The 56851-nt window shown below is 73.5% G+C and carries 49 protein-coding genes and 2 pseudogenes (1 of these 51 cut by a window edge); 28 read left to right on the top strand and 23 right to left on the bottom strand.

What is annotated here, in order from left to right; all coding sequences use genetic code 11:
- From BG482_RS26245 to BG482_RS26230, 4 genes are all read left to right on the top strand, one after another.
- Positions 1-255, top strand: partial view of an amino acid permease gene (locus BG482_RS26245; RefSeq protein WP_069771606.1) — the end only. Its footprint begins 1185 nt before the window's first position; only the last 255 of its 1440 coding nucleotides appear in the window; the start codon falls outside the window, past its left edge; the stop codon is at positions 253-255.
- 43 nt (positions 256-298) lie between these two features.
- Positions 299-1315, top strand: coding sequence for an asparaginase (locus BG482_RS26240; protein ID WP_069771605.1), 1017 nt, complete (start codon positions 299-301; stop codon positions 1313-1315).
- A 245-nt stretch (positions 1316-1560) separates the two neighbouring features.
- On the top strand, positions 1561-2973 hold the full coding sequence (gene aspA / locus BG482_RS26235) for an aspartate ammonia-lyase (RefSeq protein ID WP_069771604.1): 1413 nt from the start codon (positions 1561-1563) through the stop codon (positions 2971-2973).
- 58 nt (positions 2974-3031) lie between these two features.
- Complete coding sequence (locus tag BG482_RS26230; RefSeq protein ID WP_069771603.1) at positions 3032-3970, top strand: glutaminase; 939 nt, start codon at positions 3032-3034, stop codon at positions 3968-3970.
- A gap of 1 nt (position 3971) precedes the next feature.
- On the opposite strand, the gene BG482_RS26225 is transcribed toward BG482_RS26230, so the two are convergent.
- Positions 3972-4832, bottom strand: a complete 861-nt coding sequence (locus BG482_RS26225; RefSeq protein WP_256096481.1) for an alpha/beta fold hydrolase — start codon at positions 4830-4832, stop codon at positions 3972-3974.
- Between the two features lie 97 nt (positions 4833-4929).
- Between BG482_RS26225 and mptB the strand changes: the two genes are divergently transcribed.
- Both mptB and BG482_RS44135 read left to right on the top strand, forming a co-directional pair.
- On the top strand, positions 4930-6336 hold the full coding sequence (gene mptB / locus BG482_RS26220) for a polyprenol phosphomannose-dependent alpha 1,6 mannosyltransferase MptB (RefSeq protein WP_069771602.1): 1407 nt from the start codon (positions 4930-4932) through the stop codon (positions 6334-6336).
- Positions 6333-7955 (top strand): glycosyltransferase 87 family protein, encoded by a 1623-nt coding sequence (locus tag BG482_RS44135; protein ID WP_370745884.1) that lies wholly within the window; start codon positions 6333-6335, stop codon positions 7953-7955. Before mptB ends, BG482_RS44135 begins: the two co-directional genes overlap by 4 nt.
- 83 nt (positions 7956-8038) lie before the next feature.
- Here the strand turns inward: BG482_RS44135 and BG482_RS41480 are convergent.
- Positions 8039-8743, bottom strand: a pseudogene (locus BG482_RS41480) (D-alanyl-D-alanine carboxypeptidase family protein); the annotation flags it as partial.
- Positions 8744-9090: 347 nt separating this feature from the next.
- The gene (gene rho, locus BG482_RS26205) at positions 9091-10230 is read right to left on the bottom strand and encodes a transcription termination factor Rho (RefSeq protein WP_069771601.1); all 1140 of its coding nucleotides are present in this window, start codon (positions 10228-10230) and stop codon (positions 9091-9093) included.
- Between the two features lie 435 nt (positions 10231-10665).
- Between rho and BG482_RS26200 the strand changes: the two genes are divergently transcribed.
- Positions 10666-11565, top strand: a complete 900-nt coding sequence (locus BG482_RS26200) for a hypothetical protein (RefSeq protein ID WP_176741465.1) — start codon at positions 10666-10668, stop codon at positions 11563-11565.
- Positions 11566-11619: 54 nt separating this feature from the next.
- On the opposite strand, the gene BG482_RS26195 is transcribed toward BG482_RS26200, so the two are convergent.
- Positions 11620-12027, bottom strand: coding sequence for a nuclear transport factor 2 family protein (locus BG482_RS26195; RefSeq protein WP_069771600.1), 408 nt, complete (start codon positions 12025-12027; stop codon positions 11620-11622).
- Between the two features lie 77 nt (positions 12028-12104).
- Here BG482_RS26195 and BG482_RS26190 point away from each other — a divergent pair, with 77 nt between their 5' ends.
- Together BG482_RS26190 and BG482_RS26185 are read left to right on the top strand one after the other, a co-directional pair.
- Positions 12105-12668: a PadR family transcriptional regulator gene (locus BG482_RS26190; protein ID WP_069771599.1), complete on the top strand. Its 564-nt coding sequence runs from the start codon at positions 12105-12107 to the stop codon at positions 12666-12668.
- Between the two features lie 5 nt (positions 12669-12673).
- A complete protein-coding gene (locus BG482_RS26185; protein ID WP_069771598.1) occupies positions 12674-13447 on the top strand; it encodes a class I SAM-dependent methyltransferase in 774 nt (257 codons plus the stop codon).
- On the opposite strand, the gene BG482_RS26180 is transcribed toward BG482_RS26185, so the two are convergent.
- The 6 genes from BG482_RS26180 to BG482_RS26155 all read right to left on the bottom strand — a co-directional run bounded on the left by BG482_RS26180 (position 13428) and on the right by BG482_RS26155 (position 18929).
- Entirely contained in the window at positions 13428-14177 is a 750-nt protein-coding gene (locus BG482_RS26180) for a GntR family transcriptional regulator (protein ID WP_069771597.1), read from the bottom strand. The genes BG482_RS26185 and BG482_RS26180 overlap by 20 nt on opposite strands.
- 168 nt (positions 14178-14345) lie before the next feature.
- Positions 14346-15512 (bottom strand): serine hydrolase, encoded by a 1167-nt coding sequence (locus BG482_RS26175; RefSeq protein WP_069771596.1) that lies wholly within the window; start codon positions 15510-15512, stop codon positions 14346-14348.
- Between the two features lie 221 nt (positions 15513-15733).
- Entirely contained in the window at positions 15734-16702 is a 969-nt protein-coding gene (locus tag BG482_RS26170) for an acetylxylan esterase (RefSeq protein WP_069771595.1), read from the bottom strand.
- An 85-nt stretch (positions 16703-16787) separates the two neighbouring features.
- A complete protein-coding gene (locus BG482_RS26165) occupies positions 16788-17375 on the bottom strand; it encodes a hypothetical protein (RefSeq protein WP_069771594.1) in 588 nt (195 codons plus the stop codon).
- A gap of 158 nt (positions 17376-17533) precedes the next feature.
- The gene (locus BG482_RS26160; RefSeq protein WP_069771638.1) at positions 17534-18268 is read right to left on the bottom strand and encodes a ferredoxin reductase; all 735 of its coding nucleotides are present in this window, start codon (positions 18266-18268) and stop codon (positions 17534-17536) included.
- A 55-nt stretch (positions 18269-18323) separates the two neighbouring features.
- Positions 18324-18929, bottom strand: a complete 606-nt coding sequence (locus BG482_RS26155) for a sulfite oxidase-like oxidoreductase (RefSeq protein ID WP_069771593.1) — start codon at positions 18927-18929, stop codon at positions 18324-18326.
- Between the two features lie 222 nt (positions 18930-19151).
- Between BG482_RS26155 and BG482_RS26150 the strand changes: the two genes are divergently transcribed.
- Both BG482_RS26150 and BG482_RS26145 read left to right on the top strand, forming a co-directional pair.
- Positions 19152-20084 (top strand): NADP-dependent oxidoreductase, encoded by a 933-nt coding sequence (locus BG482_RS26150; protein WP_069771592.1) that lies wholly within the window; start codon positions 19152-19154, stop codon positions 20082-20084.
- Positions 20081-20842 (top strand): GNAT family N-acetyltransferase, encoded by a 762-nt coding sequence (locus BG482_RS26145; RefSeq protein WP_069771591.1) that lies wholly within the window; start codon positions 20081-20083, stop codon positions 20840-20842. Before BG482_RS26150 ends, BG482_RS26145 begins: the two co-directional genes overlap by 4 nt.
- A 22-nt stretch (positions 20843-20864) precedes the next feature.
- Here the strand turns inward: BG482_RS26145 and BG482_RS26140 are convergent, their stop codons facing one another.
- Positions 20865-21305: a MarR family winged helix-turn-helix transcriptional regulator gene (locus BG482_RS26140; RefSeq protein WP_069771590.1), complete on the bottom strand. Its 441-nt coding sequence runs from the start codon at positions 21303-21305 to the stop codon at positions 20865-20867.
- 246 nt (positions 21306-21551) lie between these two features.
- Here BG482_RS26140 and BG482_RS26135 point away from each other — a divergent pair, with 246 nt between their 5' ends.
- Positions 21552-22370, top strand: a complete 819-nt coding sequence (locus tag BG482_RS26135) for a putative protein N(5)-glutamine methyltransferase (protein WP_069771589.1) — start codon at positions 21552-21554, stop codon at positions 22368-22370.
- Here the strand turns inward: BG482_RS26135 and BG482_RS26130 are convergent.
- A complete protein-coding gene (locus tag BG482_RS26130) occupies positions 22363-23106 on the bottom strand; it encodes a hypothetical protein (protein ID WP_069771588.1) in 744 nt (247 codons plus the stop codon). The two genes, BG482_RS26135 and BG482_RS26130, sit on opposite strands and share 8 nt — an antisense overlap.
- A 105-nt stretch (positions 23107-23211) precedes the next feature.
- Positions 23212-25278, bottom strand: coding sequence for a SpoIIE family protein phosphatase (locus BG482_RS26125; RefSeq protein ID WP_069771637.1), 2067 nt, complete (start codon positions 25276-25278; stop codon positions 23212-23214).
- Positions 25279-25520: 242 nt separating this feature from the next.
- Between BG482_RS26125 and BG482_RS26120 the strand changes: the two genes are divergently transcribed.
- The 4 genes from BG482_RS26120 (at position 25521) to BG482_RS26105 (ending at position 29657) form a co-directional block, all read left to right on the top strand.
- Positions 25521-26423, top strand: a complete 903-nt coding sequence (locus BG482_RS26120) for a hypothetical protein (protein WP_069771587.1) — start codon at positions 25521-25523, stop codon at positions 26421-26423.
- A gap of 133 nt (positions 26424-26556) precedes the next feature.
- Complete coding sequence (locus BG482_RS26115) at positions 26557-26925, top strand: hypothetical protein (protein ID WP_069771586.1); 369 nt, start codon at positions 26557-26559, stop codon at positions 26923-26925.
- Positions 26926-27056: 131 nt separating this feature from the next.
- Positions 27057-29072 (top strand): FAD-dependent oxidoreductase, encoded by a 2016-nt coding sequence (locus BG482_RS26110; protein WP_069771585.1) that lies wholly within the window; start codon positions 27057-27059, stop codon positions 29070-29072.
- A gap of 30 nt (positions 29073-29102) precedes the next feature.
- Positions 29103-29657 carry a PadR family transcriptional regulator gene (locus BG482_RS26105; protein ID WP_069771584.1) on the top strand — a complete coding sequence of 185 codons (555 nt, stop codon included), beginning with the start codon at positions 29103-29105 and terminating at the stop codon, positions 29655-29657.
- A 6-nt stretch (positions 29658-29663) separates the two neighbouring features.
- On the opposite strand, the gene BG482_RS26100 is transcribed toward BG482_RS26105, so the two are convergent.
- From BG482_RS26100 to BG482_RS26085, 4 genes are all read right to left on the bottom strand, one after another.
- Entirely contained in the window at positions 29664-30203 is a 540-nt protein-coding gene (locus tag BG482_RS26100; RefSeq protein ID WP_069771583.1) for a hypothetical protein, read from the bottom strand.
- 169 nt (positions 30204-30372) lie between these two features.
- A complete protein-coding gene (locus BG482_RS26095) occupies positions 30373-31326 on the bottom strand; it encodes a fibronectin type III domain-containing protein (RefSeq protein WP_069771582.1) in 954 nt (317 codons plus the stop codon).
- A gap of 343 nt (positions 31327-31669) precedes the next feature.
- Complete coding sequence (locus BG482_RS26090; protein ID WP_069771581.1) at positions 31670-33229, bottom strand: hypothetical protein; 1560 nt, start codon at positions 33227-33229, stop codon at positions 31670-31672.
- 125 nt (positions 33230-33354) lie between these two features.
- The gene (locus BG482_RS26085) at positions 33355-33765 is read right to left on the bottom strand and encodes a signal peptidase I (protein WP_069771580.1); all 411 of its coding nucleotides are present in this window, start codon (positions 33763-33765) and stop codon (positions 33355-33357) included.
- Between the two features lie 197 nt (positions 33766-33962).
- Here BG482_RS26085 and BG482_RS26080 point away from each other — a divergent pair.
- Positions 33963-34664, top strand: a pseudogene (locus BG482_RS26080) (glycoside hydrolase family 75 protein); the annotation flags it as partial.
- Positions 34665-35111: 447 nt separating this feature from the next.
- Here the strand turns inward: BG482_RS26080 and BG482_RS26075 are convergent.
- The 3 genes from BG482_RS26075 to dhaK are packed head-to-tail and all read right to left on the bottom strand — an operon-like array spanning position 35112 to position 37168.
- On the bottom strand, positions 35112-35522 hold the full coding sequence (locus tag BG482_RS26075; protein ID WP_069771579.1) for a PTS-dependent dihydroxyacetone kinase phosphotransferase subunit DhaM: 411 nt from the start codon (positions 35520-35522) through the stop codon (positions 35112-35114).
- A 7-nt stretch (positions 35523-35529) separates the two neighbouring features.
- Positions 35530-36129 (bottom strand): dihydroxyacetone kinase subunit DhaL, encoded by a 600-nt coding sequence (dhaL, locus tag BG482_RS26070; protein WP_069771578.1) that lies wholly within the window; start codon positions 36127-36129, stop codon positions 35530-35532.
- A gap of 46 nt (positions 36130-36175) precedes the next feature.
- Entirely contained in the window at positions 36176-37168 is a 993-nt protein-coding gene (gene dhaK / locus BG482_RS26065) for a dihydroxyacetone kinase subunit DhaK (RefSeq protein ID WP_069771577.1), read from the bottom strand.
- 420 nt (positions 37169-37588) lie between these two features.
- Here dhaK and BG482_RS44130 point away from each other — a divergent pair, with 420 nt between their 5' ends.
- Entirely contained in the window at positions 37589-37765 is a 177-nt protein-coding gene (locus BG482_RS44130) for a hypothetical protein (protein WP_176741464.1), read from the top strand.
- 186 nt (positions 37766-37951) lie between these two features.
- Here BG482_RS44130 and BG482_RS26055 read toward each other — a convergent pair whose 3' ends face one another.
- Positions 37952-40150 (bottom strand): MMPL family transporter, encoded by a 2199-nt coding sequence (locus BG482_RS26055; protein ID WP_069771575.1) that lies wholly within the window; start codon positions 40148-40150, stop codon positions 37952-37954.
- 447 nt (positions 40151-40597) lie between these two features.
- Here BG482_RS26055 and BG482_RS26050 point away from each other — a divergent pair, with 447 nt between their 5' ends.
- The 4 genes from BG482_RS26050 (at position 40598) to BG482_RS26035 (ending at position 44754) form a co-directional block, all read left to right on the top strand.
- A complete protein-coding gene (locus BG482_RS26050; protein ID WP_069771574.1) occupies positions 40598-41185 on the top strand; it encodes a TetR/AcrR family transcriptional regulator in 588 nt (195 codons plus the stop codon).
- A gap of 367 nt (positions 41186-41552) precedes the next feature.
- Complete coding sequence (locus BG482_RS26045) at positions 41553-42443, top strand: alkaline phosphatase family protein (protein WP_069771573.1); 891 nt, start codon at positions 41553-41555, stop codon at positions 42441-42443.
- 5 nt (positions 42444-42448) lie between these two features.
- Positions 42449-43735 carry an MFS transporter gene (locus tag BG482_RS26040; RefSeq protein ID WP_069771572.1) on the top strand — a complete coding sequence of 429 codons (1287 nt, stop codon included), beginning with the start codon at positions 42449-42451 and terminating at the stop codon, positions 43733-43735.
- Complete coding sequence (locus BG482_RS26035; RefSeq protein ID WP_069771571.1) at positions 43732-44754, top strand: TolB-like translocation protein; 1023 nt, start codon at positions 43732-43734, stop codon at positions 44752-44754. Before BG482_RS26040 ends, BG482_RS26035 begins: the two co-directional genes overlap by 4 nt.
- 85 nt (positions 44755-44839) lie before the next feature.
- Here the strand turns inward: BG482_RS26035 and BG482_RS26030 are convergent, their stop codons facing one another.
- Positions 44840-45367, bottom strand: coding sequence for a hypothetical protein (locus tag BG482_RS26030; protein WP_069771570.1), 528 nt, complete (start codon positions 45365-45367; stop codon positions 44840-44842).
- A 228-nt stretch (positions 45368-45595) separates the two neighbouring features.
- Between BG482_RS26030 and BG482_RS26025 the strand changes: the two genes are divergently transcribed.
- From BG482_RS26025 to BG482_RS26005, 5 genes are all read left to right on the top strand, one after another.
- On the top strand, positions 45596-46381 hold the full coding sequence (locus BG482_RS26025; protein WP_069771569.1) for a YqjF family protein: 786 nt from the start codon (positions 45596-45598) through the stop codon (positions 46379-46381).
- Positions 46382-46548: 167 nt separating this feature from the next.
- Positions 46549-47427, top strand: a complete 879-nt coding sequence (locus tag BG482_RS26020; RefSeq protein ID WP_069771636.1) for a hypothetical protein — start codon at positions 46549-46551, stop codon at positions 47425-47427.
- 285 nt (positions 47428-47712) lie between these two features.
- On the top strand, positions 47713-48174 hold the full coding sequence (locus BG482_RS26015) for an RpiB/LacA/LacB family sugar-phosphate isomerase (RefSeq protein WP_069771568.1): 462 nt from the start codon (positions 47713-47715) through the stop codon (positions 48172-48174).
- Between the two features lie 137 nt (positions 48175-48311).
- Positions 48312-50696 (top strand): phosphoketolase, encoded by a 2385-nt coding sequence (locus BG482_RS26010; RefSeq protein WP_069771567.1) that lies wholly within the window; start codon positions 48312-48314, stop codon positions 50694-50696.
- Positions 50697-51042: 346 nt separating this feature from the next.
- On the top strand, positions 51043-52020 hold the full coding sequence (locus BG482_RS26005; RefSeq protein ID WP_069771566.1) for a RimK family alpha-L-glutamate ligase: 978 nt from the start codon (positions 51043-51045) through the stop codon (positions 52018-52020).
- Here the strand turns inward: BG482_RS26005 and BG482_RS41470 are convergent.
- Positions 52004-54067 (bottom strand): PAS domain S-box protein, encoded by a 2064-nt coding sequence (locus BG482_RS41470; protein WP_256096480.1) that lies wholly within the window; start codon positions 54065-54067, stop codon positions 52004-52006. The genes BG482_RS26005 and BG482_RS41470 overlap by 17 nt on opposite strands.
- A 225-nt stretch (positions 54068-54292) precedes the next feature.
- Here BG482_RS41470 and BG482_RS25995 point away from each other — a divergent pair, with 225 nt between their 5' ends.
- On the top strand, positions 54293-56680 hold the full coding sequence (locus BG482_RS25995) for an excinuclease ABC subunit UvrA (protein WP_069771565.1): 2388 nt from the start codon (positions 54293-54295) through the stop codon (positions 56678-56680).
- Positions 56681-56851 lie beyond the last annotated feature (171 nt).

Raw genomic sequence — 56851 nt, 5'->3', positions numbered from 1 at the left:
ATCTGTCACCTCCTCTTCTGGCAGAAGACCCAGAAAGGCGAGCTGACCCGCCCGGGCTACCGACTCCCGGGCTCACCCTGGACCGAACTCGTGACGCTGTTCTTCCTCGCCTCGGTCCTGGTCCTCATGTACGCCGACGGCGGCGCCGGACGCACCACCGTGCTGTGCCTGCCGCTGATCGTTGCCGCGCTCGTGGCGGGCTGGTACGCCGTCCGCCGCAACCTGGCGCGCACCTCGTCCAAGGCCGACGCGTGACCCCTGCGCCGGCCCACGCCAACCCACAAGCGATCAGGCAGTGATGTTCAGCAGTTCCCTCGCCGAGGCCCCCGCGATCCGCGAACCCCTCCACGCACCCGTCGCCCATCTCGTCCGAGGCGGGGTGACCGAGGGCATCCACTACGGCTCCGTCGTCGTCCTCGGCGCGGACGGTGAGGTCGAGCTCCAGCTCGGCGACATCGAGGCCGCCATGTATCCGCGCTCGGCGCTCAAGCCGGTCCAGGCGGTCGCCATGGTCCGGGCCGGGCTGCCGCTCGACGGCGAACTGCTCTCGCTCGCCGCCGCCAGCCACTCCGGCGAGGAGCGTCATCTCGCCGGGGCCCGGCGGATCCTGGAGCTGGGCGGCGTCGGCGAGGGCGACCTGCGCAACGTCGAGGACATGCCGTACGACCCGGCCGTCCGCGACGCCTGGACACGGGAGGGCCGTGCGCCCTCGCGCCTGGCCCAGAACTGCTCCGGCAAGCACGCGGCCATGCTGTACACCTGCGCGCTCAACGGCTGGTCCCTCGACGGTTATCTCGACCCGGCGCACCCGCTGCAGCAGGCGATCGCCGAGATCGTCGAGGACCTCAGCGGGCAGCGGATCGCCCGGGTCACCGTCGACGGGTGCGGCGCCCCGCTGTTCTCGGTCTCCCTGCACGGACTCGCCCGGGCGGCCGCCCGGATCACCACGGCGGCGCCCGGCACCCCGGAGGCACGGGTGGCCGACGCCATGCGCGACCACGCCGAGATGGCCTCCGGCTCCGGCCGGGACGTGGCCGCCCTGATGCGGGCCGTGCCGGGCCTGCTGACCAAGGACGGCTTCGAGGGCGTGCAGGTCGCCGCCCTCCCGGACGGCCGCTCCGTCGCCGTCAAGATCTCCGACGGCGCGAACCGGGCCCGTGTCCCGGTCACCGCCGCCGCCCTGGCCCGGGCCGGCGTCGACCCCGCACTCCTCACCGGGTTCGCGGGCGAGCCGCTGCTCGGTGGCGGCGTACCGGTCGGCTCTGTCCGCCCGGTGCGCGCGCTGGACCCGGTCACCGTGCGGGCCTGCGCCTGACGGCTCCGGTGGCCACCGAGTGTGCGCGGTGGCCACCGGCGGACCCCCGGTCCCGCCGGCCGGTCCTCGGACCCGGCCGGGCCACGTGCCCGGCCCCATGAACCGCCGTCCCGGTCACCGCCGGGCCGGCGCCCGACCGGCTCGGGCGGACGCCATCCCGTACCGCCCGAGCCGGTCGCCCTCCCCGACCTCGCCCTTCTCGCCCCTCTCCGCCCTCCCCGCCCTCAGAAAGAGGCCGCACCCTCATGACCGCCGCCGTCACCCGCAGCGAACACGACCTGCTCGGAGACCGGGACGTCCCCGCCGACGCGTACTGGGGCGTCCACACCCTGCGTGCCACGGAGAACTTCCCCATCACCGGGATGCCGATCTCCGCCTACCCGCACCTCATCGACGCGCTCGCCGCGGTCAAGGAAGCGGCCGCCCTCGCCAACGAGGAGCTCGGCCTGCTGACGCCCGAGAAGGCCGCCGCCATCGTGGCCGCCTGCCGGGAGATCCGCGCCGGGAAGCTGCACGAGCAGTTCGTCGTGGACGTCGTCCAGGGCGGCGCCGGCACCTCGACCAACATGAACGCCAACGAGGTCGTCGCCAACCGGGCGCTGGAGCTGCTCGGACACCGCAAGGGCCAGTACGGTCACCTGCACCCCAACGAGGACGTCAACCTCGGCCAGTCCACCAACGACGTCTACCCGACCGCCGTCAAGATAGCGACGGTCTTCGCGGTGCGTGGACTGCTCAAGGCGATGGCCGTCCTGCAGGATTCCTTCGCCCGCAAGGCCGTGGAGTTCCGCCATGTGCTCAAGATGGGCCGTACACAGTTGCAGGATGCGGTCCCGATGACTCTCGGTCAGGAGTTCTCGGCTTATGCCGTCATGATTGACGAGGACCGCAACCGTCTGGACGAGGCCGTCCAGTTGATCTACGAGATCAACCTGGGCGCCACGGCCATCGGCACCGGCCTCAACGCTCCCGCGGGATACGCCGAGTCGGCCCGCCGCCACCTCGCCGAGATCACCGGCCTGCCGCTCGTCACCGCGGCCAACCTGGTCGAGGCCACCCAGGACTGCGGCGCGTTCGTGCAGATGTCCGGCGTGCTCAAGCGGGTCGCCGTCAAGCTGTCCAAGAGCTGCAACGATCTTCGACTGCTGTCCTCGGGGCCGCGGGCCGGTCTCGGCGAGATCAACCTGCCGCCGGTCCAGGCCGGTTCGTCCATCATGCCCGGCAAGGTCAACCCGGTGATCCCCGAGGTCGTCAACCAGGTCGCCTTCGAGGTGATCGGCAACGACGTCACCATCACCATGGCCGCCGAGGCCGGACAGCTCCAGCTGAACGCCTTCGAGCCGATCATCCTGCACTCCCTGTCGGAGTCCATCACCCACCTGCGCGCCGCCTGCCTCACGCTCGCCGAGCGCTGTGTGAACGGCATCACCGCCAACACCGCGGCGCTGCGCGCGAGCGTGGAGAACTCCATCGGCCTGGTCACCGCCCTCAACCCGCACATCGGGTACACGGCGGCCACCGACATCGCCAAGGAGGCCCTCGCCACCGGCCGGGGCGTCGCCGAACTCGTACTGGAGAAGGGCCTGTTGCCCGCGGAGCGGCTGGCCGACCTGCTGCGCCCCGAGGTCCTCGCCGGCAGCGGCTCGCCTCTGGCGTGACGCCTGCCTGAACACCGATGACCAGCGACGAACGCGTCAGGACCGGCACGGAGGCACAATGGTGATCATGACAATGACGTCGTCCCCGGCCTTCCAGCCGGTCCTGGAACGCATCGCCGAGGAGATGGAGCACACTCCCGGGCGCGGCCGCCCGGCCGACTACATTCCGGCGCTCGCCGCTTGCGACCCCCGCCGTTTCGGCATGGCCGTCGCGGAGCCCGACGGCACGGTGTACGGCGTGGGGGACTGGCGGGAGCCGTTCTCCACGCAGTCGATCACCAAGGTGTTCACCCTCGCCCTCGATCTGGCACGCGAGGGCGACGAACTCTGGGAGCACGTGGGCCGCGAACCTTCGGGCAACCCTTTCAACTCCCTGGTGCAGCTGGAGTACGAGCGGGGCATTCCGCGCAACCCCTTCATCAACGCGGGCGCCCTGGTCGTCACCGACCGGCTCCACACCCGTACCGGGGACGCGGCCGGCGAACTCCTCGGCTTCCTGCGCGCCGAGAGCGGCAACCCCGCGCTGGACTTCGACGAGGACGTCGCCGCCTCCGAGGCCGCGCACGGCGACCGCAACGCCGCACTGGCCCATTTCATGGCGTCCTACGGCAACGTCGACAACGACGTGCCGGTCCTGCTCGACCAGTACTTCCGCCAGTGCTCCCTGACCGCCTCCTGCGCCGATCTCGCCCTGGCGACCGGGTTCCTCGCCCGCCACGGCCTGCGCGCCGACGGCAGCCGGCTGCTCACCCGCAGCCAGGCCAAGCAGGTCAACGCGGTGATGCTGACCTGCGGCACCTACGACGCGGCCGGCGAATTCGCCTACCGGGTCGGCCTGCCCGGCAAGAGCGGCGTCGGCGGCGGCGTCATCGCCGTGGTTCCCGGCCGCTGCACCCTGTGCGTGTGGAGCCCGGGCCTGGACGAACGGGGCAACTCGGTGGCGGGCGTGGCCGCCCTGGACCGGTTCACGACCCTCACGGGGCTGTCGGTGTTCTGAATCAGTCCCGGTCGGGCCGGTCCGGGCCCGCCAGGAACTCGGTCAGCAGCGGGAGCAGCAGGGTCGTGCGCCGCATGAGCGCCATGTGCGTGGTGGCCGGCAGGACGGCCAGCTCAGCCCGGGGGATCAGCCGGTGCATCTCGGCCGCGTGCTCGATCCGCACGAAGTCGGTGTCGCCGACCACCAGCAGCGTGGGCGCGCCGAGCCCGCGCAGGTCGTCGGCGGTCCAGGGGAGCGGGGCCCGGGCCGCGGCGGTGCACTTGGCGATGAGGTCCTGGAAGCGCTCCGGATGCGGTGCGACGGCCGTGTACGCGTCGGTCATCTCCTGGAAGTCGGCCTGGCTCGGGAGGCGCGCGGAGGTGTAGTCGGGGGTGACGACCTCCTCGTGACAGCCCTCCTGGGAGTACTGCGTGGCCGCGAGCACGAGCCGTCCGACGCGCTCGGGGTGTTCGAGCGCGAGGTGCAGCGCGGTCAGGCCGCCCAGGCTGAATCCGAGCAGGTCGGCCTTCTCGATGCCCAGGACGTCGAGCAGCGCCACCACGTCGGAGGCCAGGTTCGCCGGCGTCATGGCACGGTCGACGTCGGCGGTGTGACCGTGCCCCTGGAGCTCGGGAGCCACGACGCGCCGGCCCTCGGCCAGCGCGGGCAGGAGGGCCCCGAAGGACAGTCCCACGGTGAGCACCCCGCCGTGCAGCAGCACCAGCGGCCGGCCGGCCCCGTCGTCGCAGCCGTGGCTCTCGTAGTACATCTCGAGACCGTTGACCTTGGCGTAGTCGGAGCTGCTCGCCACGTTCATCACGTCCGTTCGGTTGTTCGGCAGGTGGTCGTCGCAGGGGAGACCGCCCGGGCCGCCGGAACTCATCGCCGCCGCCCCGAACGCACGAGCCGGTCACACGCAGGCCGCCGCCCCGAGGGCGGAAGGTCGCTCCGCGGCCATCCGGCGTCGACACCATGTCGGGGTGTCGGCCAATGCCTTCCCCCTCGATCTCCGTCGCTGTCAGGTGCTGGGCCTGGCCGGCACGGCGAGTCTCGCGCTCGGCGGCGAGACGGCCGGCGCCCTGCCCGCCCGAGAGCTCCTCGCCCCCTCCTCGGCGCACGCCGTCCTGGGGCTGGTCGGCGTCTACTTCGGGCTGGTGCTGTTGACCGCCGCCTGGATCCGGCTCGGCCGACTGGTGCGCGGCGCGCGGCCGCCGTCGCCGCGCGCCCTCGTGCTCGTCCTCGTCGTGTGGGCCGCGCCGCTGCTGATCGCACCGCCGCTGTTCAGCCGCGACGTGTACAGCTACCTGGCCCAGGGAGCCATGGTCCACGCGCACCTCGACGTGTACGCGCACGGTCCGGCCCGGCTCGGCGGGCCGCTCGCCGAGGAGGTCGCCCCGCTGTGGCGGCGGACCGCGGCCCCCTACGGGCCCGTCTTCCTCGCGCTGGCCGCCGCCCTGTCCGCCCTGACCCGCGGCGCGCTGTCCGCGGGACTGCTCGGCATGCGGTGCGTGGCGCTGTTCGGGGTGGCGCTGATGACGGCCGCCCTGCCCCGGCTCGCCCGGCACAGCGGCGCCGACCCCTCCGCCGCGCTCTGGCTCGGCGTCCTCAACCCGCTGGTGCTGCTGCACCTGGTGGCCGGCGCCCACAACGACGCGATCATGCTGGGGCTGCTCGGCGTCGGCCTGGTCGCGGCGCTCGGCCGCCGTCCGGTGCTCGGGGCTGTCCTCGTCACCCTCGCCGCCCTGGTCAAGGCCCCGGCCGCGCTGGGCCTCGTCGCGGTCGTGGTCCTGCAACTGCGCGCGGGCCGTCGTCCGGTCCCGGTCCTGCTGACGACGGGGGGCGCGGCGGCCGTCACCACGGTCGCGGCGACCGCCGTCGCGGGCACCGGATACGGCTGGATAGCGGCCCTGGACACCCCGGTCTCCGCACACAACTGGGCCCTCACCAGCCTGCTCGGGCGGGCCACCCGTGCCCTTCTGGAGGGCCTCGGCAGCGACCTGGCGCCGCTGGCCGTCCCTGTCTGGCACGGTCTCGGGCTCGCGATCACCGCCGTCGCCCTCGTGGTCATCTGGTGGCGGCTGCGCCCGCGTCCGGTGTACGCGCTCGGACTGAGCCTCGCCGCGGTGGCCGCGTTCGGCCCGGCGATCCGCCCCTGGTACGCGCTGTGGGGCCTGTTCCTCATCGCCGCCGCGGCCCCCGACACCCCGACACGGCATCGGACGGCGGCCGTGGCCGGCGTCCTCGCGCTGGCCGTGCTCCCCGACGGCGGCCCGGCCGATCCGGACCGCCTGCTGCTGGCCCTCTGCGGTGGCGCGCTCGCCGCGGTCGTCCTGTGGCAGGCCCGGCTCGGGGCACAGTCGCCGACCGCCCTGGGGCGTACGGCATGACACCGAGGAACGTCCCCGCCCTGCGGGCACCGCGCACCGACCGCGGCCGGCTGCTGCTGGTGCTCGTCCTGGCCCTAGCCGTCACGGTCTTCACCGCCACGGTGCCGCTGCTGCGGGACTGGTTCGACCTGCGCGTCTACTACGGCACCGTCAACAGCTGGCTCCACGACGGCGGCCGGGTCTACGACTACCTGGTGCCGGGCACGCCGTACGGCTTCACCTACCCTCCGTTCGCGGCCGTCGTGATGTCGCCCATGGCCCTGCTCGGCCTGCGCACCGCGATCGTGACCGCCCTGCTGCTCAACCTGGCGGCACTGGTCTTCGTCGTGCGGGTGCTGGCCGGGCCCGGGTGGCGGCGCCACGGCTGGTACGGCGCCGGCCTCGCGGCCTGCGCGCTGACCCTGTTCGAACCGCTGCGCGACACCATCAGCTTCGGCCAGGTCAACCTCCTGCTGCTGGCCCTCGTCCTGGCCGACGCCCGGCTGCTGGCGTCCGGTCCGCCGTCGTCCGGTCCGCCGGTGTCCGGCTCGCCCCGCCCGTCCCGCCGGCCTCGAGCTCATGGGCCGGCCCGTCGGCACGGCCCGCCCCATCGGGTCCGACGGTTCGAGCAGCTTCGGTGGTCGCGCCGGTCCGGCTGGTCGCGGTGGGCGGGAACCGGCATCGGGCTGGCCGCGGCGGTCAAGCTCACGCCCGCGCTCTTCATCGGCCTGCTGCTCATCGCCCGCCGCCGACGGGCGGCCGCATCGGCCACCGTCGTGGCGGCCGGCGCGACGGCGTTCGCCGCGCTGGTCGCCCCCGACGCCTCGCGCTTCTACTGGACGCGGGCCCTGTGGGACACGACCCGTGTGGGCCGGCTCGACTACGTCTCGAACCAGTCCCTTCAGGGGGTGCTGGCCCGGCTGGGCGTGGAGAGCCGGGCCGTGTGGGCGGCGCTGGTCGTGCTGGTGCTGTGCGGGTGGGCGTGGCGATCCCGGCGGGCGTGGGACGCGGGCGACGGACAGGCGGCCTTCGCCCTCACCGGCCTCACCGCCTGCCTGGTCAGTCCCGTGACCTGGGTGCACCACCTGGTCTGGCTGCTGCCGTCCTTCGCCGTGCTGATCCGCGCGGGGCGCCCGCGTGTCGCCGGCGCCCTGTACGCGGTGCTGTGCACCAGCGTGGTGTGGCTGTGGTTCGACGGCGCGTCCGGCGTCGGCGGCTTCCTCGGCGCCAACGCCTACACCTGGATCACGCTCGGCCTGCTGGTGTGGCTGCCCGTCGGTCACCTTCCCCGGGATCCGCGGCCCGCGAACCGCAGCACCAGCGCCACGGCGGCTCCGCCCAGTGCGGCGGCCCCCATGATGAGCGCCGCCTCCGACCAGCCGACGTCGCCGACGTCGGCCCGGACCGTCGCCGCGGTCGCCACTGTGGGCGGCGGCGCGGACCGCTTCGACGGTGCGAGGGACGGCGTGGACGGTGTGGACGGCCCGAGCCCTGGTCCGGAGGGCGAGGAGGGCGCCGCCTGCGGTCCGGACCGTGGGTGGGTGCGCGGGCGGGCCCGCAGCGCGTCCAGCGAGCCGACCGGATCGACCCGTCCGGCTGCCGCGAAGCCCCAGTCGAGCAGCTCCCGCGCCTCCTCGTAGACGGTGAACCCGCCGCCCGCCTGAGGGTTCATCACCGTCACGACGAGGGTGCGCCCGCCCCGACGCGCGGCGGCGACCAGGGTGTTGCCGGCGTTGCTGGTGTAGCCGTTCTTGATCCCGATCAGTCCCGGGTACGGCTCGACGCCGTTCGCCCCGGTGAGCAGCCGGTTGGTGTTGGCGATGCCGTAGGACCCGCCTCCGTCCCCGGGGAACTCCGCCTCCGCGGTCGCGCAGTACCGCGCGAAGTCGGGGTTGCGCAGCCCCTCCCGCCCGAAGACCGCCAGGTCGTAGGCGGACGACACCTGGCCGGGGGCGTCGTAGCCGTCGGGCGACCGCACATGGGTGTCCAGCGCGCCCAGGGACCGTGCCTCGGCCTGCATCCGGACGGCGGTGGTGTGCCAGCCGCCGCTGAGCGACGCCAGGACGTGCACGGCGTCGTTGCCGGAGTTGAGGAACACACCTCGCCACAGGTCGGCGATCCGGTACGTGTGGCCTTCGGCGACCCCGACGAGGCTGCTGCCGGGCCCGATGCCCATGAGTTCCTCCGCGCTCACCCGGTGCCGGAGCTCGCCGGGCAGCACCGGCAGCACGGTCAGGGCGAAGAGGGTCTTCAGCGTGCTGGCGGGGGGCAGTCCCCGGTGCGCGTTCGACGCGGCGAGCACCTCGCCGGTCTCGGCGTCGGACACCAGCCACGACAGGGCGGAGACGTCCGGGACCTCGGGGGCGCCGCGATGCGGCCTGACCTGGATGCCGGACCGGTACAGCAGCGACGGCGCAGGGACCGTCATGCCCGGTGCGCGGGCTTCGCCCGGTGCGCCGGGATGCCCCGGGTCCGTGTCGGCCGGGGCGGCGGCCGCGGCGGGCCCGAGGGCGAGGACGCCGGCCACACAGAACGCGCAGGCCGTCGATGCGGCCCGGGAAGAGAATCCGATCGTCATATGATCAACGTAGGAACCGATGGCGGCTTCCCCGCGCTGCCCGTGCCGGACGGGCCCGCGCGAGCACCCGGATGCCGCACGGCCGGCGGCCCGTTGTCCCCGGCCGCGCGCCGCTGCCCTCCGGCTCTGGTCCGCACCCTCCGGCGGCCGTCCGGCGAGGCTGCCGCACCGGCCGTCCGGCGGTGGCCGGCGAGTGGCTAGGCGGCGGGCAGCGTGGGCTGGATGCGGCGCAGGAACGACGCGTTGTCGGGGGTCTCACGCATCCGCTCCAGAAGGGTCTCCAGGTTCGCCCGGCCGTCCCGGGGCCGCAGCGCCCGGCGCAGGCCGCGCACGGCGGTCAACTCGGCCGGGGAGTACAGGAGTTCCTCCCGGCGGGTGCCCGAGCCGTCGACGTCGACGGCGGGGAAGACGCGTCGGGAGGCCGGCTCGCGGTCGAGGCGGAGCTCCATGTTGCCGGTGCTCTTCAGTTCCTCGAAGTAGAAGTCGTCGGCGCGGGAGCCCGTTTCGACCAGGGCGGTCGCCAGGATGGTGAGCGAGCCGCCCTCCTCGGCGGCACGCGCGGCGCCGAAGAACCGCTTGGGGCCGATCAGCGCGGTCGCGTCGACGCCGCCGCTGAGGGTACGGCCCCCGGCGGCCGCCGCGTTGTTGTGGGCCCGGCACAGCCGGGTCAGGGAGTCGAGGAGGATCACGACGTCCTCGCCCGCCTCGACGAGCCGCTTGGCCCGTTCGACGACGAGTTCGGCCAGGGCGGTGTGGTGTCCCGGCGCCCGGTCGAACGTCGAGGCGTACACCTCGCCGCGCACGGAGCGCCGCATGTCGGTGACTTCCTCGGGCCGCTCGTCGAGCAGGACGACCATCAGCCGTGCCCGGGGATGGTTGCCGGCCACGGCGGCGGCGATCTGCTGGAGCAGCACCGTCTTGCCGGTCTTGGGCGGCGCGACGATCAGCCCGCGCTGGCCCTTGCCGACGGGCGCGAGGAGATCCACGACCCGTCCGGCGAGACCCGACGCGGGGTGTTCGAGGCGGAGCCGTTCGTGGGGGTGCAGGGGGGTGAGGTCGCGGAAGTTACGGCGGCCGTGCAGTGCGTCGGGGGTGAGGCCCTCGACGCGGGTGACCTCGGTGAGGGTGCGCTGGGCGCCGCGCACCCCTTCGACGAGGTCGCCCTTGCGCAGGCCGTGACGGCGGATCAGCGCGGCCGGGACCTGGACGTCGTGCGGCGTGGGCAGGCAGTCCGCGGGGCGCAGGCGTCCCTTGCCGCTCGCGTCGACGTCGAGGACGCCGACGCCGATCCGGGCCGGGGACTGCTGCACCGGGGGGTGTTCGAGAGTGGTGGTCATGGGGGGCGGTCCTTTCACGGACGGAAGGCATGAGGCATGCGAAGGGGGGGGCAGCCGCGGAGGGAGGGCGCACTGCGCGCCTCGGGCGGCGGGAACGGCACCGCGGCACGGCGAAGTCGAGCCGTGGGCGGTGGTGCGGGAAAGCCGCTGCACCGGCCGGAGACGGCGGGTGACGAGGCGGCGATTCGAGAGACCGGCACCGGCGCCCAGGAGGGGGCGTACACAAGTGCCAATCGCACTGTAGCACAGCAATCGGCCGCGACGGAGACCTCGTACGCCCGGCGGGAGGTGCGGGGGGTGTCGTGGGCGGTGGGGCCGGCCCCGGAGGAGAGGTGAGCAACCCGGCTTGTGCCAGGTTCATCGCAGATATCCCCAGAGAGTAACGATCCATGACGGCAGCGGACTTGACCGCCATACCTGCATTATCTTCACGTCATGTCCACGCCGCCTCAGTCTCCGCAGCAGCCGGAGCAGCCGGAGCAGTCGTCCGGGGCGCCGGCCCAGCCGAGCGCGTACCCCTATCCGAATCCGCAGTCGCCGGCCCCCGGCGGGCCGATGGGTTTCCCGCCGGCGGCGCAAGCGACCCAGACCGGTCCGCAGAGCGTCTATGCGCAGCCCACGCTGATAGGCCGACCCGTCCAGCCCCAGCCGGGCAACCCCTACGCCCAGCCGGCCCCGTACCCCGTCGTCGGTCCGTCGCCCACGGGGGGCGGCGGCGCCGGACGGGCGGTCCTGTGGGCCGTGGTCGGCGCGGTGGTGGCGTCGGCCGCGTGGGCGGCCGGAGTCTTCCTGACCGCGTCCGGCGCCGACGCGGACCTGCGCGGCTACGCGGCGCCGACCAACCTGTGCACCTCCACCGACTACTCCTCGTTCAAGGCGGAGTACACGGCCGAGGACAGCGCCCCGAGCCACAACGGCATCAAGGACGACGCCCTCGACGAGGGCCTGTGCAACATCAGCCTGAAGAAGTCCGGTTCGAGCTATTCGGACGCCTACCTCTACACCCAGCTCGACCTGCACAAGAAGACCGACCCGGCACCGGAGTTCACCGCCTCCTGGAAGAACTACGGCGACAGCCACAAGGGTTACGACGTGGAGAGCATCTCGGGCATCGGCGACGAGGCCTACCTCGTCAGCGACGACACCACCACCGGCTCGACGAGCGGTTCGCTCTACGCCACGCTCGCCGTCCGGGACGGCTGGGTCACCTACACCATGAGCTACAGCGCCTACTACACCTCGTACGACACCGACACCGATCCGCCGAAGCTCGCCGAGGTCTCGGCCTGGCTGAAGACGGACACCAGGGCGACCCTGCGTGACCTGCGGGGCTGAACACCTGCTCCTGAGGTGGTGCTGAGCGTCCTGAGCGGTCCTGTGGGACCGGAGTCAGGAGGCGGAGGCCGACCGGGCCTCCGCCTCCTTCGCGATCTCGTCGAAGCGCGCGCCCATCGCCGCCGCGAGCGCCTGCGCGCCCGACATGGGGCGCACCATGACGGTCAGTTCGTCGATGAGCCCGCTCTCGTCGAGGTGGATGAAGTCGCAGCCCGACAACTGCCGCTCGCCCACCCGGGCCGTGAACACCAGCGCGTGGTCGCGGCCGTCGCCCCCGTCGAGCTCCCGCTCGTACCGGAAGTCCTCGAACACCTGCGACACCGCGCGCAGGATGGAGGCGGTGATCGCCTTGCCCGGGTAGGGCTTGAACACGACCGGACTGGTGAACACCACGTCGTCGGCCAGCAGCGCCTCGACGGCGTCGAGATCGCCGGCCTCGACCGCCTCACGGAACGCGCGCATCGGATCACCCCATCGTGGACAGTAAATTTGTTGAGTAGGTGCGGATGAGAATAATCATCCGCTGTTACCGTGTCCACATGTCCCTCAAGTACGCCGTGCTGGCCGCCCTGCTGGAGGGCGAGGCCTCGGGCTACGAGCTGGCGAAGGCGTTCGACGTCTCCCTCGCGAACTTCTGGCCCGCCACCCCGCAGCAGCTCTACCGCGAACTGGAGCGCCTCGCGCAGGACGGCCTGATCGAGGCGCGGGTGGTGCAGCAGGAACGCCGCCCCAACAAGCGGATGTTCACCCTCACCGAGGCGGGCCGGGAGGACCTGAGCTCCTTCGCCGTGACCCCGCCGCGCAGGCCCACCGCCGTCCGGGACGAGCTCCTCGTCAAGATCCAGGCGTTGGACGCCGGCGATCCCGAGGCCGCGCGTGCGCTGATCGAGGAGCGGCGGACCTGGGCGCGCGGCAAGCTCGACCGCTACGAGCGACTGCGCGAGCGCCTGCTCGACGGGCGCAGCGAGGACGAGTACCTGGTCGGGGCCGACCGGATCGGCCCCTATCTGACCCTGATGGGCGGCATCGCCTTCGAGGAGGGCAACCTGCGCTGGTGCGAGCAGGCCCTGGCGCTCCTGCGGCGGCGCACCGCCGTAGGCTGACACCGATGTTCAGCCCCGAAGGCCCCACCCTGCGCGAACTCGCCGTCCAGGCCCTGTCGTCCGTCGAGCACGGCTACGACCTCCTGGCGCCGAAGTTCGATCACACGCCCTTCCGCACCCCCGACTCCGTCCTGGACGCGGTCGCCTCGGCCCTGAAGGAGTCCGGCCCGTACGACGACGGCCTCGACCTGTGCTGCGGCACGGGCGCCGGGGCCGACGTCCTGGCCACGGTGTGCCGCACCAGCGTGACCGGTGTCGACTTCAGCGCGGGCATGCTCGACGTGGCACGCGGGCGGACACCCGCGCCGGGCCCGCGGGTGTCCTGGGTACGGGCGGACGTGCGGGCCCTGCCGTTCACGGCCGCCTTCGACCTCGTCGTGAGCTTCGGGGCGTTCGGCCACTTCCTGCCCCGCGAGCTGCCGGGCCTGTTCGCCCAGGTGCACGGCGCGCTGCGACCCGGGGGGCGCTTCGCCTTCCCCGTCCTCGCGCCGCCGCGGCCGTCCTCCCCGGCTTTCTGGATGCTCCTGGGCTTCGATGCGGCGATGCGTGTGCGCAACGCCGTGTGGCGGCCTCCGTTCGTGATGTACTACCGGGCCTTCCGGCTCGGCGAGGTGCGGCGCGCCCTGGAGGACGCCGGGTTCTCCGTGGCCCTTCGCGCCCTGCCCGAGTTCGGCGCGAGGGGAGACGGCAGCCCGCGGGTGCGGATGGTCGAGGCCCTGCGGATGCCCGACGGCGACGGTGACGGCGAGGTCGCAGACGTCACGCCGCCGGGAGCGTGAACGCGTAGACCAGCGCCTCCCGCCGGGCGTCCACCACCAGATCGGTGATCTCCAGGGGGCGCGCGTACTGGTCGTGCACCTGCCGGGTCACCCGCATCGAGGGGGCGTCGTCGAGTGGGGTGATCAGATCGCGGTGGTGCAGGGTGAGACCGGCCCGCCGCATCCAGTCGTAGGCCCGCCGCAGCTCCGGGGCGGCGTCGGCGCGGTCGCGGTAGCGGGCCAGTTCCTCGACCTCGGTCAGCGCCACCGCGGAGAAGGACGTGACGGCCGTGCGCAGCCCCCGGCCGTCGGCACGGGCCGACTCGTAGCGGTGCACCAGCGTCGGCCGACGCGGAGCCAGCCCCAGCGCCTCGGCGTGCCCGGGTGGGGGCGCCTCCCAGCTGACGGCGGCGCGGGCCACCGCCGAGGGATCGTCCGCGGGCCGTGCGCCCACGGGGAAGGCCAGGAACGACGCCGTGCCGAGCGGCCCGTCCGGCAGGGCCGCGTGACTGCCCCGCCGGTCGGTCTCCACCAGCCCGTCGCGGCGCAGGACCTCCAGGGCCTGCCGTACGGTCTCCCGGCTGACGTCGAAGTGTGCGGCCAACTTCCTTTCGCTGGGAAGCCGTTCGCCGGGCGCGAGGGTGCCCTCGCGCAGTTCGCCGAGCAGCCTCTGCGCGATGCGCCAGTACAGCGGCCGATCCTCGGAGTACGGATGGACGTGGTCGGTGGTGGGGATGGTGCTGCGGGCCATGCCGCGCGCCTCCTGTCGGTGACGTGCCGTGTCCGTTCGGACTCGGTGCGCCACCAGATCTAGCATTGGTCTAAACCAGCAGGGAAGGGCGGACCGGCGGATCGGCCGAAACCGGTCCGCCCCGCATCCGCCCCTCCGCCCCGCACCGGGCCCCCGCCGCGACCGCGCTCACAGCGCGCCGTACAGGGCCTCGATCAGCGCCATCTTGCGCGGGTCGTCGGCGATGCGCGGCCCCATCCGGTTCATCACGTACCCCAGCGACACCCCGGCCTCCGGGTCGGCCAGTCCGCAGGAGCCGCCGAACCCGTCGTGACCGAAAGCGCGCGGGTTGGGCCCGTACGATCCGTTCGGTCCGCTGAGCCACAGCCCGAGCCCGATCTCCGTCTCGTGATCGAACCCGGACCCCAGGACCACGTCCCGGCAGGCGCCCTGCCCCTCGCGCACCCGTTCGGCCCCCTCGGGGGACAGGACGCGCCGGCCGCCGTACGCGCCCCGGCCGGCGAAGACGCCGTAGAGCGCCGCCACGGCCCGGGCCGTGCCGTGACCGTTGGCGGCCGGTATCTCCGCGGCCCGCCATCGGGGTGAGTTGGCCTCGTCCGCGCCTGCCAGGGGGTTGGTCAGCGCGGCGATGGCCGCAGGGGTGAGCCGGCTGAACATCGCGGCCTGTTCGCTCGCCGAGGCGGCCGGCGGATGCACCAGCTCCGCCGCCCGGTGGGCCTCCTTCTCCGCCAGTCCGATGGTGAAGTCGACGCCCAGCGGACCGCTCACCTCCCGCTCCAGGAAGGCCCCCGGCCGCAGCCCCGACACCCGCCGTACGACCTCCCCGACGAGGAAGCCGAAGGTCAGGGCGTGGTAGCCCGACCGGGTGCCCGGCTCCCACCAGGGCTCGGTGGCCGCGAGGCGCGCGGTGGTCAGCTCCCAGTCGTAGAGCTGTTCGAGCGAGTGCGGCTCGCGCAGCCCGGCCAGACCGGCGCGGTGGGACAGCAGGTGCCGCACCAGCACCCGCTCCTTGCCCGCGGCGGCGAACTCCGGCCAGTACGCGGCCACCGGGGCGTCGAAGTCCAGCAGTCCCCGGTCGGCGAGGATGTGCGCGCACAGCGCCGTGGGCCCCTTCGACGTGGACCACACGTTGACCAGCGTGTCCCGCTCCCACGCGCGGGTGCGCGCCGGGTCGGCCCAGCCGCCCCACAGGTCGGCCACCGTCACGCCGTCGACCGTCACGCTCACCGCGGCGCCGAGCTCGGCCCGGTCCCGGAAGTTCTCCTCGAAGGCGGTGCGCAGTGCGGCGAACCGCGGGTCGCAGTGGCCGTGGACCTGTGGCACGTGCTCGGACATGGGCCCTCCGTGGGCGGTCGGGACGTCCGGACCGCGACGGTGCGGCCCGGACCCCCCTGAACGTACCGACTGGTCGGACTGGAGGGAAGGCGATCGGCGCGGATCACCCGGGACCCGGCACGGTCACCCCGGGGATCCGGCACGGTCGCTCCGGGGGCGCCGTTCCCGTACCGGGAGTGCCGTCCCGCGTCCCCGGCGGCACGTCCGCCTCGTGCGGCGGCTCAGGCGTACGAGCGCAGCCAGCGCAGCTTGACCGCCTCCTGGTACGGCCCGCCGCCCTCGTGGTCGTTGAACTCGTACACCTCGATGGCCTTGTCCTCGTGCGACCAGGCGTTGAAGGCGGCGAACACGGTGGAGGGCGGGCAGGTCTGGTCCTCCAGCGCCGCCGAGAAGAGGGCCGGGGCCGAGCCGCGCGAGGCGAAGTGGACGCCGTCGAAATAGGACAGGGTGCGCAGCGCGTCCGCGGCGCGGCCGCGGTGCGTCTTGAGGAACAGGCCGATCTCCCGGTACGGATGACGGTCCGTCAGCGTCGCCGCTCGGGGGAAGTCGCACAGGAACGGCACGTCGGGCGCGACCGCCGCCAGGTCGGGCACCAGACCGCCCACGGCGATCGTGATGCCGCCGCCCTGGCTCCCGCCGACCGCCACGGTCCGCGAGGCGTCGGTCAGCGGATGCGATCGGGCCGCCTCGACCGCGCGGACCGCGTCCGTGAACACCCGTCGGTAGTAGTAGTTCTCGGGGGCGTCGATGCCCCGGGTCAGGAAACCGGGGTACGAGGGCGCGCCGCCCACCGGGTCCGCGGTGCCGCCCCCGCCGCCCCATGCGCTGCCCTGACCGCGGGTGTCCATGATGAAGTGCGCACGGCCCGTGGACGCCCACAGCAGGTGCTCGTGCGGCAGTCCTCGGCCGCCGCCGTATCCGACGAACTCCACGACCAGGGGCAGCGGTCGGTCCGCCTCGGCGGGCAGCGTCAGCCAGCCCTTGACCGGGTGGCCGCCGAACCCGGCGAACGTCACGTCGTACACCTGCACCGTGGTCAGACCCGTGTCGACCGGCTCGAAGCGCGCGTCCAGGTCGTGCTCGCGGGCCTCCTGGAGGGTCTTGGACCAGAACGCCTCGAAATCCGCGGGCTCGGTGGAGGCGCTGCGGTACGCGCGGAGCTCGTCGCCGGACAGGTCGAACAGGGCCATGAAGGACCGCCTTTTGTCAATTGCCCATACGAATGATCACACCGTACGGGGGCGAGGGAGGCGTCACCAGACTGCCTCGCACGCTTCAGGCGGGCCTGCGCCGGGTCCACTCCGGTTCGGTGCGCTCCCACTCCCGTTCCCACTCGGCCAGCCGGTGACGCATCGCCACCCGGCGGACGGCGACGTGCCCGAGCAGCACCGAGGCCGCCGCGCCGCCGGCCACGCAGACGCCCAGGGTGAGCGTGTGCTGCCAGACCATGGTGTCGTTCGGCGGCGGCGCGACGCTGCGGCCGTGGTCGTCGAACCAGACGTCCACCACGTCACCCCGGTGTGTGCCCTCCGGCACCCGGGCGGTGGCCGTCCGCGCGTGTTCGCCCGGCGGCGTCCACCGCACGCTCACCGCGACCGTCTGCTGTCTGCCGCCCTCCACGGCGGGCATGGTCTCGGGCGGGCGGCCGACGACCTGCGCGCTCACCCGATGCCGGTCGGCCCGCTGCCGGACCGCGGCGGCCTGGGCGTCGTCATGGGCCCAACGGCCCGCGAGCGCCCCGGCCAGGGGCGCGGCCACCAGCAACAGCACGGCGACGACCAGCGCCGTCCACGCTTCGACGACATCCGACCGGCGCCGCAGCGGATTGTTCCGCCGACGCCAGCCACGCACCCCGCTTCGCATGTCGACCTCCTCGCCGTCACGCGTACGAGTGCCCACCGGAGGGAGGTACTCCGTTCGGAGTACATCGTTTCACGCATCGTGCGCGACGGCCCCTCGACAGCGCCCCGGACAAGGCCCCGGGCGCGGTCCTGAGGGAAGGGCCGGCCGTCCGGCCCGGGTCAGCCGAAGCGTTCGATCCTGATGCGGTCCACCGGCTGCCCGGCCTCGACCAGCAGCCGTGACGCGTGTTCGGCGAACCCGTTCGAGCCGCACACGTACGCCTCCCAGCCGCCTGCCGGTTCCTCGGCGAGCAGCGGCGCCAGGTGCTCTGCGTCGAGGCGGCCCACGGGCGCGCCCCTGGGCGCGCTCCGGGTGAACACGCGTGTCGTCTCCGCGCCGAGTTCGCGCGCGTAGATCAGTTCCTCGGGACCGCGGGCGGACACCACCAGCCGCAGCGGCACGTCGAGGCCGCGCGCCCGGTGGTGGCGGACCATCGACATCAGCGGGACGACGCCGGACCCGGCGCCGACCAGCAGCGCGGGCCGGTCGCCGGGCCAGGCGAAGAAGCCGCTGAGCGGGCCGCGCACCTCGACCTCGTCGCCCGGCCGGGCCGTCGTGTGGAACCAGCCCGAGACCTCGCCGCCGTCCACGTGGTCCAGCGTCAGCTCGATGTGCCCCTCGTCGTCGGGCGCGGACGCGATCGAGTAGTGGCGCTGGGCGGTGTAGCCGTCGGCGGCCGTCAGCCGCAGCATCAGGTGCTGGCCGGGCAGATGCCCCGCCCAGGCCGGCGTCGCGAACCGGAAGGTGGACGCCAGCGGGGTCTCGCGGCGGATCTCGGTCAGCGTCGCCGTCTGCCACTCGGAGGCCGCCCGGCCGCTGACCGCGATCCGGCCGGGCACGGCGAACCGGGTCACGGGTGTGAAGGTCCCGGACGGGGGAGCGGCGGCCCGGGACGGGGCGGCGAAGACCTCAGTCACCGGAGTACCTCTGTTCCTCCCACGGGTTGCCCCGCGCGTGGTAGCCGTTCCGCTCCCAGAAGCCGGGCTCGTCGTGGTCGAGGAGGCGCAGGCCCGCGATCCACTTGGCGCTCTTCCAGAAGTACAGGTGCGGCACCAGCAGTCGCGCCGGACCGCCGTGCTCGGCCGCGAGGGGCTCGCCGTCGTGGTCGAAGGCGATCCAGGCGCGTCCGCCGGTCAGGTCGGCCAGCGGCAGGTTCGTGGTGTACCCGGTGTGGGAGTACGCCACCGCGTGGGTCGCGGTCGCCTCGGGGCGTACGGCCGCCAGGAACGCGTCCAGGGAGACGCCCCCGAACCGCACCCCGAACCTCGACCAGCTCGTGACGCAGTGGATGTCGCCCTCGTAGGCGGACTCCGGGAGCGCGTGCGCCTCGTCCCAGTCCCAGGTGCGGGGCGTCCGCACCAGCCCGTCGATGCGGAAGGTCCAGTCGGCGGGCGCCAGGTCGGGTGTGACCTCGGCGGACAGCACGGGCCAGTCGTCGCCGGCGTCGTACTGGCCGGGGGGCAGCCCCGGATCGGCGACGCGGGGGCGGCCGGTGAAGCCTCGGGTGACGTTCATGCGGTTCCAGCGTGAAGGGCGGCGGTTGCTTGCGCAGTCCACCGTACGTGCAAGTCAGGGGCGCCCCGCACCGGGTCCGCCCGTCGATCGTCAACGCCGTGTGAACGCTCCCGCGGGCGGGGAATAGGGCCCGGCCGCGCACCCTTGCACGTGTCGTCCCCGAACGTCCGGCGGGTCCGGCGGTCCGGGGACGGCGGACACCGGCGAAGGAGAGTGGGAGCAATGCCGAAGGCGTACGTCTTCACCCGGTACGGCGGCCCGGAGACCGAGGCTCTCGTCGATCTGGAGCGGCCCCGCCCCGGGCCGGGCCAGGTGCTGGTCGCGGTGCGCGCGGCGGGCGTGAACCCCGTCGACTGGAAGCAGCGCACGGGTTTCCTGCGCCCCGGCGAGAGCGGTGAGCGGGCGTTCCCCGCGGTCCTGGGCAACGAGGCGTCGGGCGTCGTGGTGGAGACCGGGGCGGACGTCACCGGGTTCGCGCCCGGCGACGAGGTGTTCGGCTCCGCCGTCGCCGGCAGCTGGGCCGAGTACGTCCTGCTGGCCGCTGCCGTCACCGCGCACAAGCCCGCCGAGCTGTCGTTCACCGACGCGGCGACCCTCCCGGTGGCCGCCGCGACCGCCTACGACGGAGTCCACCAGCTCGGCCTGTCCGCCGGGGAGACGGTGCTGGTCACGGGTGCGGGCGGCGGGGTGGGCGTCGCCGTCGTGCAGATCGCCCGGGCCCTGGGGGTGCGTGTCGTGGGCGTCGCGGGCGGGGGCAAGAAGGACCTGCTGGAGTCGCTGGGCGCCGTTCACGTGCCCTCCGGCCCCGGCTGGACGGACGCCGTGCGGGCGGTCGCCCCCGAGGGCGCCGACGGCGTCTACGACCTCGTCGGCGGCGAGGTGCTGCACGAGGCGGCCGGGCTGGTGCGGGACCGCTCGCGGCTGATCACCGCCGGGGCGGCGGCCGAGGAGGTGGAGCGGCTGGGCGGCGCACGGGTGGCGCGCGCCCGCGACGCGGCCGTCCTGCGGGCGGTGGCGGACCTCGTCGTGCGCGGCGACCTGGACCCGCACGTCACCCGGAGGTTCCCGTTGGAGCGGGCCGGCGAGGCGCTGCGCGAGGTCGAGAGCGGTCACGCCCGGGGCAAGGTCGTCCTGGAGACCGGGGCGGGCGCGTGAGCGCGGCCGGGTACGCGCCGGGCGAGGGAGCGAGCGGCGGGGTCGGGCACGTGCTCGACCATCCCGCGCTGGCCGCCCTCACCGGTCCGCACGCGCACTTCGCCGAACGCCGGGGGCGCGTCCTGCGCTACCCCGTCGACGTGTCGCCCTGGCTGGCGATGCCGGCCGAACCGGACGCCGACGACTGGGCGGACGTCGCGGCGCTGGCCGGTCCCGGGGCGGAGGTTCCGCTGCTGGGCTTCCGGGGCGAGGTCCCGGCCGGCTGGGAGATCACCTTCCGGATTGAGGGCGCTCAGTTCGTGGACGACGGGCTGGACGCGGCCCCCGATCCGGAGGCGGTCCGGCTCGGCCCCGCCGACGTGCCGGAGATCCTCGACCTGGTGGCGCGCACCCGGCCGGGCCCGTTCGAGGCCCGCACCATCGAGCTCGGCGACTACCTCGGGATACGCCGGGACGGCGCCCTGGTCGCCCTCGCCGGCGAACGGCTGCGACCGCCGGGCTGGACCGAGATCAGCGCGGTGTGCACCGACCCGGCCTTCCGCGGCGAGGGGCTGGCGACGCGGTTGATCCTGGCCGTCGCCCACGGCATCCGGGAACGCGGCGACACGCCGTTCCTGCACACCGCCGCGGACAACGCGAACGCCGTCCGCCTCTACGAGTCCCTGGGCTTCCGCCTGCGCCGACGGACGGCGTTCCTGGCCGCCAGGACGCCCGAGCGGCTGGGAGAGGGACGGGCGGCGGCGGTCCCGGTGCCCTAGGCGTGCTCTCCGGGGGCGGAGCTCAGTCGCCGTCCGGGGCGCTGCCGGGCCAGGCGTTGTACCGCACCAGGTACTCCGCGAACCGCTCCAGGTCCCCGGCCGGCCACTCGGCCAGGCGCTCGTGGAAGGCGGCGCGACGGCTCTCGGTGACCTGGGCGAGGATGCGCCGTCCGGCGTCGGTGAGGTGGAGGACCTGGACGCGGTGGTCCTGGGGATCCTGGCGCCGGTCGATCAGGTCGGCGCGCTCCAGGGCCGCGACCTGACGGCTGACCGTGGACTTGTCCAGGGCGTAGTGCGCGGCGAGGTCGGTGGCCCGGCAGCCGTCGCTCTCCTCCAGGTGGCCGAGCAGCGTGTACGACACCAGGGACAGCTCGGGATGCAGCCGGCCCGCCGAGGCGCGGGCCCGCCGGGCGAAGCTCGTCATCTCCCGCTGGATCGTCTCCACGGCGTCGGCTGCTTCCACCGGCCCTCTCCTCCCAGATCGCTCAGTTGTATAATACAACTTCAATGCCGGGGATGTCATGAACAGCGGGCGGGCGCTGGGGTAGGGTGGCCGTCGGCCGCGGAGGTTCCCGGTCGCGCGAGGCCGGGAGGTGAGACCCATTACCGCTGTGTCAGGTCGGGTGCTCTCCTCTCGTGACGGCGTGGACCGCCGCGCCTAGGCGATCGCGGGAGCGCTCTTCGGCTTCTCGAAAGGCTCCTCGGCTCCATGCCTCCCCTCACACCTGCCGCTTCCGCGTCCCCTTCGCGGCCCCCGTCCTCCCGTGACGCCCTCGTCCTCGCCCTGCGCGCCGCCGGGTGCGTCTTCGCCGAGGAGGAGGCCGAGCTGATCCTCGAAGCGGCCCCCACCGCGGACGCGGCCGCCGCCATGGCGCGACGCCGTGCTGCGGGCCTGCCCCTCGAACACGTCGTCGGCTGGGCCGAGTTCCACGCACTGCGCGTCGGCGTCGAACCGGGCGTCTTCGTGCCCCGCCGCCGCACCGAGTTCCTCGTCGACGAGGCGCTCGCCGCGGTGCCGCACGCGTCGGTGGTGGTCGACCTGTGCTGTGGCTCGGGGGCGGTCGGCGCCGCCTTGGCCGCCTCGCTCGGGCCCATCGAGCTGCACGCCGCGGACATCGACCCGGTGGCGGTGGACTGTGCGCGGCGCAATCTCGCCGAGTACGGCGGACACGCCTACGCCGGCGATCTGTTCGCGCCGCTGCCCGCCCGGCTGCGCGGGTGCGTCGACATCCTGGCCGCCAACGTGCCGTACGTCCCCACCGGCGAGGTGCCCCTGCTGCCGGCCGAGGCCCGGGAGCACGAGCCGCTCACCGCCCTCGACGGCGGCGACGACGGACTGGACGTGCTGCGCCGGGTCGCCGCCGGGGCGCCGCAGTGGCTCGCCCCCGGCGGGTGCCTCCTCGTCGAGACCAGCGAGCGCCAGGCCCCGGCGGCCGTGGAGGCGTTCACCCGCAGCGGTCTGACCGTGCGGGTGGCGCGGGACGAGGAGCTGTCGGCCCATGTGATCCTCGGGACCAGGCTCAGGTAGCGGCGCCGCTGCCCGTGGGGCCGGGGGAGCGGTTCTGGCCCCCGCGGTCCCACGGGCCGTGCCCGGGGAAGCCCCCGCGGTGGTCGTGGTCATGGTCGCGATTCTCCCGGCCGCGGTCGCCGAAGGAGCCGGACAGGACCCGATCGGCCGTGTTCGTGTCCCCGGAACGTGTTCCGACGACGAACACGGTGTCGCCCTTCTTCGGCGCGGCGGCCCCGGAGCCGGAACCTGAGCCGGAGGCGCCGTCGCCGAAGACGCGTGTGTCCGAGCTCAGCGTCCACGTCCACGAGACGCCGTCCTCGCTCTTGACGGTGAGGCGGGAACGGTCCGCCTTCTCGACGGTGCCCCGCTGCCAGACGCGGACGACCCAGTCGCCGGTGCCGCGGTCCTTGACGGTCGCCTCGCCGTGGGCCGCGTCGCCGAGACCGGACCATGGTCCGCCCCGACCGTGCCGTCCGCCGGGCCCCTCGGAGGAGGAGGCGGAGGGCGACGCGGACGGCGAGCCGCCGCCGGAGCCGTTCGACGTGGCCGCGTAGGCGACGGTGCCGCCCAGTGCCAGGACCGCGACGGCCGTGGCCGCGACCAGCGCCCGCGCGCGGGACGGGCGGCGCCGCCACGGGGCGCCTGCCGGGCCGCCCTCGCGTGCCTCGGCGCCGATGGCCTGACCCGGGAGCGGTTCGCCCTCGGGCGGCCGCTGCGGGCCTTGCGGTTCCTGCGGTTCCTGGGGCTCCTGCATGGCGGCTCACTCTCCTCGGCGACGAACGGCGACGCCCTTGTCGCACCTGTCTGTGATTGTCCGAGGAGCCGGATAAGGAAGCGGTAACGGGAACCTGTGAACCGGCTATCCGGCGGTCAGCGCCCGTGCCACCAGCAGGGCGACGTCGTCCTGGTTGTCCGGGTGGTGCAAGGCCTCCAGCAGCAGGTCGCACAGCTCCTCCAGGGGCCGGGTGGGATCGTCGAGCAGGGCCAGCAGCGCTTCCAGGCGCTCGTCCAGGGAGTGGGTGCGGGTCTCCACCAGGCCGTCCGTGTACAGCACCAGCTGGTCGCCGGGGGCGAAGTCGACGTCGGTCGTGGAGAACGCCACCCCGCCCACGCCCAGCGGCACGCCGGTCGGCAGCTCCAGCAGCTCCGGCGGGCGGCCGGGGCGCACCCGGACCGGCGGCAGATGCCCCGCGTTGGCGATCCGGCACCTCCCGAGCCGTGGGTCGTGGACGGCGTACACGCAGGTGGCGATGGAGTGGTCCAGGCCCTGGGTGATGCGGTCCAGGTGTTCCAGAAGCACCGCGGGGTCGAGGTCGAGCGAGGCCAGCGTGGTCGTCGCCGTGCGCAGCCGGCCCATCGTGGCGGCGGCGTCGATGCCGCTGCCCATGACGTCGCCGACGACGAGCGCCGTCTTGCCGTCCGGCAGCGGGATGACGTCGAACCAGTCGCCGCCTACCTCCGTGGTGGCGCCCGCGGGCTGGTAGCGGGAGGCGACCTCCAGGCCTCCGGTGACCGACGGATGGCTCGGCAGCAGACTGCGCTGGAGGGTGAGCGCGGTGGTGCGGGCGTTCTGGTACCAGCGGGCGTTGTCGATCTGCACGGCCGCGCGGGCCGCCAGTTCGCGGGCGAGCAGCAGATCGTCGTTGCTGAACGTCGCCCGGTTGCGGGTCCGTTTCAGGTCCAGGGCGCCCAGCACCTCGCCCCGCGCGATGAGCGGCACCGCCAGGTAGGAGTGCACGCCCGCCCGGGCCAGCAGGGCGGCCGCCTCCGGTGAGCTGGCGATGCGGGCGAGGTCGGCCTCCTCCACCTGTGCCAGCATGACCGGCCGGCCCGAGCGCACGCACTCGGTGACGAGCCGGTCGGGTGCGTAACGGGCCACCTCTCCGGGCCGGTCGGCCGCCCGCAGCGCGTCCGGCTCGTCGGCGGCCAGCACCGCTAGGGCGCGGATGACGGCGGGCTCGGCGGGCCCGAGGCTGGTGCGCCGCCCCGCCACCACCGCGTCCAGCAGATCCACGGCGGCCACGTCCGCCAGTTCCGGCACGGCCACCTCGGTCAGTTCACGGGCGGTGCGCTCCAGGTCCAAGGTGGTGCCGATGCGGGCCGAGGCGTCGGCGACCAGCGCGAGCCGGCGGCGCGCCGCCTCCGCCTCGACGGCCGCCTGGTGCCGGTCGGTGACGTCCCTGACCGAGACGGCGACGCCCAGAACGGTGCCGCGCGCGTCCTCCAGGCGGTACAGGGAGCACGACCAGGCGTGGTCCTTCTGCGGGTCGGCCGGGGTGCGTCCCGCCAGGTAGCGGTCGACCAGCGGTTCACCCGTCCGCATGACCTGGCGTGCCGCGTCCTCCAGGGCGTCGGCGTCCAGCGACGGCAGCACCTCGCGCACCGTGCGTCCGAGGTGGCCGGAGGCCGGCACGCCGTTGATGCGCTCCAGCGCCGGGTTGACCGACACGTACCGCAGGTCGGTGTCGAGCACGGCGAGGCCGGTGGGGGACTGCGCGACCATTCGGGTGGACAGGGCCAGGTCGCGTTCCAGCCGGCGCACCGTCGTCTGGTCGGCGGCCAGTCCCAGGGCGTAGACCTCGCCCCGGTCGTCCATGAGCCGCATGTTGCGGAACTCCACCAGCACGGTGGTGCCGTCCTTGCGCCGGACGGGGAACGCCCCCGCCCAGCTCTGGCCGGTGGCCATGACGTCCGCGAACAGCTTCACCACCACGTCGACGTGCCGCTCGTGCACCATCACCCGGGCCGCGTACCTGCCCAGAGCCTCCGCCGCCGAATAGCCGAACAGCTCCTCTGCCTGAGGGCTCCACAGCGCGATACGGCCGTCCGTGTCGAGAACCACGGAGGCCACGTTCAGCACGTCCAGCAGGCCGCTGGGCCCGGTGGGGCCGCCGTCGTCGCCCGTGGACGATCCGCGTGCGCTCATGCCCTGCACCGCCTCCGCACCTCGGTGCGGCACGTCGTCCCCCATGCCGGCTCCCCCTGTTCTCTCGCGTTCAAGCCATTTCTCCCACGCCCGGACACCCCTCTCCATGGTCCTCCAGTACGGCTCGGCGCGCCGTTCTCCTCAGGGTCCGCCCCCGTCCATCTGATTGGTCTGTACATGACCACAATCACGGGCCAGACTGTGCGCCGAGCGCGCCCCACCCCCCCTTCACGAGGAGACCCATGCCCCTGCGCCCCGTCCGCCGTCGCGCCTCCCTGGCCGGCGCCGCCCGCACCGCCCGCGCCTCCTTCCTCGCGCTGGCCGTCGCGACCGTCACCGCCCTGTCCGCGGCCCCGCAGGCCGCCGCCGCGGACGCCTGGACCGAGATCGGCTCCGACCGGGCCGACCCGCTGACCGAGAGCCAGGGACTGGCCTCGGTCGAGGTGCCGGCGGGCGGCGCCAACCGCTACACCGGCATCGGGACCATCCCCCTGTCCGTGTCGGTCCGGGGCTGGAACCACGTCGGCGACCCGGACGCCACCTACGGCGGCTACTACGTCGAGCCCTACCAGAGCGACTCGAAGGGCTCGAAGATGTACCGGGTGCAGGCGCCGGGCGGCGCCTGGTCGGAGTACGTCCACGCGCTCGGCCCGGGCGAGGCCCTGAACAACTCCTGGGTCGCGATCACGCCGGACAGCCAGTGGATGCTCTCGGGCGAGTGGGGCACCATGACCCGGTTCCTCGTCTTCCCGACCCCCGGCGCGAACGCGAGCACCTCGCCCTCCGCCGATCTGCCCCAGGCGTCGACCGTCCGCCTCGACCACGCCGTGCGCGACGTCCAGGGCTGCGACTTCACCGGCCCGACCACCCTGCTGTGCTCCTCGGACGACCCGGCCGGCACCCTCTTCGGCGTCACCAAGCCCCTTCTGCAGATCGACCTGTCCGCGCAGCCGAACGGCGGCTCGGACGTCACCGGCCATGTGACGGCCCTGCGTCAGCTTCCGCTGCGCAGTTCCTGCTCGGGCTCCTTCGAGGCGGAGGGCGTCGACTACGACCGCCGCAGCGGCACCCTGCGCGTGATCGTCGTCTCGCCCGGGTTCTGTGTGCTGACCGACAGCAAGACGTACCGCTTCACCCGCGGCTGAGCCCAAGGCCGGCGGCCGCTCGCGCCGTCGGCCCGTCGCTGGTCCCGATCGGAAAGGGATGTTCTGCTGGGGATGTGGAGCGCTTCGCGGGGAACCCGCACAGCCGCGCCACCCCACGAGAGGAGCGATCACGATGGATCGCGAGCGATCGCACGAGGAGTCCGTCTCCGTCGAGATCAGCGGATGCAGCAAGGAGGACGCCCGGATCGTGTTCGACGCGCTCAACGCGTGCTTCGAGTCCGACCGCGACAGCGGCGAGGAGCCGCAGCAGCTTCACGAGTCCCGCCCGATGGTGTGGCTCGGGACCTTCGAGGTCACCGAAGCGCGCGAGTGCGCCGAACCGGCCCGGCTCTCGTCGTCCGTCGAGGCCGACGCGCAGGGCAGCTACTGGGCGATCGAGCGGCTCCGCTCGACGCTCGACTCGGTGTTCTCGGTACGCGACCTGTCCTCGGCCTCCGGCGACCAGGAACGGGAACTGCACGTGCTGCTCGAAAGCCGGTGAGCACCTGAACGGGTGAGCCGGTGAGCCGGTGACCTGCGGCACATGGGCCAGGCCTCATTGTGCAACTAGTTGCACAACCCGTGTGCGGTCCTCTAGAACTGAGGGACTACCGCCGCGCACGGAGGCCTGCCATGAGCCGTTACCCCCACCTGCTGAGCCCGCTCGACCTGGGCTTCACCACGCTGCCCAACCGCGTCCTGATGGGCTCGATGCACATCGGCCTGGAGGAGGCCGAGCGCGGCTTCGAGCGCATGGCGGAGTTCTACGCGGCCCGCGCACGCGGCGGAGTGGGCCTCATCGTCACCGGCGGCATCGCCCCCAACGACGAGGGCCGGCCCGGCGAGGGCGGCGCCAAGCTCACCACGGACGCGGAAGCGGAGCAGCACCGGCTCATCACCGACGCCGTGCACCGCGAGGGCGGCCGCATCGCGATGCAGATCCTGCACTTCGGCCGGTACGCCTACCACCGGGAGCTGGTCGCGCCGAGCCCCCTGCAGGCGCCGATCAGTCCCTTCGTGCCCCGCGAGCTCACCGACGCCGACGTCGAGCGCACCATCGACGACTACGCCCGCGCCGCCCGCCTCGCCCGGCGGGCCGGCTACGACGGCGTCGAGATCATGGGATCCGAGGGCTACCTCGTCAACGAGTTCATCGCGGCCCAGACCAACCACCGCACGGACCGCTGGGGCGGCTCGTACGAGAACCGCATGCGCTTCCCGGTGGAGATCGTGCGACGCGTGCGCGAGGCGGTCGGCGAGGACTTCATCGTCGTCTACCGGCTGTCCATGCTGGACCTGGTGCCCGGCGGCTCGACCCTCGACGAGGTCGTCACCCTGGCGAAGGCGGTCGAGGCGGCCGGCGCGACGATCATCAACACCGGCATCGGCTGGCACGAGGCGCGTATCCCCACCATCGCCACCTCGGTACCGCGCGGCGCCTACACCTGGGTGACGAAGAAGCTCATGGGCGCGGTCTCCGTGCCCCTGGTCACCACCAACCGGATCAACACCCCCGAGGTGGCCGAGGAACTGCTCGCCGACGGCTGTGCGGACATGGTGTCCATGGCCCGCCCGATGCTCGCCGACCCCGACTTCGTCAACAAGGCCGCGGCCGGCACGCCCGAGGCCATCAACACCTGCATCGGCTGCAACCAGGCCTGCCTCGACCACACCTTCAGCGGGAAGATCACCTCCTGTCTGGTCAACCCGCGCGCCTGCCACGAGACCGAGCTGGTCCTCGCCCCGACCCGGCTGCGCAAGCGCGTCGCGGTCGTCGGCGCGGGGCCCGCGGGCCTGGCGTGCGCGGTGGGCGCGGCCGAACGGGGCCACCACGTCACCCTCTTCGACGCGGCGAGCGAGATCGGCGGCCAGCTGAACGTCGCCCGCAAGGTGCCGGGCAAGCAGGAGTTCGACGAGACGCTGCGCTACTTCCGCCACCAGCTCGACGCGCACGACGTGGACGTACGGCTCGACACGCGCGTCACCGCCGAGGACGTGGCCGACTACGACGAGGTCGTCGTCGCCACCGGCGTCAGCCCCCGCACCCCCGACATCCCGGGCGTCGACCACCCGAGCGTCGTCGGCTACCTCGACGTCCTGCGCGACGGCGCGCCCGTCGGCGACCGCGTCGCGATCCTCGGAGCGGGCGGCATCGGTTTCGACGTCGCCGAGTTCCTCACCGACGGCGGCGACAAGACGAGCGAGGACCCGGCGGCCTACTTCCGCCAGTGGGGCGTCGACATGGACTACCAGGGCCCCGGCGGTCTCGCCGCCCCCGAACGCCCCGTCCCGCCGCGCACGGTCCACCTCCTGCAGCGCAAGACCGGCAAGGTCGGCGCCGGCCTCGGCAAGACCACCGGCTGGATCCACCGCACCGAGCTCAGGCACCGGGGCGTCACGATGGTCCCGGGCGTGCGCTACGACCGCATCGACGACGCCGGACTCCATGTCACGGTCGGCGAGCAGAGCACCGTCCTGGAGGTCGACACGATCGTCCTGTGCACCGGCCAGGACCCGCGCCGCGACCTGTACGACGCCCTGGTCGCGGCCGGCGGCTCCGTGCACCTGATCGGCGGCGCGGACGTGGCCGCCGAACTGGACGCCAAGCGCGCCGTGCAGCAGGGCACAGAGCTGGCGGCGGCACTGTAGAGGCCTCGGGACCGTCCCTAGGATGACGTCATGTCACTCCCGCACGCGATCCTCACCGCCCTGCTCGAGCGACCCTCGTCGGGGCTGGATCTGACCCGCCGTTTCGACAGGTCGATCGGCTACTTCTGGTCGGCGACGCACCAGCAGATCTATCGCGAACTGGGACGGCTGGAGGGCGAGGGCCACATCCGCGCCCTGCCCGCCGAGCAGCCGGCCCGCGGGCAGAAGAAGGTCTACGAGGTCCTGCCCGCGGGGCGCGCCGAACTCGCGCGGTGGACGGCGGCCGCCCAGGACCCGAAGCCGCACCGGGACGCCATGCTGCTGAGGCTGCGCGCCGCCGCGGTCGTCGGCACCGCGGGCCTGGAGGCCGACCTGCGCCGCCATCTGGAGCTGCACCGGCGGCAGCTGGCCGAGTACGAGGAGATCGAGAAGCGCGATTTCCCGCCCGGCGAGGACAGCGCGCAGGCCAGGCTGCAGCACCTGGTCCTGCGCGCCGGCATCGAACTGGAGACCTTCTGGACGCAGTGGCTCACCGAGGCCCTGGCGGGGCTGCCCGCCGCGGTCGACCGGCCCGAGGGGCGGTGACGGGCCTCAGAGCCGGTACGGCTTCGAGCGGCGGCGCAGGAACCAGGCCGCCGCGATGGCGCCCGCCCCCACCAGCGCGCCGCCCACCGCCATGGTGACGGTGCCGTAGTCGCGGGCCGCGCCGCCGAGCCCGCCCATCACCCCCCGCGAGGGCGAGGCCGTCGCGGAGATCGTCGGGGTGGACGGGGCGGAGACGATCACGGACTGGGTGCCGGCGGTGTCGCCGCGCGAGCACATGACGACGACGGTGTACGTCCCCGGGGAGACGGCCGACCAGGCGGCGGACTGCCCGGCGGCCGTCCCCGACAGGGCCACCTGACGGCCCTGCGAGAAGCTCGCCTGGCCGCGGGTGAGCAGCGCCGCCGTGCCCCAGCTGCCGTTGATCTGGGTGCAGGAGCCGGTCACGACCGACACCGTGGATCCGGTCGTGCTGACGGAGATGCCCGAGGCCCGGGCGGCGGCCGGCCCGGAGGCCAGGGTGAGGGGCAGTGCGGCGGCGGCTGCCACGGTCAGCCCTGAGCGGACGAGGAGACGGGAAGTGCGCATCGGATGTCCTCCGGCGGCGGCACGGTTGGCGGTACATCCCTTGCGCCGCCGAGGATCGGGTACGCCCGTGCTGCCTCAGGGTCAGCCAATGCGCCTCGCGTCCGCCCCGCACCCGGGCTGCCCCCGGGCAGGTGACGGATTCCTCCGGACGGCCCATGCGCAGGCCCGCTCACCCGCTCTCGCCCGTCGTCACCGTCCGCTCCGCCGAGAACGCGCCCCAGGTGCCGTCCGGCAGGCGCGCCCGCAGGCGCACACGCCGGCCGACCCCCGCCTCCCGCCCCGCGTAGAAGCTGTACGCCGCCCTCCCCCGGGGCGGGGCGCCGCCCCAGACCAGCGAGGTGGCCGGCCGCCCGTCCAGCTCGACCTGGTACTCCGTGACGACGCCGTCCACCCGTGGCGGCGTCCAGGCGAGGTCCAGGTAGTAGGCGCCGTCGGCGAGACGGACGGTGGCCCGGAAGTCGCCCGGCGCGGTGTCCGGCCCCTCGTCGTCGCCCGGCGCGGTGGTGAGGCGCACGGGCGGGCCGGCGGAGGAGACGTTGTCGGCCGCGTCGCGGGCCCGCACGGTGAACGCGTAGCGGGTGTGCGGCCGCAGTCCCGTGACGACCGTCGCCGTCTGGCCGCCTCCCACGCTGTGGATCTTCACGCCGCCCTGGCAGACGTCGTACGACACCACCGCGCGGTCGTCCGTGGACGCCGACCAGGACAGCTGGACGGCCCGGCTCCCGACCGCCCGGCCGGTGACCCCGCCCGGCGGGCTGGGGGCCGAGCGGTCCGCGGCGGCGGCCGGCGTGGTGGCCCGCACCTCCCGGCTGCGCGGGCCCAGCCGCCCGTCGGCGCCGCGGGCCCGCACGGTGAAGACGTACGCGGTGGACGGAGCGAGCCGGACGACGTCCAGCATGTGCGCGGAACCGGACACCTCGCCGGCCTTCTTCGCGCCCCGGTACACCTCGTAGCCGCTGACCTCGGGGTCGGCGGCGACCGCGTTCCACATCACGTGCACGCTCGTCGCGCTCCCGGCCCGGGCGCTGACGCCGGTCGGCGCGCCGGGCGCCCGCCCCTCGTCGGAGCCGCCGTCGACGGCGCAGCCGCACGCCAGGACCGCCACCAGCCCGCTTCCCGCCATTCCCAGCGCAACACGTCGCACGGCTTCGCCTCCCGGCCCGGCACGGCGGCAATGGTCCGGACCAATATGGCGTGCTCGCGCCGGCACATCAAGAGGGCGGGACGGCCCTCGGGGCCGCCGTTGGCGACCGCGCTCGGACGTTACGTATGCTGAAGCTCCTCGCGGCTGAACTCTCCCTGAGGGCTCGGAAGTTCAGGCCGGTGGCGCGGACCGCTGTCGTCGCTGATCCCGCGCCGGCGGAGTCGCCCGGGGGCCCGGAGCCGAGACGGCCGCCGGGTCCCCGGCCTCCTGCCCGGCCCCCTGACGCTCCGCCCCGGACGGCGGTCGGCCCGGCGCGGCCCGGCTAGCGGAGGGGACAGGTGAGGGGCAGGACGCGCTCGGCCAGCCGGCCGGTGAGACCGGCGCCGCTCAGAGCGGCATCGGTGAGCCAGTCCGCCGCGATCAGCAGATCCACCGCGTGCGGCAACGCGTCGGGGCCCACCGGGCACCAGGCCGCGAGCGACTCCAGGCCGACGCCCTCGCCGCCGGGTCCGAGCCGTCCGTCGGCCTCGGTCCGGGTGGCCAGCGTCAGGGCGAGCAGCCGGGCCCCCGCGGGAGCCTTGGCCTTGCGGAGCTTCTTGTCCGAGACGACCCTCTGGGCCCAGCCGCTGAGCTTGGGCCGCATCTTCTTGCCGAACGCGAACGGTCCCGCGTCGTCCTCGTGCGGGACGAGGGACGGGACGGTGACCGGGGTGGGGTTCTCCGGCCGGGAGGCGAGCAGGTCCGCCACCGTGCCGGGGATGCGGAGCCAGCCACACCCGGTCAGCTGCTCGACCAGGCCCTCCGGGTCGGTCAGGCCCAGCGCGGTGACGTCCTGCCCGACGAGGTTGCCGGAGCCGGTGTGCGCGGTGCGCAGGGTCAGCATCACCGTCAGCAGCCGTGCCTCCGGACCCGGCAGCGGGCTGTGGTCGCCCACGTGCGCGAGGACGGAACGCGCGTGCTGCCACTGCGACGGCGCGCTCAGCAGGCGGGCCACGGTCGGCCCGTCGGCGTCCGCGCCGCCGCCGGTGCGGTGCCGGTGCTGGGAACGGGCGGCGGCGGCGGCCTGCTCGGCGCGCCGGGCCTCCAGCCGCAGATTGACGTCGTCGGTGACGTCGGCCCAGGTGAGGAAGGCGCGGGCCTTTCGGTCGTGCAGGTCGGCGAGGAGCGCCAGGTCGGGTTCGGCGCGTTTCTGGTAGGCGCGGAACAGATCGCCGAGCTCGACGAGCTCGTCACGCAGGACCTCGGGCTGAAGGTCGTGGGGGACGATCCGCTGAGCGATCTTCCCGGGCGGCCGCCGGTGCCGTACCGGGGCGGAGCGAGGAGACGGCGCCGGACGCGGGCCGGCGCCCTGGGGGGCGACGTCGGAGAACCGGGGCGCGCCCGCGGGGGCGGCCGACGGCCGGCCGGCCGGGGCCGGGACGCTGATCGTCGGGCCGGAGGGAGCGGGCGCGCCCGGGCCCGCCGCGGTGGTGACGATCTTGGCGCCCGGCATGGCCGCCGCGCACCGTGAACAGCACTCCAGAGCCTGCCACCAGCGGCCTTCCCGGTCGGTGAGCACGGCCAGGACGACCGCACCGCCGCACCGCCAGGGCTGGGCGCGCGGCTGCCGGTCGGCGGGCCGGACGTGGGTGTGGCAGCTCTCCGCCCGGCACGCGCAGTACGCCTCTTCCCGAGGCGCCGCAGCGGCTTTCAGGTGAGCCTTCAGGTGGGTGACCGCGGCCGCACGGCCGGCGGCCGCGGACGGCAGACGCTGCTGCTCACAGGACGGGCGACTGCACGAGACCCGCACCGCGGCGCTGCCCCGCTCGGCGGCGTCCAGGCGCACGGTCCATCGACGCCCCAGGACACGCTCGTCCAGTCCGCTCGCCGCAGCCTCGGTCATCGTGCACTTCCTCCCGTTTCCCATGTGCCCAACGCCCGCGCCGGCCCCGGCGTCACGGGCAGGGCGCGTCAGCGGGGCTCACGGTATGCGGCAGGCGGCCGCGGCGGCGGCGAAATCCGCCTCTCTCACCCGAACCGGGGCAGGGACCGTGCCGCCTGGACGGGATCGTCCTCATCGCTCACGCGGTAGCCGGGGACGGAGGGCCAGCGGACCGTCAGCACCACGGACTCCTCCTCCGCGAACCAGGAGTGGTCGACGCCGTGGCCCCACACGACGTAGTCCCCCTGCCGGGCCAGGAGAACGCTGCGCCCGGGCAGTTCCACCCGGAAGCGCCCGCTGATGAGGACCAGGAGGGCCGTGCGCTCTTCACCGGTCACCCACTGAGCCCGTTCGTCGCCCCGTGGGTGGACGCCCCATTTGATCTCCACGTCCTCGCTGTGCCGAGGATCGGAGGCGTCCTTGAAATGCCCCAGCAGCCACCCGCGGTCCAGCGCCGCGTCCTGGCCCGCATTGCCCACGTACACACTGTCGCTCATGGCTCGGCAAGGTAGCAGGGGGGCGTCCGGGCGCGGCGAGCTCGCCCCAGGGCCGCCGCCTGCTCCTCTTACGCCTCCCCGGTGGCCGCGCACCGCGCGTCGTGCACCGTACGGCCCCCTCGAAGTGGCCGCGTGGTGAGGTCGACACCAGATTGTTCTGAGTGTCCGTCAACCTCCTCACGAGAGGGTCCCGCATCGTGCGCGTCAAGTCGCTGACGCTGGCCGCGGCCGGCCTGGCCCTGCTGGCCCCGGCCACCCCCTCCGTCGCGGCGCGCCCGGCCCCGGCCGCTGCCGGAGCCTCCCCGTCCCGGCAGGAGGGCTCCGTGCGCGCCGCCGACCTGCTGGCCCGGGTCCGGGACTGCACCCCCGTCTCACGCGGCCGATACCGCACCGATGACGACGCGCCCGCCACGGTCCCGGTCTGCGGCACCGACGAGGCGGTCTTCTGGACGGCCGACATGGACATCGACTGCGACGGCAGCCCGAGCCTGCGGTGCAACAGCAGCACCGACCCGCTGTTCTCCGGCGCCACCGCCTACCAGCAGTCCGACGGCCGCTATCTGAGCGCCGAGACGCTGCCCTACATCGTGGTGCCCGGGGTCAGCGCGCTGTGGGACTACCGTGCCCACGGGGTGGGCGGGGGATCGGTCGCGGCCGTCGTCTACGGGGACCGGGTCGAGTACGCCGTCGTCGGAGACATCGGGCCGCGCGAGATCATCGGCGAGGCGTCCTACGCCACCGCCGTGGCGCTCGGCATCCGCCCCGACCCGCACGGCGGCGGAACGCCCTCGGGCGTCACGTACATCGTCTTCAAGAACGCCCGGGCGACGCCGATCGAGAGCCACGCGTCCGCCGTGGCGGTGGGGGAGCGGTTGGCACGGACGTTCGTCCGGGGAACGAGCGCCGCCGCGCCGCCGGCCCAGCCCTCCGCACCCCCGCCCGGCGTGCCCCCGGCCAACGACGCGGGCACGGCACCGCAGGAAGGGGCCGCCGAGGAGGACTGGGCGCCCGCCGCGGGACCGGCCGCCCCGCAGGAAGACCCGGACGGGACGGACGGGACGGACGGGACGGACGGGACGTCCGGTGCGGACGGCGAGGCCGGGACGCAGACCGGCGGGACGGAAGGCGCCGGGACGCAAGCGCACCCGGACGCCGAGCAGGCCGAAGGTCCCGGAAGGGACGACGCGGACTGATGAGGGAACGAGACACAAACCTGTCGGTGCCTGTCGGTGCCTGTCGGTGTCTGTCGGTGCCTGTCGTCCCGGACCGTCCGCTCCCGGTCGCACGGGAGCGGACGGTCCGGGGCCGTGTCGGCGTTCCGTCCCGGCCGGGGCCGTCCGTCCGTGTCACACCTTGCGGTAGCTGTACGCCTCCTTCGCCGCGGCCTCCACGGCGTCGAGGTCGGCGCCCGCCGCCGAGGTGACCACGGCGGCCACCGCCCCCTCCACGAACGGGGCGTCCACCAGGCGGGCGGTGCCGGGCAGCTCGTCGCCCTCCGCGAGCAGCGCCTTGACCGTGAGGACCGCGCTGCCCAGATCGACGAGGACCGCGACGCCGGCGCCCCGGTCCACCGAGGCGGCAGCGGCGGCGATCAGGTCGGCGCTGGTGCCCAGCCCACCGCCCTCCGTGCCGCCCGCCGCGGCCACCGGCACCGCCGCGCCGCCGCCCGCCAGACCCCGTGCCAGTTCGGCCACGGCCTCGGCCACCTGCGCGCTGTGCGACACCAGCACCACCCCGACCGGCTTCTCCGTGCTCATGGGCGCCTCACTTCCCCTCGGTCTCGGCCAGGGCGGCGATCAGGAGCGCCGCCGAGGTCGCGCCCGGGTCCTGATGGCCGATGCTGCGTTCGCCGAGATAGCTGGCCCTGCCCTTGCGGGCCTGCAGCGGTGTCGTCGCCTCCGCGCCCTGTTCGGCGGCGGAGCGGGCGGCGCCGAAGCCGTCGGCGAGGCGGTCGACGGCCGGGGCCAGCGCGTCGATCATGGTCTTGTCACCGGGCGCGGCGCCGCCGAGCTGCATCACGGCGTCCACGCCCGCGCGCAGCGCCTCGGCGAACTGCTGCTCGTCCACCTCCGCCGCGTCGCCCAGCGCTTTGCCGGTCTTCCGCAGCAGCGTGCCGTAAAGCGGCCCGGAGGCCCCGCCGACCGTCGAGATCAGCTGGCGTCCGGCGAGCGTCAGGACGGCGCCCGGAGTCGCGGGCGACTCCTTCTCCAGCGCCGCGGTCACCGCGGTGAATCCGCGCCGGAGGTTGCTGCCGTGGTCGGCGTCCCCGATGGGCGAGTCGAGGGCGGTGAGGCGGTCCGCCTCGCGGTCCACGGACACGGCGGTCGCCGTCATCCAACGGCGGAAGAAGTCGGCGTCGAGCACTGGATCTCCTTGCATGGTCGGTTCGGTCCGAGCTCGCGTCGCTCTCTCAGACGCCCCAGCGCAGGCCGGCGGTCTTCACCGGCGCGTTCCACAGCCGCAGCCGCTCCTCGTCTACCTCGCAGAGGGTCACCGAGGCGCCGGCCATGTCGAGGGACGTCACGTAGTTGCCGACGAGCGTGTGCGCGACGACCACTCCGCGCTGCGCCAGCACCCGCTGCACCTCAGCATTGAAGCCGTAGAGCTCCAGCAGCGGCGTCGCACCCATGCCGTTGACCAGGACGACGACGGGGTTGCGGGGCGTGATGTCGTCGAGGATCGCCTGGACGGCGAAGTCGGCGATCTCGCCGGACGTCATCATCGGCCGCCGCTCCCGCCCCGGCTCACCGTGGATGCCGACGCCCAGTTCCAGCTCGCCGGCCGGCAGGTCGAAGGTCGGGCTGCCCTTGGACGGCGTCGTGCAGGCGCTGAGCGCCACGCCGAAACTGCGGGAGCTCTCGTTGACCTGCCGGGCGAGCGCCTGGACCCGCTCCAGCGGCTGTCCCTCCTCGGCCGCTGCCCCCGCGATCTTCTCCACGAAGAGCGTCGCGCCCGTTCCGCGCCGCCCGGCCGTGTAGAGACTGTCGGTGACGGCGACGTCGTCGTTGACGAGGACCTTCGCGATCTGGATGCCCTCGTCCTCGGCGAGCTCGGCCGCCATGTCGAAGTTGAGCACGTCACCGGTGTAGTTCTTCACGATGAACAGCACACCGGCCCCGCTGTCGACGGCCGCGGCGGCACGCACCATCTGGTCCGGCACCGGAGAGGTGAACACCTCGCCCGGGCAGGCGGCGGAGAGCATGCCGGGCCCGACGAAACCGCCGTGCAACGGCTCGTGCCCCGAGCCGCCGCCGGAGACCAGCGCCACCTTCCCGGCCACGGGAGCGTCCCGCCGTACGATCACCCGGTTCTCGACGTCGACCGTGAGGTCGGGATGAGCTGCCGCCATCCCGCGCAGCGCGTCCGCGACGACGGACTCGGGAACGTTGATCAGCATCTTCATGGGTATCTCCTAATGAGGCCGGCAGGTGGGTTGCTGTCCTGCGTCTTCGCTGTTCAGAGGGGATGTCGGTGGTATGTGACCTTGGCTGTCCTCAGCGGTCGCGGGCGGGTCGCCGGCGGGGCGCGGCGGTACTGGCGCCGACGTGAACGCCGACGTCGGTGACAGGCCGTCAGATCCTCCGGCAGTCGAGGGCGTGTCGGCCCATCTGCCCCTGTCGGCAGTATCTGCCTTGCGGCAGCGAAGGGCACGTGCGAGAGCGTCATGGGCGTGCCCCGGTCGGGATCGGGGTGTACGCGGCGGTGGCCCGCCGTCGGTACGCCAGGTGCCCCGGGCGTCGTCGCTCGCTGATGTTCCCGCTCCTCACGGCGGCGCGGACGGCGATCGACCGGGTCGGGTGCGGCGGTGGCGGAGCATCCCTTCGTGGACCGGTTCGAGGTCGGAGAGGGTGAAGCCGGCGGATTCGGCGCAGTGGCGACCGGCGTGGTCGTCGGCGTCGATGCCGAAGAAGAACGTCTGGACGTCTGCGGCGTCGGGGTCACTCGGGAAGGTATGCCCTCCGCGTCCGACCCGAAGCCGATCCACGGGACTTGGGCATGAGCGGCATCGGTGGTGAGGGTGCGTCTCCCAGCGCTCCCGGTGGACGCCTTGCGGTAGTCGCGGTGGACGCGGTCGGACCGGGATGTCGCGGGGGCCGGGGCTGGGTGAGGCCCTGGCCCGGAGGCGGCGGGCCTCCGGGCCAGGGCCCTTGCGCGCAGGGCGGATCCGCGGTGCGCCGCGGCCGGTTCAGGAGACTCGCTCGGGCTCCCTGTGCACCACCCGCGAGGCCTTCTGGAGGCGGGTGCCCTCGACGTCCAGGTCCGGCAGGACCCGGTCGAGCCAGGCGGGGAGCCACCAGGCGTGCCGTCCGGCGAGGGCGAGGACCGCGGGGACGAGGGTCAGGCGGACGGCGAAGGCGTCGATGGCCACGCCCACGGCGAGCGCGAAGGCGATGGGCTTGATCAGGGCGTCGTCGAGCGGGAAGAAGCCGGCGAACACGGTGAACATGATCAGTGCGGCCGCGGTGACGACCCGGACGCTGTGCCGTGCGCCGTCGGTCACCGACGCGCGGGCCGCACCGGTGTGGACCCACTCCTCGCGCATTCCGGAGACGAGGAACACCTCGTAGTCCATGGCGAGTCCGAAGAGCACGCCGATCAGGATGACCGGCAGGAAGCTGACGACAGGGCCGGTGTGGGCCAGGCCGAGGATGTCCGCCAGCCGGCCCCACTGGAACAGGGCGACGACCGTGCCGAGCGAGGCGCCCACGGACAGCAGGAATCCGACGGCGGCCTTGAGCGGGATGACCAGCGAGCGGAACACCATGGTCAGCAGGATCAGACTCAGGCCGACGACGATCGCCGTGAAGGGCAGCAGGGAGTCGCTGAGCCGGTCGGAGACGTCGATGTTGACGGCGGTGGCGCCGGTGACCGCGACGGTCGCGCCGGTGGCCTCGCCGATGCCCGGGGCGGCGGCACGGATGTCGCGGACGAGCCGGGCGGTGCGGGGACTGTCGGGACCGGTCTCGGGCATGACCTGAATGACGGTCTGCGCGGAATCGTGCGTGGGCTGCGGGGGCAGCACCGCCTTGATCCCCTTGAGGTCCCGCAGCTCGCGGGCGGCCTTTGCGCCCGCCTGCGCCCCGGGCCGGTCATGGGTCTCGGTCAACACGAGGAGCGGGCCGTTGAAGCCGGGGCCGAACTCGTCGCTGACCGTGTCGTACGCCTTGCGTTCGGCGGAGGCGACCGGGGCCGAGCCGTTGTCCGGCAGCGCCAGGCGCAGGTCCGCCGCGGGGAGCGCGAGTGCGACGAGGACGCCGGTGGCGGCCAGGACGGTGAGCAGGGGCTTGGCGACGACGGTCCTCACCCAGCGGGCACCCAGCGTCGCCCTGCCGTCCGATCCGTCGGGAGCAGCGCTTCGCTGGGCCTGCTTGCCGCCGGACTTCGGGGTCAACCGGGTGCCGGCGAATCCGGCGAGGGCGGGGAGCAGGGTGATGGCGGCCAGGACCGCGACGAGGACGGCTCCGGCCGCGCCGAGACCCATCACGGTCAGGAAAGGGATGCCGATCACGCTGAGTGCGGCCAGGGCGATGATCACGGTGCTGCCGGCGAAGACGACCGCGCTGCCGGCCGTGCCGGTGGCCAGCGCGATGGACTCCTGCGGATCGGTTCCGCGGGCAAGCTGCCGGCGGTGGCGGGACAGGATGAACAGGATGTAGTCGATGCCCACGGCCAGCCCCAGCATGAGCGCGAGCGTGACGGCGGTGGAGGAGATGCTGACCGCCGGAGTGAGGGCGAGCAGCCCGGCGAGTCCCACGGCCACACCGAGCAGGGCGGGCAGCAGCGACATGCCCGCGGCGAGCAGGGAGCCGAAGGTGACGACGAGGACGAGCAGGGCGACGCCGACACCGATGATCTCGGACGGACCTATGTGCACGCCGTTGCTGCCGTAGGCGCTGCCGCCGACCGAGGTCCTGAGCCCGTTCTTCTCGGCCGCCGCGGCCGCCCGTTCGATCACGTCCAGGGACGAGGGGCGGATCTCGGCCCGCTGTACCGAGTACTGCACCTGCACGATCGCCGTGCTCCGGTCGGCCGAGACGGCCCCGGAGACGTTCGGGCCCATGACGGCTTTGACCTGCGGCGCCTTCACGGCCGCGGCCTCGGCTCCGGCGATGGCCGCGGTGTAGCGGGCCTCGGTGACGTGGTGGCCCTCGGGTGCGGTGAAGACGATCTGGGCGCCCGCTCCGGAGGCTTCGGGCAGGGTCCTGCCGAGCGTGTCCAGCGCGCGCTGCGACTCGGTGCCCGGCACGGTGAAGCGGTCGTCGAGCTTGCCGCCGAAGACGCCGGCGCACGTGACGAGTGCGGCAAGGACCGCGAGCCAGATACCGAGCACCAGCTTGCGATGGCGGTAGGCGCCGAGGCCCAGCCGATGCAGCAGGACTGCCATGGCGAACTCCGAAGGTCGGTGAGGGATGTCCCGGACGTCGCGTCGCGGACGCCGGAAGCCGTTGGACGCCGGAGGAGCGGCGGAACGGGTCGGCCCGCGCCCTCGAGCGGCTGCGGGCAGGGAGGCGTCCCGGTGCCGTGGACGGCATCCGAGCTGCCTTCGAAGACCGACTTTATCACTTGCTCAAGTCGAGCGACCAAATCAATCAACTGGGACGTCTGACATTGTCGCTCGAACGTGTCGTCTGTAGGGTGCAGACTCCGCCGCCACCAGCTCCCGCGCTGCCGTCGGACCTGCCGGCCCCGCACCGCGGCGAACGCTCCTGGGCCGTCCGTCCGGTCCGTCCGTCCGGTCCGCCCGCCGTCGGCGCGGGAACGGTCGTGCCCGTGTTTCCGACGCTTTGTCGAGCGACCTGTTCGACAGACTGAGTCGAATAGGATCCGTGTCATGGCTCATGTATCCGCGGCGGAGCGCCGCCCGCAACTGATCAAGGCGGCCATCGGCCTCATGGCCAGGGAGGGCGTGGCGGCCGGGAGCACCCGTGCCATCGCCGCCGAGCTCGGCGTGGCGCAGGCGACCGTGCACTACACCTTCGGCACGAAGGAGGAGCTCTACCGGGCCGTCATGGAACAGCTCACGCACGATCTGGTCGACCAGGTGACACGGGCCACGCCCACGGACGCGAGCTTCGAGGAAACCCTCGTCACTCTCGCCGAAGCGCTCTGGCGCACCGTGCTCGAACAACCCGCCTCGCACCAGCTGCTCACCGAGCTGACCATGCTCGCCCTGCGCACGCCGCACCTGAACGAGGCACTTCGCAGCCACTACGGCGAGGTCCTGACGGTGACGGCGAAGCTGATCGAGGAGACCGCCGAACGCACCGGTCACCAGCTCGGCCGGCCCGCCGGGACGATCGCGAGGTTCTTCCTGGCCGGCTTCGAAGGGCTGACGATGCAGCATCTCTCCCTGCCGGACGAGGAAGCCGAGAGCGTCTGCCTGCGGGCCCTGGTCTCGGCCGCACTGGCCCTGGCCTGAGGTCGCTCCCGACCGGAACCCCGTGGACGTGACCGGTGGTCACCGACCCGCGGCGTCCGGGGTGGGGTGATCAGGGACAGGACCAGGTCGCAACGGCACGCAGGGGAGTCGGATGCGATGACGGGACGTCAACTGCCTTGCCTGCACGGCGAGTCAGGGGTATCTGTGGGTCGGTGTCCTGGTCGGTGTTCTCACCGGCGCCCACGGGGTGCCGGGGGAGGTCCGTTGTGCGTTACTGGTGTCTGACGGGACCTTTGCCCGGCGTGGTCTGCCGTTCGTCTGCTCTTCACCCGGAGTGGGCTTCGGACTCGTAGGGTTACGGCCGCCGCCGCCCCCCACCATCGTCGCTTCTGTCCGGAGGACAGTCATGGCCGCCGTCAAGGCTCCCAAGCGCACCAGGCACCCCCTCGCCGCTCTCGCAGGCGCCGTCGCCCTCACCGCCACGTCGATCGGGGTGTGGGCCGCCACGGCCTCCACCGCTCAGGCCGCCACGCTCCCCACCCCCGACCACGTCGTGGTCGTGGTGATGGAGAACCACGCCTACTCGCAGGTGATAGGCAGCTCCAGCGCCCCCTACCTCAACAACACCCTGAAGGCCGGCGGAGCCGACCTCACCCAGTCCTACGGTCTCACCCACCCCAGCGAGCCGAACTACTACATGCTGTTCTCCGGCTCCAACCAGGGCCGCACCGACGACAGTTGCGTCTCCGTCGGCTCCCTCTCCAAGCCGAACCTGGCCTCGGAGCTCATCGCCGCGGGCAAGACATGGGCGAGCTACAACGAGTCGCTGCCCAGCCAGGGTTCGACGACCTGCAGCAGTGGCAGCTACGCACAGAAGCACAATCCGTGGTTCGGCTTCTCCAACGTGCCGACGAACACCGCGAAGACCTTCGCGCAGTTCCCGACCGACTACACGACCCTGCCGAAGGTGTCCTTCGTCGTGCCGAACCTGTGCAGCGACATGCACGACTGCTCGGTCTCCACCGGCGACACCTGGATCAAGAACAACCTGGGTGCGTACGCAGCCTGGGCCACGACCCACAACAGCGTCCTCGCCGTCACCTTCGACGAGGACAACAAGCTGTCCGGCAACCGCATCCCCACCCTGTTCTACGGACAGCACGTCACGCCCGGCAGCTCCAGCTCCACCACCTACAACCACTACAACGTGCTGCGCACGCTGGAGGACCTGGCCGGGCTGAGCGCGCACGCGGGCAACGCCGCCTCGGCGTCCGACATCACCGGCATCTGGAACTGACGCCGGTGTACCTCGCGGACTCCCGCGGCGCCGCGGCCGCCGTCGTCCCGGACTCCGGTCCGGGACGACGGCCGGCCGCTGTGCCCGCCACCGTGCTGGCCCTGGGGGCGGTCAGCATGATCACGGACGTCTCCTCCGAGATGGTCACCGCCGTCCTGCCGCTGTACGTGATCACGGGCCTCGGTCTGTCGCCGCTCGGCTTCGGACTCCTCGACGGCATCAACAACGGCGTCGGCGCGCTGGTGCGGCTGGCCGGCGGTCACCTCGCCGACCGGGGAGGGCGCCGTCACAAGGCGGTGGCGGGCCTCGGCTACGGACTGTCGGCGCTGTGCAAGCCGCTGCTGCTCCTCGCCCACAGCCTCCCCGCGATCAGCGCCGTGCTCGCGGCCGACCGCACCGGCAAGGGGCTGCGCACCGCCCCCAGGGACGCGATGATCTCGCTGGCCACCGCGCCCGAACACCGGGGGCGGGCGTTCGGGGTGCACCGCGCCATGGACACCACCGGCGCGCTGCTCGGCCCGCTCGCCGCCTTCGCCGTGCTGCGGGCCACCGTCGACGGCTACGACGCGGTCTTCGCGGTCAGCGGCTGCGTAGCCGTCCTGGGCGTTCTCGTGCTCGTGCTCTTCGTGCCCCGGCACGTCACCTCCGCGACGGCCGCCCGGCCGACCGAGCCGGGACGGCCGCCCGAGCCGGAGCGGCCGACGCTGCGCGACGCGCTCGGCCTGCTGCGCCGTCCGCGGCTGCGCCGGCTCACCCTGTGCGCCACCCTGCTCGGCCTGACCACCGTCAGCGACTCCTTCCTGTATCTGCTGCTGCAGCGCGACGCGGACCTGCCCGCCCACCTGTTCCCGTTGCTGCCGCTGGGCACCGCCGCCGTCTTCCTCACGCTGGCCGTCCCCCTAGGCGTCATGGCCGACCGGGTCAGCCGCCGGCGGCTCTTCCTGGCCGGTCACGGCGTGCTGCTCGTCGGCTACGGCCTCGTCCTGAGCCCCTGGCACGGCATCCCGGCCGTGATCGCCGTCCTCGTGCTGCACGGCGCCTTCTACGCGGCCACGGACGGCGTCCTCGCGGCCGCCACCGCCGGAGCCGTCCCGGCGCAGCACCAGGGCGCGGGACAGGCGCTGGTCGGCACCGGGCAGGCGCTCGCCCGCTTCGCCTGCTCGCTCGCCTTCGGCGCGGCCTGGAACCTGTGGGGCCCGCGCACGGCGCTCGCCCTCACCGCGGCCGCGCTGGCCGTCAGCGCCGTCGTCGCCGCGTTCGTCCTGCGCAGCCCCGACGAGGTGCCCGCATGACCAGAACGACCCGCCTCGTGATCCTGCTGGCCGCCGTCCTGCTGCTGGGGACCGTCGGCGCGGGGGCCGTGCTGCACGCCGCGCACCGGTCGGGGCTGCGCGACCAGCAGCAGGCGGACGGTCCGACCGTGCGGGCCGGAACCGTCTCGCTGCTGTCCTCGGGGGGACGCCGGCTGCTGGTGCGCAACCTGGCCTGGGGCCCGCACCGCGACGAGATCGCCACCGTGCCCGCCGACCGTCCGCAGGGGCCGCGCACCGCGTCCGGCGTCAAGTGCCTGCGCTTCCACGCGGCGGCCGGCACCGGCATCTGCCTGCAGGCCGTGCACGGCGCACTCCAGGACCGTTACCGGGCGGTGGTGCTCGACGCGCACCTGCGTGAACGGCACCGCTTCCCAGCGGCGGGCATCCCCACCAGGGCCCGCGTCTCGCCCTCCGGCCACCTGGTGGCCTGGACGGTCTTCGTCAGCGGGGACTCCTACGCCGGCACGGACTTCTCCACCCGGACCGCCGTCGTCGACACCCGCACCTGGAAGATCGACGACAACCTGGAGACCTTCCACATCGTCAAGGACGGCCACCGCTACGATGCCGCCGACATCAACGTCTGGGGCGTCACCTTCGCCGACGACACCCGCTTCTACGCCACGCTGGCGACCGGCGGCCGGACCTATCTCGTCCGGGGCGACCTCACCGCGCGCACCCTGACCACCGTGCACCGCAACGTGGAATGCCCCTCCCTCTCCCCGGACGGCACCCGAGTCGCCTACAAGAAACGTGTCGAGGGCGCCTCGCCCGACGCGCCCTGGCGCCTGTACGTCCTGGATCTGCGCACGATGAAGGAGACGGCGACCGCCGAGCGGCGCACCGTCGACGACCAGGCGCTGTGGGCCGACGACGCCACCCTCGTCTACGCCCTCCCCGGCGACTACGGCTCGGACCTGTGGAGCGTGCCCGCCGACGGATCGGGAGCGCCCCGCTCGCTGATGACCTCCGCGGTCGCCCCCGCCTACCTGGAGTGAGACGACCGGTCCCGGGCGTGAGGGACCGGCCGCGCGGCGCCCACACCGGCCGGGGCCCGGCCCGGCAGGTCCGCCCGTGGCCGCCTCAGGCGACGAGCGCCCGGCCCCGTCCCAGGCGGGCCAGGAGCCGCGCTCGGTGGAGGCCTGCCACGGGGGCGAGGAGATCGGGGTGGCGCAGCAGTGCCGCCGCGTCGAGGTCGCGGTCGTCGGGTGCGACCAGTCGCCGGAAGCCGGGCGGCGTCCCCGGGCCGTGGTCGCCTCCGGCGAGCGCGGCCACCGCCTCGGCGGCCAGGCCCGCGTCGCCGAGCAGACAGGCCGCCCAGCTCGCCACCACCTCGTCCACCCAGGTGCGCCAGGCGTGGTCGGCGGCGGACACGTCGTCGACGGCGTCCGCGCCGCTGACCCAGTCCAGGCGGCCCGAGCCGCCCGGACCCGCCAGGCCGACCAGGGCGGCGTCCGTGGCGGTCGGATAGCGCAGCCGGGCGGCGACCGTCGCCGCCTGCCGGGCCTGCGCCTCGCACAGGGCTCCGGCGAGCGCGCCGCCGCTCGCCGGGTAGGCCCGGGTCAGCCACTGTGCGGTGGCGGCGATGAGCGGGGAGAGGTCAGCGAACAAGGCGGGCCGTCCGAGGTGTGCGGCAGCGAAGAGCAGCGAGGGCAGGGAGGAAGCGCGGGGCAGTAACGAAAGAGCGGCGAAGGGCCGTGAACGGCCGTGAACGCCGGTGAAGGGCGGTGGAGAAAGCGGGGGCTGCCGAAAACCGTAGCCCGAGACCCCCTCGGAACGACATGTGTCCTCAGCCACAGCGGCCGACCGTCCGGTCCGGCCCTCCGTGATACTGGAACGGTGTCCCAGACCCCGCAGGCACCGGCCCCGGTCCCGCACCCCGTCACGCCCGACGCCCCGTCCGCGATAGCGCGCCCGCTGCTCACCCAGTCCTGGCTGGACCTGACCTTCCTGCACTGGGCGGCCGACCCGGCGGACGTGGCCGGGCTCCTGCCGCCCGGTACCGTCCCGGACACCCTCGACGGCGTCACCTACGTCGGCCTCGTGGCGTTCCGGATGCACCGCGTGGGCTGGTTCCGCCTGCCGGGCGTGCCCTATCTCGGTTCCTTCCCCGAGACGAACGTCCGTCTGTACTCGGTGGACGCGCACGGGCGCCGGGGCGTGGTCTTCCGTTCGCTGGACGCCTCCCGCCTGGTGCCGGTGGCCGTGGCGCGGGCCGGCTTCCGGCTGCCCTACGCGTGGTCGCGCATGGCGATCGACGTCGACGGCGACACCGTCGCCTACACCAGCAGCCGCCGTTGGCCCGCGCCGCGCGGCGCCCGCAGCCGGATCACCGTGCGCGTGGGCGACGCGATCGGCGAACCCACCGCGCTGGAGCACTTCCTGACCGCGCGCTGGGGTTTGCACAGTGCCTTCTTCGGCCGCCCGATGTACCTGCCCAACGCCCATCCGCGCTGGCCGCTGCACCGGGCCGAACTGGTGGAGTGCGAGGAGGATTTGATCGCGGCGGCGGGCCTGCCGGCGCCGACGCGGGACCCGGTGAGCGTCCTGTACTCGCCGGGCGTCCCGGTCCGCTTCGACCGCCCCGCCCGCCGGACCGGCCCGGCGGGCATCCCGACGCCGTGACGCGGCCGCGGTGTCCTGGCGTGCGGGGAGTGCGGTCTCCCGGAGGGTCGTGCCATCGTCCGGCGGGGTTGTTATGACCGCTGTCATGACGGATGCTGCCTGACGGCGACGGACGGCGCCCGACGGCGACGGACGACGCCGAGACGACGAACCGGGAGGACCAGGAAGTGAGCCAGACGGTCGCACGGACGATGTGGGAGAGGTTCGAGCCGGTCCATCAGCTCGTCTACTTCGCCCCCGAGGTACGCGAGGCGGCCGACGGCCTCGGGATGCGCGGTTACTGGATGGGGTACTTCGCCCTGCGCGCGGCGCCCCTCGGGCCCGCTCCCGCAGCCGTCGTCACCAGTTGCTTCCACGTCTTCCACCCCGACCGGGTGGCGCGTGCGCTGCCGGACGCCTGGGAGTTCGCCTCCCCGCAGCAGGTTCTCCGGGCGCGCGAGCGCGCCGTGGCCGCCGCGATGACCGGCCTGTACGGCGCGGACGTCGTCGCCTCCCCCGAACTGGCCGAGGCGGCCGACCTCGCCTGGCGGGCAGCCGCGGCCGCGGACACGGCGGGGCGCGTGCTGGGCGCCGCCAACCAGGCCCTGCCCCGGCCCGCGCAGCCCCACGTCAGGCTCTGGCAGGCCGTGACCACCCTGCGCGAACACCGCGGTGACGGCCATGTCGCGGTGCTGGTGGGCCGTCGCCTGGGGCCGGTCGCGGCGATGGCGCTCAAGAGCGCGGCGGGGGAGACCGACGCGGAGTTCCAGCGGCGCACCCGCCAGTGGGGCGCCGATCCGTGGCGGGCGGCCCAGGCGGAGCTGGCGGAGCGCGGCTGGCTCGACAGGGAGGGGCGACTCACGGCGGCCGGGGCCGTCGCCCGCGAGCAGATCGAAGCGGACACGGACGCCGCCGCGGCGGCGCCGTGGACCGCCCTGGGCCCCGGAGCCACCGCCCGCCTCGCCCGCCTGCTCGAACCACTCGCCCGCACCGTCCTGGACTCCGGGATCGTGCCGGACGCCAACCCGGTCGGACTCACGAACGGAACGTGGCGCGCCGCGCAGTGAGCGGCGTGCGGCGCGGCGGCCCGACCGCGGTGCGCGGGCCGGGGCGCCGCCGGCCTGCCCCGGTCCCGTGCAGGGGTTCGCGTCGGTGGGGGATGCGTGCGGCGACCCGCCATCCGCCGTCGGGCGTGTGGCCCGCCTCGCGGCGCCCTCGTCGCCCGTGTGCTCGGCTGCGGCCCGCGGGGCCCCCMCGTCCCCCCCCCACGTCCCCCCCCCACGTCCCCCGACGCCGCTGACGAACGCCGCTCGGGGCGACAGCGCCGGCCCTTTCTCAGTAGGCTCCCCCGCATGCGGATCTCCGTCTCCTCGGACATGGACGAACCAGTGGCCCGGGCCCTCGTCGCCGAACTGCGCGGACGCGGGCACGACGTCGTCCCGCACGGCGCGCTGCGCACCGGCGACGACCCGCGATGGGCGGTGTGCTCGGCGGCCGCGGCCCGGGACGTGGCCGACGGAACCTCCGAGCAGGCCGTGGTGTGCTGCTGGACCGGCACCGGCGCGTCGATCGCCGCCAACAAGGTGGCCGGCGTCCGGGCCGCGCTGTGCGCCGACGCCTACACCGCCGACGGCGCCCGCCGGTGGAACGACGCCAACGTCCTCGCCCTCAGCCTGCGCCTCACCTCCGAGCCGCTGCTGAAGGAGATCCTGGACGCCTGGTTCGCCGCGGAAGCCGGCGGAGACGCCGAGGACCGGCAGAACGTGGCCCACGTCGAAGGCCTCGACGCCCGCAGGGCGGGCTCGCCCGGGTAGCGGACGCCCCCTTACGGACGGCTCCGCTCCTCCGTACGGGTCGCCCGGCCGTGTCGGGTACCCGGCGGACGAGCAGGGTGGGCAGGTACGGATCGGCACACACCTGCGAGCCAACCCGACCGGGAAGGGAACCCGAGATGTCCGTCGACCCGCGAGCGACGTCCGTCCGGCTCACCGACGACGAGCTCAGGACGCTGCACGCCCACTGGCGCGCCGCGAACTACCTGGCCGTCGGCCAGATCTACCTGATGGGCAATCCGCTGCTCACCGAGCCGCTGCGGCCGGAGCACGTGAAGCCGCGGCTGCTGGGGCACTGGGGGACCTCGCCAGGGCTGAACCTGGTGTACACCCACCTCAACCGCGTGATCCGCGGCCGTGACCTCGACGCACTCTGCATCTGGGGCCCCGGCCACGGCGGCCCCGCGATCGTCGCCAACTCCTGGCTGGAGGGCTCCTACACCGAGACCTACCCGGACATCACCCAGGACGCGGCCGGCATGGCCCGGCTGTTCCGGCAGTTCTCCTTCCCCGGCGGTGTGCCGAGCCATGTCGCCCCGGAGACGCCGGGGTCCGTCCACGAGGGCGGCGAGCTGGGCTACTCCCTCTCCCACGCCTACGGCGCCGCCTTCGACAACCCCGACCTGCTGGTCGCCTGCGTGATCGGCGACGGCGAGGCCGAGACCGGCCCGCTGGCCACGTCCTGGCACTCCAACAAGTTCCTCGACCCCGTCCACGACGGAGCGGTCCTGCCGATCCTGCACCTCAACGGCTACAAGATCGCCAACCCGGCCGTGCTGGCCCGGATCCCCGAACCCGAGCTCGACGAACTGCTGCGCGGCTACGGCCACGACCCGATCCACGTCACCGGCGACGAGCCGGACGCCGTCCACCGCGCGATGGCCCAGGCCATGGACACCGCCCTCGACCGCATCGCGGCCATCCAGCGCGCGGCCCGCGAGGACGGCGCGGGCGAGCGCCCCCGCTGGCCGGTGATCGTGCTGCGCACCCCCAAGGGCTGGACCGGCCCCGCCCACGTCGACGGGCTGCCCGTGGAGGGCACCTGGCGCTCGCATCAGGTGCCGCTGTCGGCCGTCCGTGACCATCCCGACCGTCTGCGGCAGCTGGAAGCGTGGCTGCGCTCGTACCGGCCCGAGGAGCTCTTCGACGAACGGGGCCGCCCCCGCCACGACGTCCTCGCCTGGATCCCCGAGGGTGCCCGCCGGCTCGGCGCCACCCCGCACGCCAACGGCGGACTGCTGCTGCGCGAGCTCCCCCTGCGCGACCCGGACGCCTACGCCGTCCCCGTCGACAAGCCCGGCGTCACCCGACACGAACCCACCAAGGTGCTGGGGGAGATGCTGGAGGACGTCATGCGCGCCACCGCCGACCGGCGCGACTTCCGGCTCGTCGGCCCCGACGAGACGGCCTCCAACCGTCTGCAGGCCGTGTACGAGGCCGGCGGCAAGGCCTGGCAGGCGCAGACCCTCCAGGTCGACGAACACCTCGACCGGCACGGCCGGGTGATGGAGATCCTCTCCGAACACACCTGCCAGGGCTGGCTGGAGGGGTATCTGCTGACCGGCCGGCACGGACTGTTCTCCTGCTACGAGGCGTTCGTCCACATCGTCGACTCGATGGTCAATCAACACATCAAGTGGCTCAAGACATCCAGGGACCTGGCCTGGCGCGCGCCCATCGCCTCCCTCAACTACCTGCTCACCTCCCACGTGTGGCGCCAGGACCACAACGGCTTCTCCCACCAGGACCCCGGCTTCGTCGACCACATCCTGAACAAGAGCCCCGCGGCCGTACGCGTCTATCTGCCGCCGGACGCCAACACCCTGCTGGCCATCGCCGACCACGCCCTGCGCAGCAGGGACTACGTCAACGTCGTCGTGGCCGGAAAGCAGCCCTGCTTCGACTGGCTGACCATGGACCAGGCGCGCGTGCACTGTGCCCGGGGCGCCGGCGTCTGGGCCTGGGCCGGCACCGAGAACGGAAGCCGCGAACCCGACGTGGTCCTCGCCTGCGCCGGCGACGTCCCCACCCAGGAGGTGCTCGCCGCCGCCCAGCTGCTGCGCCGCAACCTGCCGGACCTCGCCGTGCGGGTCGTCAACGTCGTCGACATCGCCCGGCTCATGCCGAGCGGCGAACACCCGCACGGCATGAGCGACTTCGAGTACGACGGCCTGTTCACGGCGGACCGGCCGGTCGTCTTCGCGTACCACGGCTACCCCTGGCTCATCCACCGCCTCGCCTACCGCCGCACCGGCCACCGCAACCTGCACGTGCGCGGCTACAAGGAGATCGGCACCACGACCACGCCGTTCGACATGGTCGTCCGCAACGACCTCGACCGCTACCGCCTCGTCATGGACGTCATCGACCGCGTCCCCGGTCTCGCGGTGCGGGCCGCCGCCGTACGCCAGCGGATGGAGGACGTCAGGCTGCGCCACCACGACTGGATCCGCGCCCACGGCACCGATCTGCCCGAGGTCGCCGACTGGGCCTGGGACGGCTGAGGCGAGGGCTCGCCCGCGGCCCCGCAGGGCGCACGGACCGGGGCGGACGGCGCAGGACGAGGGGCAGGAGGCGGACCGTCGTGCGCCCTGGCACGGCGTCCCGCCGGGTGCTTACAGTGGTCGGCCAGCCCCGCGCGCGGCATCGGCGGGGCGAGCCCCACCATCTCGTGGTCACCCGTCCCCGCCCGGCGCCGTCCGGACCGGGCACGGCTCCGCACACCTGCGCGGCTCCCCGGGCGACGGGTGCGACGACCACCCACGCGACAGGCACCATCCGTGACACCGCTCGGGCCGCGCGTGGGCCGCCCGCGGTACGAGTGCGCGTCGAGAGCCCCTGGAGGCCGCTGTGTCCCGACCGTGCATCGCCCTGATCGCCGACCCCACCTCGCCCGAAGGCTGCCGTGAGTACCTCGCCGACGCCGTGGAACTGCTGACCGGCGCACCCCCCGTCCGGGTCGACTCCCGGCACTTCGCGACCGGCGGAACCGGTCGCGGCGTCCGGCACGGAAACCGGTTACGCCTGCAGGTCCCCGAGCAGCGGCTGGACTTCGTCCCCGACGTCGTCCTGCTCTACGAGATCCCGCCGCACCACCGGCATGCCCTCGCCGGCTTCCAGCGACTCCTGGAGAGCCACGGCGTGGTGACCCTCGCCGCCGGTCCCGATGCCTGGCGGACCGCCACCGAGAAGAACCTCACCGTCGAACGCTTCCTGCGGGACGGCATCGCCCAGATGGAGACCGCGGTGCTGTCGCGGCCCTCCCCGAGCGAGGCGGCCGACGCGTTCGAGCGCCTAGGCCGCGACACCTGGGCCAGGCCCGTCGTCGGCACCGGCGGCAACGACACCTTCCATGTCGACACTCCCGCCCGGCTGGAGCGCGCCGCCGCCTACTACGCCGAACGCGGCACCGACTGGCTCCTGTCCCGCGACGCGGCCAACGTCACCGCCGACGGTCTGCGCCACCAGTTCCGTGTGTTCGTCCTGGGAGACCGTGTCGTGCACGCCCGCGAGCACCTGCAGCCCGCCACCGACACCCCGTGCAACACCTGCCAGGGGGCCACGGCCGTGCACCTCGCCCCGTCGGACCTCCCGCCCCGGCTCGCCGAACTCGCCGTCGCGGCCACCGCCTCCGTGGGGCTGCCCTTCGCCGGCGTCGACCTCGCCGCGGAGAACGGCGGGGTCGTCTTCGAGGTCAACGTCCAGCCCGCCTTCGTCGACGGTGAACGCGAACTGCACGCCGTGGCCGTGCCCTACGTCCAGGCGCACCTCGACGCCCTGGCTCCGGCCTGCGGCGGCCCGCACCGGGGGCTCACAGCTTCAGCGTGAACCAGGTCGTCTTGCCCTCGTCCGTCGGCCGCACCCCCCAGCCGGCGGCGAGGGCCCGCACCAGGATCAGGCCGCGGCCCGACTCCTCGTCCTCGACCGCCGTGCGCGGCTGGGGCAGATGCGGGCTGCGGTCGCTGACCTCTACCGTGAGATCGGTGGCCGTGCGGTGCAGATGCACGCCGATCGGGCCTTCGGCGTGCTGGACGGCGTTGGTCAGCGTCTCCGACAGCAGCAGGAGTGCGTCGTCGGCGCTGTGCGCGCAGTTCCACCCGACGAGCGCCTTGTGCAGAAAGGCACGCCCCTGCGGTACGGAGGCCGGGACGGCCGGCAGGTGCGTCGTGACGGCCGCCAGCGGCGCGGCCGGCAACTGCGCCAGCAGCAGCGTGACGTCGTCGTTGTGGCCCTCGGCGTCCGGCAGCAGCCCCGCGAGGACATGGTCCGCCGCGGCCTCCAGACAGGGTGTGCCCACGAACAACTGGCCCAGCAGGGTGGAGAGTTCGTCGATGCGCTCTTCGATGTCGCTGCCCGGCGTCTCGATGAGGCCGTCCGTGTAGAGCACCAGCGTGGCCCCCGGCGGTATCTCCGAGCTGGACTGCTCGTACACCACGTCGCCCACGCCGAGCGGCGCGTTGACCGGACAGGGCAGCTGGCTGATGCCCTCGCCGACCCCGGCGACCAGTACCGGAAGATGCCCCGCCGAGCAGACCGTCACCGTGCCCGCGTCCGGCGCGATCACCAGATAGCAGCAGGTGACGAGCTGGTCGGGGACGTCGAGGTCGGCGACGCAGGTGTCCAGCGCCGTCATCAGCTGCCGCGGTTGCATCCCGGTCTTCGCCAGCGCGTGCGCGGCCGACCTCAACTGGCCCATCACGGCGGCCGCTTCCAGCCCACGGCCCATGACGTCGCCTATGAGCACGCCCACCCGGTCGGCGCCCAGCGGAATCAGGTCGAACCAGTCGCCGCCCACCCCGGCGCCCTGGGTGGCGGGCCGGTAGCGGCTCGCGGTGGCCAGGCCGGGCAGCGCGGGCGGCGTGCCCATCAGGCTGCGCTGGAGCGTCAGGGCGATGTGCCGCTGCTGCTCGTACAGCACCGTGAGCTCGGCCTCCGCGCGCTTGCGGTCGCTGATGTCACGCACGATGGCGCAGGCCCCGACCACCTTGCCGTGCGTGTCCCGGGTCGGCCACAGCGTGACGTCGACGTCCAGCAGCGCCCCGGACCTGGTCAACCGCAGCGTCTCGTAGTGCTCCACCTTCTCCGCGTGCCGCAGCCGCTTGAGCAGCTCGCGGACCTCGCCCCGCAGCTCCGGCGGGGCCAGCAGCGAGACGTGCCGGCCGATGGCCTCCTCGGCGGTGTAGCCGTACAGGCGCTGGGCGGCCGCGTTCCAGTAGGTGATGTACCCGTCGAGGGTCTTGGCGAGGATCGCGTCCTGGGACGACTCCACGAGCGCGGCCAGCTCGTTGATGCGCGCCTCGGCCGCCTTGCGGTCGCTGACGTCGCGCACGGCCGCCGACACGAGCAGCCCCTCGGCGGTCTCCAGCGGGCTCAGGCTGATCTCGACGGGAAACTCGGTGCCGTCCTTGCGCAGCCCGTGCAGTTCGAGTCCTGCGCCCATGGGACGCACCTGACGGTTGGTCGTGTACCCGCGACGGTGCGCGGTGTGCTGGTCGTGGAACCGGTGCGGGATCAGCAACTCGACCGGGCAGCCGAGCAGTTCCTCGCGGCCGTGCCCGAACAGCGCTTCGGTCTGGGCGTTGACGAGCTTGATGATGCCCGTGTCGTCGACGATCACCATCGCGTCCGGCGCCGCCTCCAGGAGCCCCCGGAAGCGCTCCTCGGCCCCGCCGAGCGCGTGGTCCGACGTGGACGCCGGGCAGCCGCACCGTTTCTGCTCGGCCTTCCTCCTGGGTTTCTTCTTCGTGTCCTGCTCGGCGTCCTGTTCGCTGTCCGGCCCCAGGTCCGGCCCCAGGTCCTGCTGGACGTTCTGCTTCGCAGCGCCCGCCCCCGCCCCTGTGCGCCGCGCCGGTACAGCCCGCATCACCTCGGCCATGATCCACCTCATCCTGCACGACGAATCAGGCCATCTCAGCGCCTCCGAGCCGCTCTCGTCCCGCGTTGTCGTTTACTGTCCCTGGCCTGTCCGAACCTGAACGCCACCAACCGGTCAGGATGGGAGAAGCGCCGGCTCCCGCGCCCCGGCTAGCGTGGCGTCGAGCGGAACGAGCCAGGCGACGCCGGCAGCGACCGGGCGGTCCGCCCGAGGGATGGAGAGACGATGAGCAAGGCCCGCAGGACGTACGCGCAGTCGTCCGAGCCGCATGTCGCCGACGACCACGACCTGATCCGGGTGCACGGGGCGCGCGAGAACAACCTCAAGGACGTCAGCATCGAGATCCCGAAGCGCCGGCTGACGGTGTTCACCGGCGTCTCCGGCTCGGGCAAGAGCTCGCTGGTGTTCGACACGATCGCCGCGGAGTCGCAACGGCTGATCAACGAGACCTACAGCGCCTTCGTGCAGGGCTTCATGCCGAACCTGGCGCGTCCCGAGGTCGACGTGCTCGAGGGGCTGACGACCGCGATCATCGTCGACCAGCAGAGACTGGGCACCGACCCCCGCTCCACCGTGGGCACGGCCACCGACGCCAACGCGATGCTGCGCATCCTCTTCAGCCGGCTCGCACAGCCGCACATCGGCCCGCCCAGCGCCTACTCCTTCAACACCGCCTCCGTGCGGGCGAGCGGCGCGATCACCGTGGAGCGCGGCGCCAAGAAGGCGGTGAAGGCGACCTACTCCCGCACCGGCGGCATGTGCCCCCGCTGCGAGGGCCGCGGCACGGTCTCCGACATCGACCTCACCCAGCTCTACGACGACAGCAAGTCCCTCAACGAGGGCGCGCTGACGATCCCCGGCTACAGCATGGAGGGCTGGTACGGCCGCATCTTCTCCGGCTGCGGATTCTTCGACCCGGACAAGCCGATCAACAGGTTCACCAAGCGGGAACTGCACGACCTGCTCCACAAGGAGCCGACCAAGATCAAGGTCGAGGGCATCAACCTGACGTACGAAGGTCTGATCCCGAAGATCCAGAAGTCGATGCTCTCCAAGGACATCGACGCCCTCCAGCCGCACGTCCGCGCCTTCGTCGAGCGCGCGACGACCTTCTCCGTCTGCCCCGAGTGCGAGGGCACCCGGCTGAGCGAGGGCGCCCGGTCGTCGAAGATCGACGGCGTCAGCATCGCCGACGCCTGTGCCATGCAGATCAGCGACCTGGCCGAGTGGGTCCGCGGGCTCGACGATCCGTCGGTGGCGCCCCTGCTCACCGCGCTGCGGCACTCCCTCGACTCGTTCGGTGAGATCGGCCTCGGCTACCTCTCGCTCGACCGCCCCTCGGGCACGCTCTCGGGCGGCGAGGCCCAGCGCGTCAAGATGATCCGCCATCTCGGCTCCTCGCTGACCGACGTCACCTACGTCTTCGACGAGCCGACCACCGGTCTGCACCCGCACGACATCAGCCGGATGAACGACCTGTTGCTGCGGCTGCGGGACAAGGGCAACACGGTGCTCGTCGTGGAGCACAAGCCGCAGACCATCGCGATCGCCGACCACGTCGTGGACCTCGGCCCCGGCGCCGGCACGGCGGGCGGCAGCGTCTGCTTCGAGGGCACCGTCGAGGGGCTGCGGGCCGGCGACACCGTCACGGGCCGCCATCTCGACGACCGGGCCGCCGTCAAGGAGACGGTGCGCAAGCCCACCGGCGCGCTGGAGATCCGGGGCGCGTCGGCGCACAACCTGCGCGACGTGGACGTCGACATCCCGCTCGGGCTGCTGGTGGTCGTCACAGGCGTGGCCGGCTCGGGAAAGAGCTCGCTCGTGCACGGTTCGGTGCCGCCCGGCGAGGGCGTGGTCTCGGTCGACCAGGGTGCGATCCGCGGCTCGCGCCGGAGCAACCCGGCCACGTACACCGGACTGCTCGACCCGATCCGCAAGGCCTTCGCGAAGGCCAACGGAGTGAAGCCGGCGCTGTTCAGCGCCAACTCCGAGGGAGCCTGTCCCACCTGCAACGGCGTCGGCGTCGTCTTCACCGATCTGGCGATGATGGCGGGCGTCGCCACCCCCTGCGAGGAGTGCGAGGGCAAGCGGTACCAGGCGTCGGTCCTGGAGTACCGCCTCGGCGGGCGCGACATCAGCGAGGTGCTCGCGATGTCGGTCGGCGAGGCCGAGGAGTTCTTCGGCGGGGGCGAGGCGAACACGCCGGCGGCGCACCGCGTCCTGACCCGTCTCGCCGACGTCGGGCTCGGCTACCTGACTCTCGGCCAGCCGCTCACGACGCTGTCCGGCGGTGAGCGCCAGCGGCTCAAGCTGGCCACCCATATGGCGGAGAAGGGCGGCGTGTACGTTCTGGACGAGCCGACCACGGGCCTGCACCTCGCCGACGTCGAGCAGTTGCTCGCCCTGCTGGACCGCCTCGTCGACTCCGGCAAGTCGGTCATCGTCGTCGAGCACCACCCGGCGGTGATGGCGCACGCCGACTGGATCGTCGACCTCGGTCCGGGCGCGGGCCACGACGGCGGCCGGGTCGTCTTCGAGGGCACGCCCGCCGATCTCGTCGCCGCCCGCTCCACCCTCACGGGCGAGCACCTCGCGGCCTACGTCGGCGCCTGACCGGAAGCCGACTGCTCGACGCAGGCGCGGCGCCGGCGGCGCAGAGCGTCGCGCCGGTCGTCGCCTGGTCCGGGGCGCCGCCCCGCGCGTGAAGCCGCTCCGGCGGAGGCGGTCACCGGCGACGACGGCCGGGACGCCCGGGCGCCGGCTCCCCGGTTTCGCCGAGGTGGG

It is taken from the genome of Streptomyces sp. LUP30, assembly GCF_001746365.1.
In the GTDB taxonomy this organism is placed as follows: Bacteria; Actinomycetota; Actinomycetes; order Streptomycetales; family Streptomycetaceae; genus Streptomyces.
The sequence above is the reverse complement of the archived record's forward strand: the minus strand, read 5'-3'. Positions and strand labels throughout refer to the sequence as shown.

Excerpts from the sequence above, each read along its gene's own strand:
- BG482_RS26035 (WP_069771571.1), top strand. The coding sequence starts at position 43,732 with ATGACCAGAACGACCCGCCTCGTGATCCTGCTGGCCGCCGTCCTGCTG.
- BG482_RS26190 (WP_069771599.1), top strand. The coding sequence starts at position 12,105 with ATGTCCCTCAAGTACGCCGTGCTGGCCGCCCTGCTGGAGGGCGAGGCC.
- BG482_RS26110 (WP_069771585.1), top strand. The coding sequence starts at position 27,057 with ATGAGCCGTTACCCCCACCTGCTGAGCCCGCTCGACCTGGGCTTCACC.
- BG482_RS26050 (WP_069771574.1), top strand. The coding sequence starts at position 40,598 with ATGGCTCATGTATCCGCGGCGGAGCGCCGCCCGCAACTGATCAAGGCG.
- BG482_RS26185 (WP_069771598.1), top strand. The coding sequence starts at position 12,674 with ATGTTCAGCCCCGAAGGCCCCACCCTGCGCGAACTCGCCGTCCAGGCC.
- BG482_RS26165 (WP_069771594.1), bottom strand. The coding sequence starts at position 17,375 with ATGCGAAGCGGGGTGCGTGGCTGGCGTCGGCGGAACAATCCGCTGCGG.
- BG482_RS26135 (WP_069771589.1), top strand. The coding sequence starts at position 21,552 with ATGCCTCCCCTCACACCTGCCGCTTCCGCGTCCCCTTCGCGGCCCCCG.
- BG482_RS26155 (WP_069771593.1), bottom strand. The coding sequence starts at position 18,929 with ATGAACGTCACCCGAGGCTTCACCGGCCGCCCCCGCGTCGCCGATCCG.
- BG482_RS26225 (WP_256096481.1), bottom strand. The coding sequence starts at position 4,832 with ATGAGTTCCGGCGGCCCGGGCGGTCTCCCCTGCGACGACCACCTGCCG.
- BG482_RS26230 (WP_069771603.1), top strand. The coding sequence starts at position 3,032 with ATGGTGATCATGACAATGACGTCGTCCCCGGCCTTCCAGCCGGTCCTG.
- BG482_RS26105 (WP_069771584.1), top strand. The coding sequence starts at position 29,103 with ATGTCACTCCCGCACGCGATCCTCACCGCCCTGCTCGAGCGACCCTCG.
- rho (WP_069771601.1), bottom strand. The coding sequence starts at position 10,230 with ATGACCACCACTCTCGAACACCCCCCGGTGCAGCAGTCCCCGGCCCGG.
- BG482_RS26130 (WP_069771588.1), bottom strand. The coding sequence starts at position 23,106 with ATGCAGGAGCCCCAGGAACCGCAGGAACCGCAAGGCCCGCAGCGGCCG.
- BG482_RS26175 (WP_069771596.1), bottom strand. The coding sequence starts at position 15,512 with ATGTCCGAGCACGTGCCACAGGTCCACGGCCACTGCGACCCGCGGTTC.
- BG482_RS26200 (WP_176741465.1), top strand. The coding sequence starts at position 10,666 with ATGTCCACGCCGCCTCAGTCTCCGCAGCAGCCGGAGCAGCCGGAGCAG.
- BG482_RS26150 (WP_069771592.1), top strand. The coding sequence starts at position 19,152 with ATGCCGAAGGCGTACGTCTTCACCCGGTACGGCGGCCCGGAGACCGAG.
- BG482_RS26100 (WP_069771583.1), bottom strand. The coding sequence starts at position 30,203 with ATGCGCACTTCCCGTCTCCTCGTCCGCTCAGGGCTGACCGTGGCAGCC.
- BG482_RS25995 (WP_069771565.1), top strand. The coding sequence starts at position 54,293 with ATGAGCAAGGCCCGCAGGACGTACGCGCAGTCGTCCGAGCCGCATGTC.
- BG482_RS26055 (WP_069771575.1), bottom strand. The coding sequence starts at position 40,150 with ATGGCAGTCCTGCTGCATCGGCTGGGCCTCGGCGCCTACCGCCATCGC.
- aspA (WP_069771604.1), top strand. The coding sequence starts at position 1,561 with ATGACCGCCGCCGTCACCCGCAGCGAACACGACCTGCTCGGAGACCGG.
- BG482_RS26195 (WP_069771600.1), bottom strand. The coding sequence starts at position 12,027 with ATGCGCGCGTTCCGTGAGGCGGTCGAGGCCGGCGATCTCGACGCCGTC.
- BG482_RS26125 (WP_069771637.1), bottom strand. The coding sequence starts at position 25,278 with ATGAGCGCACGCGGATCGTCCACGGGCGACGACGGCGGCCCCACCGGG.
- BG482_RS26090 (WP_069771581.1), bottom strand. The coding sequence starts at position 33,229 with ATGACCGAGGCTGCGGCGAGCGGACTGGACGAGCGTGTCCTGGGGCGT.
- BG482_RS26015 (WP_069771568.1), top strand. The coding sequence starts at position 47,713 with ATGCGGATCTCCGTCTCCTCGGACATGGACGAACCAGTGGCCCGGGCC.
- BG482_RS26170 (WP_069771595.1), bottom strand. The coding sequence starts at position 16,702 with ATGGCCCTGTTCGACCTGTCCGGCGACGAGCTCCGCGCGTACCGCAGC.
- BG482_RS26010 (WP_069771567.1), top strand. The coding sequence starts at position 48,312 with ATGTCCGTCGACCCGCGAGCGACGTCCGTCCGGCTCACCGACGACGAG.
- dhaK (WP_069771577.1), bottom strand. The coding sequence starts at position 37,168 with ATGAAGATGCTGATCAACGTTCCCGAGTCCGTCGTCGCGGACGCGCTG.
- BG482_RS26115 (WP_069771586.1), top strand. The coding sequence starts at position 26,557 with ATGGATCGCGAGCGATCGCACGAGGAGTCCGTCTCCGTCGAGATCAGC.
- BG482_RS26085 (WP_069771580.1), bottom strand. The coding sequence starts at position 33,765 with ATGAGCGACAGTGTGTACGTGGGCAATGCGGGCCAGGACGCGGCGCTG.
- BG482_RS26045 (WP_069771573.1), top strand. The coding sequence starts at position 41,553 with ATGGCCGCCGTCAAGGCTCCCAAGCGCACCAGGCACCCCCTCGCCGCT.
- BG482_RS26240 (WP_069771605.1), top strand. The coding sequence starts at position 299 with ATGTTCAGCAGTTCCCTCGCCGAGGCCCCCGCGATCCGCGAACCCCTC.
- BG482_RS44135 (WP_370745884.1), top strand. The coding sequence starts at position 6,333 with ATGACACCGAGGAACGTCCCCGCCCTGCGGGCACCGCGCACCGACCGC.
- BG482_RS26120 (WP_069771587.1), top strand. The coding sequence starts at position 25,521 with ATGCCCCTGCGCCCCGTCCGCCGTCGCGCCTCCCTGGCCGGCGCCGCC.
- BG482_RS26180 (WP_069771597.1), bottom strand. The coding sequence starts at position 14,177 with ATGGCCCGCAGCACCATCCCCACCACCGACCACGTCCATCCGTACTCC.
- BG482_RS41470 (WP_256096480.1), bottom strand. The coding sequence starts at position 54,067 with ATGGCCGAGGTGATGCGGGCTGTACCGGCGCGGCGCACAGGGGCGGGG.
- BG482_RS26075 (WP_069771579.1), bottom strand. The coding sequence starts at position 35,522 with ATGAGCACGGAGAAGCCGGTCGGGGTGGTGCTGGTGTCGCACAGCGCG.
- BG482_RS26095 (WP_069771582.1), bottom strand. The coding sequence starts at position 31,326 with ATGGCGGGAAGCGGGCTGGTGGCGGTCCTGGCGTGCGGCTGCGCCGTC.